The following is a 56,683-nucleotide window of genomic DNA, read 5'->3' as shown; positions in this document are numbered from 1 at the left end:
GATCACCTGGCCCATGTGCTGGTTCGCGCCCGGTGTGCCCGGCACCTTGTTGTAGCCGGCGCGCAGGACGTTGCTGTGGTCGCCGGGGGCGGTCAGCAGGGAGAAGGTCTGCACGGCGCCCGCGCCGGCCGCGGTGCCCTGGGACTCGCCCGGAACGCCGACCGCGAGCTGCATGTCGGCCCAGGACGGCGAGGCCTTTTCGGGGGCGAGGTTGATGGCGGCGACCGTCTCGCCGAAGCGGTCCCCGGTCTCGATGGAGCCGTCCACGTTCGGCTGGTCCTGGTGGATGACCTTCAGCTGCGACCAGTCGCTCCTGGCCGGGAAGTCGAAGGTGTAGACGGCGCCCGCGTTGGCCACGTTCGTCGTGCCGTTGGCCGCGACGATCGACTCACCCGGCACGCCCACGGCGATGACCGAGTCGTTGTTCGTGCCCTTCGGGATGATCGCGACGGACTGGCCGAATGCGTCTCCCTTCTCCGCGCCGCCGGTGATCTTGTCGCTGTCCTGGTCCAGGTGCGCGCGCACGACCGGCTTGAAGTTCGGGCCCAGGTTGTGGGTCAGGACGGCGACGGAGCCCGCGCCGGGCTTGCCGCCGATGTTCGCGCCCGGCATGCCGACGACGATGTTGGTCTTGTCCGCCGCCACCGCGGTGCCCACCTTGTCCCCGGCCTCGGGGGAGCCGGGCAGGCCTGCGCCCTGGGAGAGGAAGAGGTTGGTGTTGCCGTGCACGTACACCACCGAGCCCGCGTCGGTGACGGAGCCGACGTCCTCGCCCGGGTCGCCGATCACGAGGTACGGCTCGTTGTCGCGGGTGATCCCGGCGGCGAGGGCATAGCCGAGCAGGTCGCCCTTCTCCTTCCCGGCGTCCTTCAGGGCGCCGGTGCCCTCGCCCTGCGCGTAGTTGTCGGGTGCGCGCCCCTTGCCCAGGCCGGCCGGGGAGCCGTAGATGACGGAGACCATGCCGACGTCCGCGATGGAGCCGGCGTCGTCGTACGGGCTGGAGACGGCGAGGTCGGTGTAGCCGTCCTTGTTGTAGTCGACGGTGGCCAGGGCGTAGCCGAAGCGGTCGCCCGTCTCCGCGTCGCCGGGCACGGAGTCCAGGCTCTGGTCGAGCTGGGCGGTGCCCTTGCCGCCGCCGTAGACGACGTGGACGGCACCGGCCTCGGTGTACTGGCCGACGGTGGCCTTGGGGTCGCCCACGGCGATGTCCTCGACGCCGTCGCCGTTGAAGTCAGCGAACGGGGCCGACTCGACGGTGGACTTGACCCAGGCGGCGATGTCGTCGGTACGGGTGACGACACCGTTGGTGGAGGTCTGCGCCGGGTCGGTGCCGAGGCAGCCGCCCTGGTCGGAGCGGGAGGCGATGCCGAGCAGGCCGGCGGAGGTGAACACGGGCGCGCCCGAGTCGCCGGCGCAGATGGCCGCGCCGGAGGTGCCGTGGACGGCGAAGTCGGTGCTGTTGACCTGGTCGACCTGGAACGTCTCGCCGTGGAGCTTCAGCGGCGCCCACTCGTCCTTGGTGCGGCCGTAGCCGGTGACCGACACGGCCGCGTCCTTGGCGGGCGCCGCGGTGGCGATGCCGGGCAGGCCGATGTCGGCGACGGGCGCGGAGAGCCGGGCCAGGACCAGGTCGCGGTCGTCCCGGGGGACGAGCTGCACCACGTCGCGGACGACGCCGGCGGTGGTGGTCAGGTCGGTGCGGCCGATGGTGGCCGTCGTCTTCAGCTTCGGTGCCCCGGCCGGGATCTTGACCGAGGCGGCGGGGTTGTCCGCGAAGCAGGAGGCGGCGGTGGCCAGCCACTGGGGGGCGATCAGGGTCGCGGAACACGCCTTGGTGCCGGCGCCGATGTCGAGGCGGGCGGTGAAGGCGTGGGCGGTGTCGGTCTCGGGCTTGCCGGTCACGGCATGCGCGCCGAGGGCGGGAGCGCCGATGACGGCGGCGGTCACGAGGGCTGCGAGCGCGGTGCCGCGCCTGCGGGTTGTGGTCATGGTGGTGTGGTCGTCTTCCCCGTGTGTCGGCTACTTGCTGGTGCGGATCTCGACCAGGACGAAGGCACGTCCGTCCGGGTCGGCGGCCTCACCGGCCGCCTTCCATTCGCCCTTGCCGACGTCGATGCTCTGGGTCGCGCCGTCGGTGGTGAGCTTCACGTCCGCCTCGTGGTCCGCCTCGCCCTTGACGCCGTAGACGGAGGGGATTTCGAGGCTGAGGTAGCCGGAGGGGCCCGTGGCGCGGAAGCAGCTCTTCTCGCTCTTGCGGGAGTACACCTCCATCAGGCCGGTGCCGGAGGCGCAGTCGACGAGCGTGATGTGGCCGTCGCCGCGCTTGAGCACGATGCCCTTCTGCGCCTTGATGGCGTCCGCGCCGGGGTAGTTGTAGTCCTCGACCGCGTAACCGGGTGCGCCGTCGACGACCGTGGTCGCGCGGTCGGCGGAGGCGTGGCGGGCCGCGGCCTGGTGGTGGCCGGTGCCGGAGGAGGCCGAGGAGACGGACGCGAGGGCGAACGCGCCCGCGCAGGCCGCGGCGACCGCACCTGTGGCGATGATTCTCCGTGCGAGATTCATGGATGTTCCCCCTGAGAGAGTTCCCTGAATTCCCTGAATTCCCTTGAGAAACAGGGCGGGTTGAGTCCGTGAGACGCCTGAGGGATGCCGGGAGGGCATCCGGCGTGTGACCGTGGGTCAGACGGCCACTGAGGACGGTGCATTCAAACAGGCGCGCTTGTCGCGCGCCACTGATATGTCCACCCCTGCCCGGGTGAATCCGGGCAAAAGGGTCATGTGTCGTTTCTCACGGGCATCACCAGCAACTGATGGCTGGTCAATTTTCACGTGAGTAACTTAAGTTCGACACCGCGTCATCACCTGCCGCCGATCCGTGCGGCAGCGTCCGCCGTGTGCTTCAGGGCCTGACCAGCCCGCTTCGCACCGGCCTCGATCCGCGCATGTTCAGCTGACGCACCCGATGACACGTCCCTGACCAGGGCGTGCCGCCGTCGGGTGCAGATCCATGGGGGATTCTTGAACACCACGTACTGGAGCCGGCGCCGAGTTCTCACCGTCGCCGGCGCCGCCACCGCGGCGACCGCGGTCTCGCTCGCAGCTCCCTCCCGTGCCCTGGCCGCCGTCGGCTCCGCCTCCGCCTCCGCCGGGTCCTCGGACCTGCCGCGGCTTCCTCAACTCCCGGACACCGCCCGCGCGAAGGTCGTCACCGCGTGGAAGATCGGCGGACGGTCCGTCAAGAGCGCGGCGACCCAGGCACTGACCGGCTCCGCCGCCGACATCGACCGCTTCCTGGCCGAGGGTCTGGCGAGCGCCACCGCCGAGGACAACCGCTTCGCCCTCCTCAAGGCGCTGCCCGCCACCGGCAAGGGCACGGCCCGGGACGCCGCCGCGGCGCTCGACGCCGGTGACGACGCCGTCCAGGCCTTCCTGGACGGCGGCTACAAGAGCGCCCAGCTGGAGGACCTCCGCGTCACCACCCTGACCATCATGAACAGCGGCGGGACCGGGGTGAAGCGCGAGGCGCAGAAGGCCCTCGACTCCGGCACCGACGACGCCCTGACCGACTTCCTGCTGAACAGCCAGATCACCGCCCGGCGCGAGGACGAGCGGGCCGAGGTCTTCACCATCCTCGCCACCGCCTCCCCGGAGGTGAAGAAGTACGCCCAGCGCGCCCTGGACGACGGCAGCCCCTCCGCGATCCACTGGTTCCTGAACACCGGTCAGTACATCGCGCGCGCCCGGGACCGGGAGACCGCCACCATCGAGCAGCTGGTGGCGATCGTGGAACGCGAGGGCAAGCGGGCCCAGCTCACCTCCGACCGGGCCGTCGCCGCCTCCGGCAAGGCGAAGGAGGCCGCCGCCAAGGCGAAGGAAGCGGCCCTGAAGGCCGCCGCGGAGGCCGACGCGGCCCGCGACGACGTCGCCAAGTCCGGCAAGGCGGCCCGCAAGGCCGCGGCCGCCGCGCAGGGCGCCGCCGCCGCGTCCCGCACCGCCATCCAGGCGTCCGCGGCCGCGCACTCCGCCGCCCGCCGCGCTTCGTACGCCGCCAGCGCGGCGGCCCAGGCCGCGGCGACCGCCGGACGGGCCGCGTCCGCCGCCTACTCCGCCGCCCTCGACGCGGCGAAGGACGCCTCCAAGGCCAAGACTGCCCGCCTGGCCGCCGAAGGGGCGAACAAGGCGGCGGCCCAGGCCCGTACGGCCGCCAAGGCCGCCGACGCGGCGGCGACCGCCTCCAACCAGGCGGCCGCGGCCGGTTCGGCCGCCGCCGGCGCCGCCCGCGACTCCGCCGCCGCGGCCCAGGCCGCCGCCACCGCCGCCGCGGCCTCGGGTGCCGCCCAGTCCGAGGCGGCCGCGGCCAAGGCCGCCGCCGCCGAGGCCGACGCGCAGGCGGCCCGCGCCACCAGCGCCGCGAACACCGCCCAGTCACTGGCCAACACCGCCGCGACGGCGGCCCGTGCCGCCCGCGACGCGGCCAACTCCGCCGCCACCCACGCCGAGAACGCGGCGAAGGCGGCCAAGGCCGCGGCGGACGGCGCCGTCAAGGCGGCCGAGTTCGCCGCCACGGCCACCAAGTGGGCGAGCGAGTCGGTCACGGCCGCCGAGGCCGCGGTGAAGGCCGTCCAGGACGCCGAGGCCGTCGAGAAGGCCGCCCGCGACTCCGAGGCGCAGAAGCTGGCCGAGGACACCGAGCAGTCCCTCGTCGAGGCGCGTGAGATGGCCCGCGCGGAGGCGGAGGACCGGGAGAAGGCCCGCCGGGCCACCACCCAGTCCGACGCCCTGGACACCGCGACCAAGGACCTCATCGCCAAGGCCGAGAAGGCTTACGCCGCCGGGGACCTCGCGCAGGCCGTCTCGGTCGGCCGCCAGGCCGCGATGAACCTGATCTCCACCACGATCGGCACCTGGAGCCGGGACGCCGCCGACCACGCCCTGGCCGGAGCCGACGAGGACGTCCTGGCCTGGGTCGCCGCCGACCGGCAGATCGCACAGAACCAGGACGACCGGGAAACGGTCCTGGCCGTGGCGAAGGTGTCCACGGAGCTCGTCGCGAACGCCGCCCAGGAGGCACTGGCCGCCACCGACGCGGGCGCCGTGGGCACCTTCCTGACCACCGGGATCAAGGCGGCCGCCGCGGAGGACAACCGCGTCGCCCTCCTGAAGATCCTCAACGGCAACCCCGGCAAGGCGGTCTCGGCGTCGGCGCAGGCCGCGCTGAACGACGGCTCGCCCCAGGCCCTGCACGGCTTCTTCACCACGTACGCCGACAACATCAAGCAGGACGACGAAGTCGCCGTCTTCACCATCCTCAACACGGCCGGCCCCTACACCAAGGCCGCCGCCCAGGTGGCCCTGGAGGGCCCGACGTGGATGCGCCGCGACTTCGTCACCACCGTGTGCCACCGCACGGCGCAGCTCGACTACGACGCCGCCACGCACGTCGCGGCCATCCGGGCGTCCATCGCACGCGCCGCGAAGATCGCCCAGGACGCGCAGAAGGACGCCTACGAGGCGTCGAAGGCCGCGGCCGACGCGCGCAAGGCCTCGACGGAGGCGGCGAAGTGGGCCGACAAGGCGAAGGCGTCCTCCAAGCAGGCCGACGTCTACGCCAAGCAGGCCGACGCCAACGCGGCCGACGCCGAGCAGTCCGCGAAGGACGCGCAGGCGTCCGCGGACAAGGCGAAGACCGCCGCCGCGTCCGCGCGCACCGCGGCACGGCAGGCGAACTACTCGGCGAACCAGGCCGTGGCCTCCGCCGCTGCCGCCGTCGCGTCCGCCGGCCAGGCGCAGGCGTCGGCGAACGCGGCGCGCGCCTCCGCCGACGCGGCCGGCAAGGACGCCGCGGCCGCCGCCAAGGCCGCCACCGAGGCCCGCGCGACGGCGGTGGCGAAGCGTCAGCAGGAGCTCGCCGAGGCCGCGCGCAAGGCGGCGGAGGCAGCGAAGCAGAACAAGCAGAACGGCGTCGACCCCGCCGACAGCAGCGACAACGACAAGGTCGACAGCCCGGAGGGCTGGGGCAGCAAGAAGGACTGGCACAACGTCGCGCAGGCACTGAACGCCATCAGTGCCGTCTCCGGCACCGTCGCCGCGTTCAGCCTGCTCATCCCGCCGCCCGCCGGTGAGGCGATCGCCGGTGTCGCGGGCACCATCTCCTGGGTCACCGGCATCGGCGCGACCGTCATCACCGGTTTCACCGACGGGGCCGACGCCTTCTACAGCTCCGTCGCGGGTCTCGCGGTCGGCGCCCTCACCGGCGGCTTCGCCCTCGGCAAGATCAAGGTCCCGGGCATGTCCCACGCCATCGAGTGGGGTGCGCAGGGCCTGAAGAGCGGTGTGGTGACCGCCAGCCGGATCGGCCATGAGATGGTGGGCCCGGCCGTCACCTACGCAACCACGGCGTGGGGCGCGGCCGGTGACGCCGCGTCGGACCTCGGAGACGCCATCTCCGACGGCTGGGACTCACTCTTCTAGGACCGCTCATGTTCTTGTCGCTGTCCACCAGCGCCTGGATCCTCATCGCGGTGGGGGCGACGATCGTCAACCTCGCCGCGATGCAGTGGATCATCCAGATTCCGAAATACCGGAAGAAGCAGTTCTGGATGCCGGTCATCGGCATCGTCGGTCTGGGCGTGCGGGGCCTGGCCGAGCACAACACGCTGCCCGAGACCTTGTATCTCTACGCGGCGGTCTTGGTCATGTTCCCGCTGATGCTGGCTCCCGTGCGCGGCACGATCACCCGGGACTACTACCGGTGGGTCGAGGACCCGACGACGAAGGCCAGCAAGGGGGCGATGGCCTGGATCACCACGTCGATGACGATCATGCTGATCGTGATAGGCGCCGTCTACGCGGCCGGCGCGTAGACGGCGTCCGACCTGTCAGGACGCGCCGGGCGTCCGTTCGACCGCCCGGAAAAGGGCCCCTCGGAGATCAACTCCGAGGGGCCCCTTCTGATGCTCCGTGCCTGGTCAGGCGTGGTGCTGAGCAGGTGAGTACACCTGGTCGCCGCCCCTAGTCGATGTCCACCGGACCGTCGTTCGACTTCCGGCCCTTGCTGGTGGGCAGCTGGAGCAGGCCGTTGCCCTCGCTCTCCTCGGGGCGGTGGCCGTCGGTGTCCTGGCCGCCGTTCAGGTTCTGCCGGACCGAGTCGAGGATCGTCAGGCCCTGGGACACCAGACCGGCGGCGATCTCGCCGAGGCCGTCCGCACCGTTGAGGACGTTGACGTTGGCGCCCGCGAGGCCGCCCGCGGCCTCCTTGACGATCTGCGGGAGCTGGTCGATCAGCATCCGGTCGAGCGCGACCCGGTCGTACGAGGCGGCCGCCTCCGCCTGGATCTTCATCCGCTGCGCCTCGGCGGCCGCGAGGATCCTGACCCGCTCGGCCTCGGCCTCGGCGGGCTTCACGACCTCGGCCACCAGCTGCTGCTGGCGCAGCTTGGCCTGGCGCTGGGCCAGCTCCGTCTGGGCGGCGAGCACCTCCTGCTGGGCGTGCGCCAGCGCCAGCGGTCCGGCCTGCGCGGCCTGCGCCTGGGCGCGGTCCACCTCGGCCGAGTACTCGGCCTTGACGATGGCGGTCTGCCGGGCGTACTCGGCCTGGTTGCGGGCCGCCACCTGCTCCGCCTCGACCGAGGCCTGGGTGGCCTGCGCCTGGGCGATCTGCGCCTGCCGCTGGATGGCCGCCTTGTGCGGCGCGGACATCGCGTCGATGTAACCGGTGTCGCCGTCGTCGATCGACTGGATCTGCAGCGAGTCGACGATCAGACCGATCTTCGCCATCTCGGTCTTGGAGGTGTCCAGGACCTCCGCGGCGAGCTTCTGCCGCTCGGTGACGATCTCCTCGACCGTCATCGAGCCGATGATGGCCCGCAGGTGACCGGCGAAGATCCGGCCGGTGAGCACCGACATCTGCTCCTGGTCGGAGAGGAACCGCTGGCCCGCGTTGATGATGCTCTCGTGGTCGTTGCCGACCTTGAAGGCGATGACCGCACGGACATGCAACGCGATGCCCTGCCTGGTCACACAGGTCTCGGTGACCTCGGACTCACACATGGAGAGGGTGAGGAACCGGACCTTGCGGAACACCGGCAGCACGAACTTCCCGTGCCCCGTGACCACTCGGAATGGCGCGCCCCCCAGTCCCCGCCTGCCCCCCGAGATCAACATCGCCTCGTCGGGAGCGGGGACGCGGTATCCGAACATGCCTGTACTCCTCAGTCGGCGCCGGCGGGGTCTCCGCCCAGCGCGTCCAATGGATCCACCCACTCGATGACGCCGACCTCGCGGCATCCACGTGATTCGATCACGAGCACCGTCGTGCCGACGGGCAGGGGGGCGTCCGACCAGGCGAGGAAGGTCTCGGAACCGCCTCTGACGCGCACCAGGACTTCACCGGGGCCCGTGGAACCGCGCGTTCCGATGAGTACCTTCCCCGTGCAGCCGATCACGGCCTCGTCCTGCGGCATCACCGGCCGTCCTCCTCTTCCTGGCCCCATGATTCCGACGATAGACCCAGTCCGGCCGGGACCCAACGGGCGGGAGGGCGCTGCCCGCGCCACCGGGACGCACGGGGCCGGCGGCGCCCCCGGACCCTCCCTAGCCGGCCCTTCTCTAGGGGATGTCGGACACCTGTTGCGGGGCGGCGGACAGTGCGGAGCGGGCGGCGGAGAGGACCTGCTCGGACAGGGGGGAGTCCTTGGTGGCGCGGGCCAGGAGGAGGGCGCCGAGCATGGTGCACAGCCGGGCGATGCCGTCCTCGTCGTCGGTGGCGAGCCACCGGGTGAAGTCCCGTACCCCTTCGGCGTAGGTGCGGTGCGCCCCGTGGTCGCCACTGTCCCGGGCCATGTCGGTGGCGAGCGCGGCGACGGGGCAGCCCGAGGCGGGGTCGTCCCGGTGCCGGACGGACAAGTACCCGTCGATCAGGGACTGCTGGGCCTCGGCACTGTGCCCCTGGTGTTCTTCGAGTGTGGTGGCGTGGAACTCGGCCAGTTCGCCGAACGCGTGGGTGACCGCCTCGTCGATCAGCGCCTCCTTGGAGGCGAACTGCTTGTAGAAGCCGCCGTGCGTCAGGCCGGCCGCCTTCATCAGATCCGCGACGCTCACGCCCGTGCCCTGCTCGCGGAACAGCTGCGAGGCCCGCTCCACGACCCGCCGGCGGTTCGCCTGTGCCTGCGTCTGTGAGACGCGACCCATTGGGCACCTCCCTTTTGGATGTCGGACGACATCTATCGTACGGTGCTATTTAGATTACCTACATCATCTATTTAGGGCGCCCTTCTCCCCTTCTCCAAGGGCGCGCCCCCACGGGAGACACTTCATGGCCACTCGCCTCGGCCCGGCCGCCGAAGCCGACCTGACCACCGCTGCCACCACCGCTGCCATCCCCGCAAGCGCAGGTACAACCGCCACCTCCGCCGCCACCGCGCCACCGGTCCGGCTCTGGCTCCAGCCGGCCGTGATCGCCCTGGTCGTCGTGGCGGCCTTCGTCGGCTGCTACGTCGGTCTGCAGCGCAACCCCCAGCCGCACCGGGTGCCGGTGGCTGTCGCCGGGCAAAAGCTTTCGGGCGAGATACGCCAGGTCCTCGGCGACACCGTCGATGTCCACCGTGTCGCCGACGCCGCCACCGGGCGCGCCGAGGTGGAGCGCCGCGACGTCGTGGCTGCACTCAGCCGCGGGGCGGGCTCCGACCGGTTGCGCCTGCAGGTCGGCGGGGCCAACGGGCAGTCGACGACGACGGCCGTGAAGAGCCTGATCGGTGCCTATGCCCACGGGTCGGACCAGCGCCTGACCACGGTGGACGTCGTCCCGCTCGCGCGTTTCGACGCCCGTGGACTGGCCGGGTTCTACGTGGCGTTCGGCGTCACACTGGCCGGCTTCGTCCTCGCCCAGAACGCCCTGGGCCTCGCGAACCATCTGCACCTGCGCCACCGGTTCTGGCTGCTGTCCGGCGTCTCCGTGGCCATCGGCATCATCGCCACCGTCATCGCCGGACCCGTCCTCGGGGCGGTGCCCGCGCCGGTGATGCCGCTGGCCTTCGCCCTGTCCCTGCTCGCCGCGGCGGCCGCGTTCACGACCAAGCTGCTGGGCACCTACCTCGGCCCGGTCGGCGTACCCGTCGCCACCCTCTTGCTGCTCACGGTCGGCAACTCCACCAGCGGAGCAGCCATCGGCCCGGACCTCCTGCCCTCCGCCGCCCGCGCCGTCTCCGCCCTGCTGCCTCCGGGCGCGGCCGTCCGCGCCGTGACCGACCTGAGCTACTTCCACGGCGCGCAGGCGGTACAGCCATTGGCCACCCTCGCACTGTGGGCGGCGATCGCCGCCGTCCTGGTGAGCCTGCGGCCCCGCTTGGGGCGACGGCGCAGGCGGGCGGAGGCCTAGGGGAGCCTAGGGGGTGTCGGTGTTGTACTGGTCGTGCCTGACCCGGAAGGCTTTCAACTCCTCGCGGCTGCGCTGTGAGTACTCCGCCAGCTTCTCGAAGTACTCCTCCCTGGGAGCTCCCGGTGTGAAGAGCAGCAGCAGGGACACCGGGTCGTCACTGTCGTTCTGGAAGGCGTGGAGTCCGCCGGCCGGTACGTAGAGGAAGTCTCCCGCGCCGCCTGTGACCCAGCGTTCGCCGTTGTAGAGCCGTACCTCGCCGAACAGGACGTAGAAGGACTCGGAGATCGTACGGTGAAAGTGTTCCGTGGCGCCCATGGCCTTCGGCCCCATGTCGATCTTGTACAGGCCGAACTCGCCGTTGGTGTTGTCCTGCTTGGCCACGTAGCTGATCCCGAAGCTGCTGGAACCGGTGTCGGGCTGCGGGGATGCAGGTAGGAACAGTGCGCTGACCTGGCCCCTGTCGCCGAAATAGCGGGGTTCTGGGTAGGACATGGGGACCTCCTCTCGGGTCGGCGGCGCAGCACCGCACCGGACGCCTCACCCGGCGGGGCAAGGATCTGGCCGACGAAACGGTGGCGGCCCACCCGCGGGACTACGAGGACGTAGGGAATCGACCACGCACCGGACCGCGTAACGCGCCACGCACCGGACCACGCACCGGACCGCGGAGCGGGTCCGCCGGAGGCTGCGCGCCCTCCCTTCAGCTAACCCTCGTTTTCTGAAGATCGCTCTGTGGCCCAGCAAGATCAATCTCACGGGGATCTCCTGTCCCCCAACCACTCGCACCCGATCTTCACGCCCGACGAGGCCGAGACGCCTGCCAGAAGCCCACGGAGTTCCGGTTCCGCGACGTTCATGCCCTGGACATCGGCGACGACCTGCGCGGATGCCGCCCAGTGCGATCGTGAGCCCCGGACCGCCGAACGCGCCCGAAAGCGCACGGGCGCGTGATCCAGGTCGGTCCGGCACCGGCTCCGAAAAGGCTGAGCGATGGTGAGGAACCGATGAACCCGAGTGACGTCGACCGTACCGAACACACCACCGCCGAACATCAAGCCGATGCCGGGGCCAAGCCGCTGCTCGACGCCCCCCAGACGGCCGCGGCGGGAGTGGCGATGTGGATCTTCGTCGTCGCCCCGCCGATCTCCCTGATCGCCGTGGTGCCGTTCGCGTGGGGATGGGGCCTGTCCGCGCTGGACCTCGGCATGGCAGTGGTTTCCTACCTCGTTTCCCTGGCCGGCCTCACGGTCGGCTATCACCGTCTCTTCACGCACCGCTCGTTCAAGGCACGGCGGGGCCTGCGGATCGCCCTGGCCGTCGCGGGTTCGCTGGGGGTCGAGGGCTCGCCGGTGCAGTGGGTGGCGAACCACCGGCGCCACCACGCCTTCGCCGACCGCGAGGGCGACCCGCACTCGCCCTGGCGCTACGGCACCGACACGCGCGCGCTGCTCAAGGGACTTCTCCACGCGCACATCGGGTGGATGCTGAAGCGTGAACTGAGCAACCGGGCCAGGTTCGCTCCCGACATCGCCGCCGATCCCGATCTACGGCTCATCGGCCAACTCTTCGGACCGCTGACCGCCGTCTCGCTCCTGGCCCCGGCGCTGGTCGGCGGGTTCGTCACCGGCACCTGGACGGGTGCGCTGACCGGGTTCTTCTGGGCCGGCGTGATCCGGATGGCGCTGCTGCACCATGTCACCTGGTCGGTGAACTCGATCTGCCACGTCGCAGGCAGACGCCCCTTCGCCAGCCGGGACAAGGCCACCAACTTCTGGCCACTCGCCCTGCTGTCCTTTGGCGAGAGCTGGCACAACTCACATCACGCCGACCCCACGGCCGCGCGCCACGGCGTGCTGCCGGGCCAACTCGACCCGGCGGCCCGCCTCATCTGGGTGTTCGAGAAGCTCCGCTGGGCCCACGACGTGCGCTGGCCGAACTCGGACCGTCTCAGCGCTCGACTCCTGCCCAACCCGGGCGCCCCGCAGGGGTCTTCGGGCTGACGACACTCGGACAACGCGTCGCCATGGGGACGGCCGGAGCCGCCATAGCGCCCCGGACGGTCCCGGCCCGAGGCGTTTCCCCTGGTCACGCTTTCTTGTGGTGCGGCGTCCTGGGTGCCGCTGCCATAGGGGTGCGATCGTCAGAGAAGGCGCCACTCCCAGCACCACGGCTCCCAGCGGCCGGCCGGCACCTCCACGTTCCCGGCCGCGCGCTTGACGATCACTTGTTGACCTCGGCGGTGCACTTGATCCCCGGGCATGAGCAGCAGAGGGCGGTCCAGCTCGTAAATGGCGTCTGGATCGAAACGCAGCTCGTTCAACAGCAACGCCCGGTGCACCAGGCCCGGTTCCCCTCGCAGCCACATGCATCCATGATGCGATGGCTTCGGGGAGCGCCGCTTCAGGAGAGACCCTATTGTCTTCCTTGACCGTGATGACCTTTCCCTGGCTTTGCTGTTCAGGCTGGTCAGCGCGGCCCATGACGTTCCCGTGAGGGGCCCTCGGAGGCCCCTGGGAACGGGTGGCTGGGTTCATGGGAACGGACAGCAGATCTTCACGACTAGGGGAGGCGCCGCCGTCCGGCGCTGTTCGATTGCGGCGGTAGTAGTTCCGCTTCAACCCTCCGCGACCGCCACGCAGGCCATTGCCGCCCTCCGAGCCTCGAACACGATTGCGGGAGCTGGGTGCGATCATGCATGCATGAACCATCTCGGCGACGCGAACCTGCGCACCTGGACGCTGCGCGTTACGGCGCTCCTGGCGGCCGACACCCGAGATCAACTTGCCTGGCTGGGCGAGCGTGAGCTGGAGACGAAGGACGTCGTTGAAGAGGTGGAGCTCATGTGTCGCGTGTCCGAAGGGCTCGCGGAGCGCGGAGCAATCGAGCCTGAGGACCAGCGTCATCTTCGGGCCATCGGCCGTCGCATAGGCGAGATCGATGCCACCCGCCGCCTCGGCCTCTGGGACAACGCTCTGGCCACGGATTCGGCGTGGGACGACCTTCGTTCTCTCGCTCGCCAGTTTCTCCTCACGAGGCTGGGCGACTGGCATCAGCCACTGCCACGCCTCGTGCCCCCGCCCATGGGCGACCACTGAGCCGTCCAGGCTGCCTGCGCGACTCTGACACAGTCGGCGCCGCCCACTGGAAGGCGGTGCTACTGCGGCCAGTCGTGCGGGCCGCGGGCACGTTGTGGAAGGACCACCCCCATCGTTCCTGCCCAGTCCCTGGCCGGGCGCCACTCCGCATCTTCCAGTTCGTGAGGTCCTCGACCAGGAGTGTCCACGGTCTGCCGCTTCTTCCCAGGGAGGGCCTGACGGGTCGGTACGGGAGAGCCGTCGCAGGGCAAGACCGATGTTTCCCTCGCGGACGCCCCTGGCGAGCCACCTCACCAGGACCTCTGTCTCGGATACGCCCGTCGGCGACACCGCCTGCTGTATGGCTGTTGGCCGTGTCACCTCTGTTGACTCAAAGGCGGGGGAATCTGGTCCGTACGACCGAGCCCGTCGCGGCCGAACTCGGCACCATGATCGAAGATCCGTGGCGGAGCCGGGGATTGTGCGCCGTTTTGGTGCAGCATGTCCGCATGCAGGCCCGCGACTTCGGCTGCTCATCGATGGTCGTCATGACCTGCTCGGACAACGTGCGGATGCTCAAGATCACGGGCACTCGGCGCCGACCGGCCGGTCATCCGCAGTTCGACCGTCGATCTCACGGTCCCCGTCGAATAGCCCGATGGATCGCTCTGCGTTCGCCTGGCCCGGACAGATGGACCACGGCCTGCGCGGCGACTCGCTGGACCAGCAGACGGAGACGGCGTGGCCCTGGCCGACGACTTCAAGGGCGTGGAGTGGTCCACGCTTTCCCTCCCCGTGGACGGGGTGGCGGCCTCGTTCTGCTGCCGGGAGTCCGAGTGGCTGGGTCCTTGCCCGGCACGACGGAGGCGGGCGTGCACCTGGGGGCGTACGGGCGCGGGATGAGCGCGTACGGCCCGGGATTCGCCGTGGTCGAGGACATCGCTGCCTACGCCTGACCTGCCGGGCCCGGGTGCGCTGCCTCCCGGGCCCTGTCGGTGGTTGGTCCCCTCAGTGCGGCGTCAGACTCTTCCAGATCGTCACGATGGCCACCGTCTGGACGAGGACCCAGGCGATCTGAACGGACAGGCCGCGCAGCCGGTAGACGAACAGCAGCAGGGCGAAACGGCTGGGCAGGTACTGCCGGTCCTTGCGGAAGGTCGCCAGGTCCACCCAGATGCTGGTGAGCGTCAGGACGCACAGGAGGAGCGCGGCGTACAGGAGCAGCTGGCGGGGATCCGTGTCGATGACATGGAGGAACGCGGCGGCCAGTACTACGGGGGCGCCGTAGGCGGCGGTGAGGAGCCACGCCCGTGCCTGGCTCCGGCGTCCCGGCAGCAGACGCCACAGAGCCCCGAGCGTGAAGCCGGCCGCCGCCCATGCCATCTGATAGAGGATCAGGTCGGCGACGAGTTCCGGAATGCCGACAGGGGTGAACAGAATCTGCGCTCGCCCGTAGGGCTCCTGCGCCTGGTAGTAGAGCAGCAGCCCGGTGGCCGGCAGTCCGAACCAAAATGCCAGACGCGCCGCACGGACCGCATTGGACCACCAGCGCCCGTCCGGTCCCCAGGCCAGGGCGATGTCCAGCACCGAGATCTGCTCCGGCGGATCGGCTCCATCGCACGCGGTGACCAGCCAATTGTGCAGGTCTTCCAGCTCTTTCTCGAGCCCCTCGTAGGTCACCCCGCCTGCATGCCCCTGGTCCACCAGGCGCATCTGGTGGTTGACGTTGAGGTAGTGGCGGGCCTTCTCCAGCAATTCGTGCCGGTGCGGCTCGGTGCCCAGCCTCTTCGCATAGAAACTCTCGCCCATCCGGCTCAACACGGACCAGCGGCGCCCGACGCCGAGGACGACGTACACGGCGGCGATGTTCAGCACCAGCCAGACGCCGTACAGTGCGCTGGTACCCGCGAACTTCGCCGCCCGCTGTCCGACGAAGAAGGCGAAAAGGGCGACGGTCAGCAGGAGATCCAGCTTGCTCGGCCCGGGGGAGAACCGCTCGAATAGGCGGCGGCCCTGTGTCCGGGCCGGCCTGTTGCGGTAACCCAGCAGCGCCAGCAGGGCGATGCCTGTCAGTACCCAGCTGTAGGCGAAGATCCATTTCAGGTCGCTGAAGAAGAAGTTCCCCAGCAGCTTGCTCTGGTACGCGTTGTACGCGGCAGGGTCGTACTGCTCGGCGAGCCAGTTGACGCGTCGCCACTGTTTCTCGTTCGCCTGCCAGGCGAACGCGAGCAGAATCCCGGCGACGGCCGTCAGCAGACATCCGACGGCGGCCACGCACTGCGCCGGGACCCTGTCCCACTGCCGGGTCCAGCGCTCGCGCAGCAATCCTCCTTCGTGCGCGAATCGCCAGGCCCAGGCGAGCATCGCGGCCAGCCACAGCCACACGGTCGCGAGGCCGACCAGGACAAGTCCGGTGCGGCCCAGGGCCGTTGTCGTCCCCGGCTCCAGGTTCTCCGGAAGACCGAAGACACCGTGGGCCACGATCACCAGCAGGCCGATCCCCGCGACCGCACACGTGGTTGCCGTGACGGCGCGAGCCTGACGACGCCGGCTGCCGCGGAGGCCGCCGGACCGGGCCGGCTCGTCAGGGCCGGAGCCAGGTGCGGTCGGTGGCGCGCCGAGGACCCAGGGGCGGGCGACGAGCACCAGGGCCAGGCCCGCGTAGATGCAGAGGACGGCGTACGACCGGGGCGTGACTCCCCGCTGTGTGAGCAGCAGCAGCGCCAGGGCGACCGCCCCGCTGAGTACGGCCCACTCCAGCAGCGTTCGCGTGAAGCTCGTGCTGTGTCCGGTGTCGGTGTCGGGGACATCCGCCGCCGGTTGCTGGGCCACGTCCCCCGCCGGTGGTTGGGGCGGCGTCCCGTGCGCGGCGGCTGTTCCGGGGCGCCGCGCACGGAGTGCGGCCACAGCGATCAGGATCGAGGCGCACACCCACCACGAGGCGATGCCCGCGGTGGGCCAGAGCGACTGGGTGAGCGTCGCCGACAGTCGGCGCTGCCAGGGCGGATCGACCTCCACCTGGACCTCTTGGGGCAGCCTGTTCTTCCACACCAGCTCGTTCCCCGTGGAGGACGACGCCCGTTCCACGAGGTCGTTGAAGCCGAGGCCGCCCAGATCGGCCTCGATCCGCTTCCACCGGACGGTCTGAAGTGTCGGCGGCCACAGGTAGACCATCCACGTTCTCCCCGTGGGGACGATTTCCCAGGGGCCCACGGGGAAGGGCTTGTCCGTGGTGATCCAGTTGTACGCGACGTAGCGCACCTCGACCGAGGAGTCGGTGGCCCTCACCACGGGATCGCGGGGATGCCACTCGTTGCGCGCCCCGGGAGTCTCGTCGCCGAGCAGCAGACACCGCATGGCCATGCGGTACTGCCGGGAATGCACGCTGAACGTCAGCTGCTTGGCGAGCGGCCAACCTCTCGGCACCCGCACCGTCATGTCGGAGACGAGCCAGGGGTGCGACTGCTCGTGGTGCCGCAATCGCAAGGTGGCCTCGACGCTGCTGTCCTTGAGGCGTTCTGACTGGCAGCCGGCACCGGGGTCCCGCCGCTGTTGCGCCGACGCCGGATCGCACGTCCACACGCATGACACCAGCATCACGAGTAACAGCAGCCGCCGCCACCATCGAGTCATCGCCATAGGGCCGACACCTCTCCCTGTCCCCGGCGAATCTAGACAAAGCGTCGTATCTGTCATGCACAGACACACGTCGAACCCCTGACACATACCCCCTTGGGTGTGCCAGTGGCATTTGCGGGGCCCGGTTCGGCGCCCGACAATGGAAGCCGGTGACCGTCAGCCGATTGACGGAGGACTCATGACCGACACCCAGGTGGGCGTCCCGCGCAAGCCGCTTCCCCGCTTCGAGGAGGCCGAAGGGCTGGGACCCCAGGACGCCGAGTTCGTCGAGGACCTGGTCGCGGTTCTGGCCAAGCACGGGAATCTGAACCGTTTCGGCCTGTGCCTGCTGCACGACCACTTCCCGCTCCGCGCGGACGAGGTGCTGGTGGAGACGAACGACCCCGAGACCCGCACGCTGCACGCCCACGTCGAGAGGGCGGACGGGACACGGCACGCCAAGGCGTCGCAGTGGCGGTTCGTGCCCCACGCCGACGGCGAGGCGGACGCGGAGCCGGCAGCAGGCCCCTGCCAGGAGATCATGCTGTGCACCACGCTCGACCTGTGCCCGGGGCGCGAGCACGAACGGCACGAACGCCGCTCCGACCACTAGGAGCAGGACGCCGGAGCGAGACCTGCGACGACGGGGCGCCGTCCGTGGCGGAGGGCGCCCCTTCGCCAATGGCGGACCCGGAGCGGGCGACCTAGTTGGCCGGAACGTCGCGACTATGTTCGGACGGATATCGGCAGGGCCGCCGCACACCGCTCGCCAAGCCCCGGTGGCCGCCTCTCGGGTACCGGACGAACTCGGCTCCTGTGGCGAGCTGGACTGGTCCTGGTGTGCGATCGACTCCGTCAGCGTCCGGGCCCTCGAAGGGGGCAGCTGACAGGAGCGAATCCGACCGACCGCGGCAAGAACGGGTCGAAAATCCACCTGATCGTCGACCGCCGCGGTCTGCCCCTGTCGATCGGCATGTCCGCCGCGAACCTCCACGACAGCCAGGCCCTCATCCCGCTGGTCCGCGGCATCCAGCCCATAGGAACGCTGCCTGGCTATCGGTCTTCTCGGGGATGATGCGTGGCAATGCAGACACCAACCTGTGGCAACACCGAGACGTCGCGCGGCTACGCTCCGTATATGGCGCTCATTGATCCTGCGGTCACTCCGATTCTGACGCTCGCAGGCTTAGCTGTGTCCACAACCTCGCTCATCGTCGCTACCTACGTAGCCCGCGCCGGTGGCCCCAAAGTCACCACGCAGTGCTATTTCGTGGCAGAGGGCGACCAGTACCTGCTGCGTCTGGTCATCCACAACGGTGGACGATCGGCCGCGGACGTCACCGTGCAGCATCTACACGTCCGCATGGGTTGGGACTCAAAGCCCACACGTGACGTAAACGAGAAGCTGCAACCACAGTTCGAAGTGACATATCCCTTCCGGCTGGAAGGGCACTCAACCGTTGAGTGGTCTGCACCTGCCTCGGAGTTGGTGAAGATGGCTAAGGGGCACATCCTCGACCAACGCTGGTATCTGTACCTCACCGTCGGGCGGAGGCGCCGCAAGGTCCACGTCCCGCGTCGCTCGATCACGCGCCCCAACGAGGCGACGCACCCTCTGAACTGACACAGACAACCGCTCCTGGCCTCCGCTCGATGTGCAGCGGCCACGTGCCATGCTCTTCGGGCCTGGATAGGAGTGGCATGCCTGTGGCACGCACCCGAACAAGACAAAGGGCCAGACCGGGAGAAAACCTCTCCTGAGCCGGCCCTTCTCTCTGTGCCCCCGGCAGGATTCGAACCTGCGACACCCGCTTTAGGAGAGGGGCTATTGCTTGCCCTGTCTGTGATGGCCTTTCCTTAGATTCACCGTTCCTGCTGGTCAGTGCGATGCGGTCTTCCGCCCTCGTCTGATCTTTCCCTGTCCTCACTCGGCCTTCCGTTCCCATGAGGGGGCCTCGGAGGCCCCTGGGAACGGCGGCGGGGGAGTCGGCTGAGGCCAGCCGCGGTCACCGAAGCGGTGAGCACCGCAGACCCCTTGCGGGCGCCAAAGCCCCGCACCGAGCAGGGTGTCGGGGCCCTCGGCCATCTCCGCGGCCACGTTGCCTGGGCCGCGGAGCGCAGGAGCGGCCCGAGCCACCCGCGCTGTTCAGCTTGGGAAGCGACGGCGCTTTCAACCATTGCGGTCAACTGACCAGGCACGGCAGGCTCGCTGACCCATCGGACACGCCCTGGCCCGGTGCTTTCACGAAGTGCGGCTCCGGTGGTATCCACGAATCACAATGACCACCTCTGGCCTGGGACGATAGGGATCGTCGAAGGTTCACGCCGCCGCAGGCACAGACGTATTCTCCGGGTGAACAAGCGCAGAGGCTCGTACCCGTGAGGCGGTGTTGAGGGCAATGGCCTGGGCACGGGGCGGGGGTGCCGCCCGGGCCTGTGATTCGGTGGCCGAGCGCTGATCGTGCGGCGCGCGGTGTCAAAGCAGTGAGGTCCTTTGCAGTCTTGGCAAACGGGCGCTTCTCAACCGGGCTGGCGGGCCGCTTCCTGTCGGAGAGCGCGGATGATCTCGGTGGCGGCTGGTGGGCATGGTCCGGGAAGGCGGGCGAGGACCACCCGTCTGCGTTCAGCGGGGCCGCCCTGGACCTCGACCAGTCGCACGCCGGGTGGGACGGCGTCGGCCAGACCGGGCGGCACGGTGGTGATACCGCATCCGGCCGCGACCAGATGCAGCTTGGTCAGCCAATCGCGGGCGGTGTGGACGATCCGGGGCCGCCCTGGTGCGCCGGGCCAGACGCCCATCGCCGGCTCGGCGGCGCTTGAGGGACCGGCGATCCAGTCCTGGTCGGCCAACGCCTCCAACTCCACGGCGTCCTCTGCCGCCAGGGCGCTGCCGGCCGGTACCGCGAGTAGCAGCGTCGTCTCGCTGAGGGTCAGGTATTCCAGGGGCGGAGCCTGGTCGTCCAGCGGCCGATGCGGTGGCCGGGAAGCGAGGATCGCCAGGTCGATGGTGCGCGCCCGTAGCGCCCGGACCAGCGCCGGGGTCGTGGCCTCTCGCGTGGTGACTCCGATACGGGGATGCGTGCGGCGTAGCGCGGCCAGGGCCCGTGGCAGGATCAGCACCCCGGCGCTGGGGAAGGTGCCCAGGCGCACGGTGCCGCGCTCAGGCGGAAGGCCCTTGAGTTCGCGGTCTGCTGCGGCGACTGCGTCGAGCGCCACCACGGCGTGCCGCAGCAGGGTGAGCCCGGCGGCGGTCAGCGTGACGCCGCCCGCCTGGCGGTCGAACAGGCGCTGTCCCGTGGCGCGTTCCAGCGCGGCGGCCTGCCGTGAGACGGCGGACTGCGTATACCCGAGCTCCGTGGCCGCGGCGGTGAAGCTGCCGCGTTCAGCGATCTCGCGCAGTACCCGTAGGCCGGTGAGTGAGGGCTCCATGACAGTCAGGCATACCAGCCATGCCGGACTTTCGCTGGCCGCATGGAGTGCCCGGACCTAGCGTTGCCGGTGTCAGCCGCGCCGATGAGTGCGACGGCGGATCCCGATTCCCGAGGAGCCTTACCATGCCATTTGTCGAAATCTACCTCCGCAAGGGCAAGACGCCGGAGTTCCGCAAGGCCGTGTCCAGGGCGGTGCACGAGTCGATGCGGCAGGTGTTCCAGATCCCCGAGGACGACTTCTTCCACGTCGTGCACGACATGGAGCCGGGCGACATTCTGCAGGCGCCGACGTTCTTCGGTGTCGAGCGCAGCGCCGACTCAGTGATCATCCGGATGACGTTCAACCACCGGCCGCCCGCGCAGAAAGCCGAGCTGTTCGAAGCCGTTGCCGACTGCCTCGTTGAGGCTGTGGGGATGCGCCGCGAGGACGTCCTGCTGACCGTCCTGGAGACCGCCGCGGAGAACTGGTGGGCACAGGGACGGACCATCGATGCCGAGACCGGGTTCGACACCCGGATGAGCCCCGAGGCCATGGCCGCCGGCCGGGTTGACTGACGCCGGCACCGCTGCCGGGCCCTGGCACGGACAGGGCGAGGCAAACGGCGCCGCCGTTGGGCCATGTATTGCGACCTGCCCTGCCGAACCGGCAGCGCCACCGGCTGCCCGGATGGAGCAGCAGCGCAGCGCGGTTACGCCATCGCACGGGTCAACTCGGTGCCGGGGCCCACTGACTTCGTTGACGACACTGCCTGACCTTCGTCCATGAGAAGGCCCACGCCGGTCACCCTCTCAACGAGGCCGCCGGCACTCTCGCGAAGCTTTATCGGCATGGCCAGCGGAGCCCTCAGTGCCGACCGCCCCGTCCCGCGGGGACCCCGGAGCCTCGGTGCGTGTCGCCTGCCGCCCGGTCGGAACACCGGCCTGGGCGAGGAGGCACAGGGCTGCCGCTGACGTGGTGCCGGCGTCGGCGGTCGCCACGACTATGCGCTGGCCCTCCTCCTGCGGGACGTTGAGGGTTTGGAGGTTGAGCTGCATGCTGCCTACGAGCGGATGGTGCATGCGGTATGTCGCGAGGTCCCATTTCCTGACCCGGTGCTCGAACCACATCACGGCGAACTCGGCGCTGTTCATGGTCAGTTCACCGATCAGCGCGGCCAGCCGAGGGTCGTCCGGATGCTGCCCGGCGGCGAGCCGCAGCTTCCCCACCACGTCCCTGGCCTTCTTCGGCCAGTCCACGTACAGGTCCCGGGTGTGCGCGTCCCGGAAGACCAGCCGAGCCGTGTTCGGGCGCTGGTCGGGCTGATCGGGGATGTGCGGGTCCAGATGCCCGGCGAACAGTGCGTGTCCCGTGCGGTTCCAGGCCAGTACGTCGCTGCTGCGCCCGAGCACGATCGCGGGTGCGTCGCCGAACGCACTGAGCAGCTGTCGGGTCGTGTCGCCCGCTCGTTCTGGCGCGGGCCTGCGCCGGGTGCCGGTGCGGCGCGAAGCGCGGGCCAGGTCGTGCAGGTGGGCACGCTCCACCTCGTCCAGCCCGAGGGCACGGGCCAGCGCGTCCAGCACCTCCGGTGACGCGTTGAGCGAGAGCCCCTGCTCCAGCCGCGTGTAGTAGGACAGGCCCACTCCGGCGAGCTGGGCCAGTTCGTCACGGCGCAGCCCCGGCACACGCCGGCGCTCTCCGAAATCCGGGAGTCCCACGTCCGCCGGCCGCAACTGCGCCCGACGTGTCCTGAGGAACTCCCCCAGCCGGGGCTGCTCGTCCATGCACCGAGTATCGGGCACCGGGAGGCCGCGCAGCCTGCCCCTGCCATGGGCAGGCTGCGCGCGGCCGCCGCCAGCACACTCGGAGCACTTGCCCACCACCATTCACCATTCACCATCCGTGGCACCAACGAAGGGAAACAACATGTCCGCGCTGTACACCACCGAGGCCCTGTCGACCGGTGACGGTCGCAACGGTGAAGTCCGGTCCCTCGACGGCGTCCTGGACGAAGTCCTGGCGATCCCGAAGGAGATGGGCGGCCCCGGTGGCGACAAGACCAACCCGGAGCAGCTCTTCGCCGCCGGATACGCCGCCTGCTTCCATAACGGGCTGCGCCTGATCGCGCGCGAGCGGGGCGTCCAACTGCTGTCCTCCACCGTGCAGTCGAAGGTGAGCCTGCTCGCGCGGGAGACCGGCGGTTTCACCCTGGCCGTGTCTCTGACCGCGCATCTGCCGGGCCTGGACCAGCCCACCGCCGACCAGTTGGTGCAGGCCACCCATGAAGTGTGCCCGTACTCCAACGCCACCCGGGGGAACATCGAGGTGACCCTCAAGGCCACGGTCCAGTAGGGGAGTTCAGGGGCTCAGGGGGCTTCAGGAGGGGGCAGCCGGGGTCCGTTCGGTCTGCGGGACTCCCTCCGTCGAGGCACCGTCACGGTCCTGGCGGGCGTGATCCTTGTCCTGCGAGGCGTCTCGGCCACTGGTGGTTTGCGCGGCCTTGGCGCAGGCCGGTGGAGCGGGGCCTGCACTGCGCGACCTGGTGGATCGTGGTGCCGCCGCTCCGTTCGCGTTCGTGACGCCCGGGCCGGACGTCGCTCACAGATCGCGCCGCCCGGCAACGCCGGCGCTCCACTCCCGCGCTCTCCTTGCCGCGCTCCTGCTGTCGAAGCCCTGAGCTGACCCAACATCCCACAGCACAGAAACCGCATACCAAGTGATCGACATACTCGCCTGTGTTCCGCCGCCGCGTTCCACGCGCGACCGCATCGCACCCCTGACATCCACTGCCGCCCGGCCGGCCGCGGACGGCGGTACGGACGCGTGAAGTCCAAGCCCGATCCGCTGTCCATGGCGGCGATGGCGGTCACCGTGCTCTCCGTCTCGGCCACTGCCCCGCTCACCGCCGCGGCCTCCGCCTCACCGCTCGCCATGGCCTTCTGGCGCAACTGCCTGGGCTTCGCCGTACTCGGGCCTCTCCTGTTGTTGCTGCGCCGTCGCGAGGTGGTGCGCGTCGCGCGCGGCGAGCGCAGCGTCCTGCGCCGCGAGCAGTGGCGGCCCCTGGTCTGCGGCTTCCTTGCGGCCACGTCGCTCGCCCTCCACTTCGCCTCCTTCATGACGAGCACCCGGCTGACCTCGGTCGCCATGTCCACGGCGCTCGTGGCCACCCAGCCCGTCTGGCAGGCCCTCATCGCCGCGGGCCAGGGCGTCCGGACGTCCCGCCGGACATGGGCGGGTCTCGCGCTCTCCGTGGTGGGAGCGGCCGCGGCGGGCGGTCTCGACATCAGGTCCGGCGGTACGGCGCTGCTGGGGGACCTGCTCGCCCTCGTCGGGGCCATCGCCCAGGCCGGGTACACCGCGTTGAGCGAACGGTCGCGGGCGGATGTGAGCACACCGCTGTATTCGACGTTCACCTCGCTGGTCTGCGGTCTGGAACTCCTCGCCGTCTGCCGGCTGGCCCGCATCCCGCTGACGGGCTTCGACAGATCCACGCAACTGTCACTGCTCGGGCTGCTGGTCCTTCCCCAGATCCTGGGGCTCGGCTCACTGAACTTCGCCCTCGGCAGGACATCGGCGACGACCATGAGCGTCTGCTCCTGCTGGAGACCCCCGTGGCGGCGCTCGCCGCGTGGTGGTTCATGGGGCAGGGCATCAAGCCCGCGACCGCGCCCGGGCTCCTGTTGATCATCGTCGGCGTCACGGTCGTGGTGACGAGCGGCGGCGTGGAACAAGCCACGGCACAGCAGGGAAGACACCGCAGTACAGGAATACCGCCGTACCCGGCCTACGCCCCGTACACACCCCAGCCCCCGCCCACACCGCAGCACCCGACGTTCCCGGACTCCGCCGAACAGGACCCCAGAGTTGACTGGGCGAGGTACACCGAGGACGAGAGCCCAACGGTCACCCTCACCTATCGGGAGTAGCGTCGAGGTACGCCCAAAAGCCGCGAGTACTTGGTCTTACGGTTCGGCTCGATGACGGCCGTCACCCATTCGGCCGAACGTCGTTGGTGGTGAAACTGACTGCTGTCTGGGCCCGGGGCGGGACTGCGACCTCGATCGAGTGGGCCGCGAGTCCGCGCTTCAAGCGGCTGGTCACCGCGCATGAGCTGCACTTGTTCTTCGCACCGACGCGGGAGGAGGCAGCGTGGGCCGCTGAGCGGATGGACTCCGATGGCCATCAGCGCGCTGTTGCCGGCGCTGACGTTGTATGGGTGGTGGAGGGCTTCGGCGGGTTCGCGGGGCAGTACGAGCAGATCGATAAGGTCTCCGCGCATCACGACGACTTCTGGGAGGTGCTGCTGTACGGGCAGCTCGGCCGAGGCCGGTCGGTGGTGTCCGACCTGGCGGAGAAGCTGGAGTTCACCGCGACGTCTGAGGACGGGCGGGTGCTGCGCGCTCTCGCGCACGTGAGGCGGTACGAGAGTGCCCGCGGCGAGTACAGCAGCGCGCTCGGCGAGAACGTCAAGCCGGTCGACATCTCCTTCGCCACGCAGAACTGGCGCAAGGCCGTGCTCGACAAGACGCGGCCGGGGCAGTTCGTCCCCAAGCACTTCGAGGCGGTGGACGTCGCGGTGGCCGTCACCTCGGGATAGCGGTCGCGGACCGTGACGGTGATGATGGCTCGGCCGAGCCAGGCGGGGTCGTCGACTTGGACGATGCGGACTCCGGTGGGGACCGCGGCCGCGGCTACTTCGGGGAGTACGGGGAATGCCGAGACCGGTGGCGACAAGGCCGAGCCGAGTGGGCCATTCGCGGGCGGCGCAGGCGATCCGCGGGTGGACCGACGTCGCTGGTCCCTTCAAGGAGCGGCTGAGTACCTGGCGTCAGTGGCAGCCGGTCTCCCTGGCAGCGTTCGGTCAACAACCGGGATCAGAATGAGGTGCTCCCCGCAAGGGAATGAGGGGATGTCAGTTCCCATTGGCGGGCCGAGGGGTGGCTGCGGCCGAACCGCATGGTGGGGGCTACGGCGCAGGCGGTTTGCTGGGCGGTTCCCAGCCGTGTGTGAGGATGTCGAAGATTGCCTCGACGGCGGCTCGGCGGTCCTGCCGACCGCGAGCGAGGGCCGGGATGTCGAGTACGAATCGAGCAAGGGCCACACATGCGAGGTCGTCGTGGTCCACGCCGATCTCGTCGGCGATGGCTGCACTGAGGCTGTCGGTATATCGGGTCCACATGCGTTCGGCGTACGCGCGTAGCACCGGCGTGGAATCCACCAGGTTGGTGAACTCAGCCGCCTGGGGATGTGCCTCGATCGAGGGCCAGGTGTCCAGGACGTGCTGTCGGAGGGCGTCGAGGATGCTCTGACCGGAGGGTCGCTGCCGCACCGCGGCGATCAGTTCTGACTCCCTGTCCTGGTCCTGGTCGAATACCAGGGCTTCCTTACCGCTGAAGTGCTTGAACACCGTAGCGGTCGATACGTCGGCGGCGTCGGCGATGTCACGGATGCCTACTTGATCGTAGCCACGCTCCAGAAAGAGCTGTAGTGCGGCGTCGGCGATTGCCTGCCGGGTGGCCGCCTTCTTGCGGTCGCGGCGGCTGACGGGGGGCACGGTCATGCCTAGAGCGTATCCGATAGTCGAACCCATCGCTAAGTAGAGTCGTTGTACTTTTTTGCTTGTTCTGATTTTATGAGGCTGTGGGCCTGAGCGGAACGTCCTCGCCGGCGTCGTCATCGTCTGCACCGCACCCGCCTGTCGCCGTCCTGTCCATCAAGGGGACGTGCGAGGCGCGTCCATGACCGAGACCGACGCCGGAGTGCCCCGCCCCGCTCTGTTCGCCCGATGACTCCTCTTCACCGACTGGAAGGAACAACCGTGAACTCCCCAGCGCCCGCCACCGCCAGCATCAGCATCATCGGCGCCGGACCCGGCGGGCTGACCTGCGCCCGCATCCTCCAGCAGCGCGGCATCGCGGTCACCGTCTACGACCGCGCCCCGGGCCGCGATGACCGCAATCAGGGCGGAACCCTCGACCTGCACGCCGACAACGGCCAGATCGCCCTGCGTGAAGCCGGCCTGCTCGAGGAGTTCTTCAAGCTGGCCCGCCCCGAAGGGCAGGAGATGCGCCAGCTGGACCCGAGCGGCACGATCAAGTTCCACAAGGTCCCGGAGGCCGACGAGCTCTTCAAGCCGGAAATCGATCGCGGGCAGCTGCGCGACCTGCTGCTGGACTCCCTGCAACCGGGAACCGTGCGCTGGGGCCGAGCTCTCGGCAGGATCACCGGTCCCGCCGACGGGCCGCGGCAGCTGCACTTCACCGACGGCACGACCATCGAGACCGATCTGGTCATCGGCGCCGACGGCGCCTTCTCCCGGGTGCGCCCGGCCGTGTCCCCCGCCGTCCCCGAGTACACGGGGGTGAGCTTCCTGGAGGCCTGGTTCTCCGACGTCGAAAACCGGCACCCCGGCATTGCCGGGCTGGTCGGCCTGGGCGGTGCCGCCGCAGCCGACGGCGATCGCGGTCTGTTCGCCCAGCGCAACAGCGGAGACCACATCCGCGTCTACCTCATCCAGCGGGTCCCGGTCGACTGGATCGGCACGAGCGGCCTGGCCGTCGACAAAACCGACGCCATCCGCGCCCTGCTCCTCGACAGGTACGCCCACTGGTCGCCCCGCCTGCGCCAGATGATCACCGACAACGACGGCCCCTACGTCGACCGCCCGATCTTCGCCCTCCCCGTCCCGCACATCTGGGAGCACAGCCCGACCGTGACCTTGCTCGGCGACGCCGCCCACCTCATGCCCCCGCTCGGCGTCGGCGTCAACCTCGCCATGCTCGACGCCTGCGAACTCGCCCTCGCCCTCGCCGACTCCGCCACCGTCGACGACGCCATCCGCACCTACGAGAAGACCATGCTCCCCCGCTCGACTCAGATGGCCAAGATGCTCGAAGGCGGCGCCGAGCACCTGCTGTCGCCTGACGTCCCCGACTTCAGCGACGACGGCGACACCCAGCCCTGAGCCCCGCCCGCGAGAACAAAGAAGCCGAGAGAAACCCTGCGGGCGGTCAGGCTGCAGAGCCGAGTGGCTGGTCCGGGCCGGCTGGCGCTCTGCGGGCAGGCGGTCTGATGACCGGACCTCGCGCAGGCGCCCCGGGCAGCGGCGGACACCCCGGCGATGCGCGTCGTGGGCGTTCACAAGTCCTACGGTGACGCGCAGGCGGTCCAGGACATCGACCTGACCGTCGAGCAAGGGGATGCGTTCGGTTTTCCTCGACCCCAACGGGGTGGGTAGGACCAGCACGATCGCGACGCTGTGCACCCTGGCGCGCCCCACGTCCGCAACGATCATCTCGTCGTCCGGCACGCCATCAGGCACCGCAACTTTCATACGTGCCGAGAAGATCTGAATCGACATCACCTCGGGTCGCCCCCGGTGGTCGTCCGTGGGAACCCTGTTCGCGCTGACGGAGCCGACCGCAGCACTCACTGTCCGCTGGGCACGATGCCATCAACACAGCCGCGGACGCGGCTTGAATCCACGAAAAAGGTGCCAGCCTCCCGATCGACCTGAAGTCGCTTAAATCGCCCATCATCCCGTTCCCAGGATGTTCCCATTGGGCACACAAAAGACCCTCCGTGGCGTCCACGGAGGGTCCATGCGGCCTCTGACCAGGTGTTTCTCTGTGCCCCCGGCAGGATTCGAACCTGCGACACCCGCTTTAGGAGAGGGTCGATAGCTTGCCCTGTCTGTGATGGCCTTTCCCTGGCCTCACCGTTCCTGCTGGTCAGCGGGGCGTGGTCTTCCGTCCTCGTCTGATCTTTCCCTGTCCTTACTCGACCTTCCGTTCCCATGACGTTCCCATGAAGGGCCTTCGGAGGCCCCTGGGAACGGGGGTGGGGGAGTCGGCTGAGGCCAGCCCGGGTCACCGAAGTGGTGAGCACCGCAGACCCCTTGGGGGCGACAAAGGCCCCGCCCCCGTCACTTCCGTTCTAGTGGTCGTCGCAACACCCCAGTTCAGGGGGTGCGATGGACTTCAAGATTCGGGAGAACCGGCAGGAGGCTGTAGGCCGTAAAGCCCTGGTCCGTGAGCGAGCTGGACGCTTTTCCGGTAGCGCACCGTCAGACCCTGGCAGCGCCAGTCTGCGCGGACGGGGGCCGTTGGGAACGGCAGATGTCGGCCTGGGCTGCGCCGCGTCGAGTGCCGCAGCCCCAGGGGCTTCGGCTGTTACTCCTTTCGGGGCCGGCTGACGTCTGTTCGGCCGTGTCTTCGGTCGTCCAAAGCGGCTTCCCCACGTTTGTTGCGGCGAGGATGGTGGCGGGGGACGACGCGATCCACGAAACCGGAGAAACCCAGCCTGTGAGCACCCTGAACCAGCCACACGGCGCTGCGGCAGCCGAGGACTCGTACGAGAACGAGGTCCCACTCCGGCCCAGGCAGCCCGGCAACGTCGTGGTGAAGTGGCTGACGACCACCGACCACAAGACGATCGGCACGCTGTACCTGGTCACGTCGTTCGCGTTCTTCCTGATTGGTGGCGTGATGGCGCTGCTGATGCGTGCCGAGCTGGCCCGTCCGGGCCTGCAGATCATGTCGAACGAGCAGTACAACCAGGCGTTCACGATGCACGGCACCGTGATGCTGCTGATGTTCGCGACTCCGCTGTTCGCCGGTTTCACGAACTGGATCATGCCGCTGCAGATCGGTGCGCCCGATGTGGCTTTTCCGCGGCTGAACATGTTCGCGTACTGGCTCTACCTGTTCGGCTCGACCATCGCGGTCGGTGGCTTCCTGACCCCGGACGGCGCGGCCGATTTCGGCTGGTTCGCCTACGCCCCGCTGTCGGACGCGGTCCGCTCGCCGGGCATCGGCTCCGACATGTGGATCATGGGTCTGGCCTTCTCCGGCTTCGGCACCATCCTCGGCGCGGTCAACTTCATCACCACGATCATCTGCCTGCGCGCGCCGGGCATGACCATGTTCCGCATGCCGATCTTCGTGTGGAACGCGCTGCTGACCGCCGTCCTGGCGCTCATCGTCTTCCCGGTCCTCGCGGCCGCGCTGTTCGCCCTGGAGGCGGACCGCAAGTTCGGCGCCCACGTATACGATGCGGCCAACGGCGGCCCGATTCTGTGGCAGCACCTCTTCTGGTTCTTCGGCCATCCGGAGGTGTACATCATCGCCCTGCCGTTCTTCGGCATCGTCACCGAGGTCATCCCGGTGTTCTCCCGCAAGCCGATGTTCGGCTACCTGGGTCTGGTGGCCGCGACCATCTCGATCGCCGGTCTGTCCCTGACGGTGTGGGCGCACCACATGTTCGTCACCGGCGCCGTGCTGCTGCCGTTCTTCTCCTTCATGACCTTCCTGATCGCGGTCCCGACCGGGGTGAAGTTCTTCAACTGGATCGGCACCATGTGGAAGGGGTCGGTGTCCTTCGAGACGCCGATGCTGTGGGCCACCGGCTTTCTCGTCACCTTCCTCTTCGGTGGTCTGACCGGTGTCATCCTGGCCTCGCCGCCGATGGACTTCCACGTGTCCGACTCGTACTTCGTGGTGGCCCACTTCCACTACGTGGTCTTCGGTACGGTCGTCTTCGCGATGTTCGCCGGATTCCACTTCTGGTGGCCGAAGTTCACCGGCAAGATGCTCGACGAGCGCCTCGGCAAGATGTGCTTTTGGACCCTGTTCGTCGGTTTCCACGGCACCTTTCTGGTGCAGCACTGGCTGGGCGTCGAGGGCATGCCGCGTCGTTACGCGGACTACCTCGCGGCCGACGGCTTCACCGCGCTGAACACGATCTCGAGCATCAGTTCGTTCCTGCTCGGCCTGTCGATGCTGCCGTTCCTCTACAACGTGTGGAAGACGGCCAAGTACGGCAAGCCGGTCGGCGCCGACGATCCGTGGGGCTACGGCCGCTCGCTGGAGTGGGCGACCTCCTGCCCGCCGCCGCGCCACAACTTCCTCACCCTGCCGCGGATCCGCAGCGAATCCCCGGCGTTCGACCTGCACCACCCCGAGGTGGCCCAGCTCGAACACGCGGCCAACATCGGCAGACGTGACGTGGTCGAGCCGGAAGGCGGCCAGCGGTGACATCGCCGAACCGCCCTGGTGCCCCACCGAGCGATCAGCGCGGCTCGATCGCCACCGACGTCGAGGGCTACCTCATCGCACACGCCGAACGAGAGCAGGCCCAGCGCGAGGCCGAAGGTCTGTGCGCCCGCCTGCCCTGGCTCACCACAGGACAGGCCGAAGACCTCACCCGCCATTACACGGAACAACGCCTCGGCCTGACCCGACAGGCCCTCCAGGCCACCGCCGACCAGGCGAAGCGTTTGCGCGGCGAATACGAAGCCCACTACCGCGCCCTGCGACGGACCCTGCTGCAACGGCACGTCGTGATCGCATGCGTCCTGCTCGGCTCTATCACTGCGGTGAACACACTGATGTGGCTGACGGCCCGCTGACGCTCCCTGTCGACGCCTGTGCGCCGTCTCCGGCGGGGCGCATGGGGCCGGTGATTCAGCATCGGCGTCGAGGAGGTCGGGGCAGACGCAGCCAGATCGGGCCGGCATGGGAGGAAGGAGATCGGCCGCAGGTGTCGGCGGTCTCTCCCGGTCGTCGCCGACTCTGAGGCTCGTCTGGCCGACGGGGACTTTCCGTCAGATCGTTAATAAGTGTCCGAAGTACGACTAATGCGCAGTTCAATGTTCCCAGGACGTTCCCATTCCGCACCCAAAGGCCTTCCAGGGTGGTTCCCTGGAAGGCCTTTAGCGCGCTGACCTGCAATTTTGTGGTGCCCCCGGCAGGATTCGAACCTGCGACACCCGCTTTAGGAGTTCGATCCCCGTGCAGGGAGCTCTTGGCGGCCCATGCGGGGCGCCACGAACGGTCTCCCCGGCGTACCTGCGTCTGCTGCCGCTGATGTCAGACGTGGATGTTAGATGGCTCCGTCACCAACCCCCACCGAACAGTGGCTGCAACGTAGCCGCTATGCCTGACGTGATCGCCAGGATGCCGCCCACGCTGGCGAGGGTGGTGGTCGCGTTCTGGAAAAGCTCCTGCCGGAGCCGTGCCAACGCGCGCTCCAGAAAAGCATCTTGAGCTTCTGCCACTTGTGCTGGCGAAGGTGGCAACCCATGAGAGCCCCATAGCTGTTGTTGCGGCATGAGCTGGTGCGGCCCTCCGCACCGCACCAGACGGGCACGTTGAAGAAGAAGTAGAAGGCGCTGACCCCGGACAGGACGATGAGCGCGACTGGACCGAAGTCGAAGGTCAACCAGCCGGCAATGAGTATCGCGAAGACGATCCAACCCCAGTACTTCCCGAATCCCTTCATGCGAGGTCATCGTTCTGTGGTGTCCGGGATGCTGGGGTGGCGCGACCGGGGGCGCACGGAAGCACACAGGCGGCGCTGGCGGCTCAGCTCTCAGCTTGGGAAGCTGCGGTCATTTGCAGCGGGTTCGCGCGCTGACCTGGACGAACGGTCTGGATCGAGTCCTGTCGGGCTCGGCTGTCTTTACCGTGATTCCCCGTAGTTCCCCGCTCGATCTGGTGCGGTTGTGGTGCGGGGCCAACTGGCCACAGCTGACGGTCGATCACTGTCGGGTTCGTTGTCAGCGCCGACGGCTATGGTCTCTGGCGCGCGGTCGGCTTCCGGGGGTTCCAGCTCTGAAGGGAATGGTTGCATCCCTGGCCTGTCTGGGGGCGGCCCGGAGACTCGTCCGGGACCTAACCGACGGCTGGGCTTCGTCGATGGCCAAGCAGTGACCTGCCAGCGCCGACCGCGTACCACCTCTGTCCCGGGTCGATGACAGGTGCACGCTTTCCAACTGTGGTGGGGTGTCGGCGTACGTGCTGGGCGTTCACCTGGGTTCATGGGCAGCTGGCCCGTGGCCGGGAGCGGCCATTTGATCTCGGCTGAACGTCGGCGAACAGTGTTGAATGAGACGGAAACTGAGACTGGGCGGCCGAGCCTCGAACCCCGAGGCGGTGTCTGCCCCTCGTGCCATCATCCTCACGTGTTGAAGATCCCCGGTTACGAAGGTGGCCCTCTGGTGTAGGGCACTGCTTACCTGGACGATCCGTTGTTCTGGCCCGTGCACCTCGGCTCCTGCTTGCGCGATGAAGATGCACAGCGAGCTGCGTTCGGTGCCGACTGGGACGCGGCAATGGAGCTGTATCACGTGCTGTCCGCCGAGCGGGAGTGGCCGGTGTTCAGCGTGCCTCTGTCCTCAGGTCACACGATCCTGGTCGTCTACCGCAACATCGAGGGCGACCGCGGGGTGGATTACCTGATCCATCACCCGGCGTGGTCCGCAGCGGAAACCCTTGCCGTGGATGACGGTCACTTCATGGGGCCTGGCATGGCCTGGCCGGAGTTGCTGTCCACTGCCCGACAGCCGGCCACGGAGGGCGTTGCCGACCTTGATGCCCGTCTCTTGCTGCTCTTCCCGACACTCGGCGACGCGCGACTTCCCGACGACGCAACCGTTGCCCTCACCACCGCGCTCACAGCTCTCACCGTGATCGAAGAGACTGCCGAAGTGGCGAGCATGCTTCTGGATAACCAGGGCCAGTGGTCTCCTGCTCACTGGCGGCTGGCAGACGGCGTCTGCATCAACGACGGTGGGCACTCGTATCGAAACCCCGGCAACGCCTTCGCTCTGCCCGAGGGCCGCCTCTCGGAGATCAGCCATGCTTTGAACGGCCGGGAAGCAGCGACTCAGCGGACATCCGGCTGAAGCTCTGAGCTTGGGAAGCTGAGGTGATTTCGGGCCCGCTGCTGGTCTGACCTGGAGCGGAGGCGTTTCGACGTCTGTTAGCGGGTCCGTTGACTCCCCGGTGTCCCCCGCAGTTCCCCCTATGATCTGGCACACGTCTGGCACGACCCCGCAGTCCCGAACTATCCGCCTCGTGCGAGGCCCGGGCTCCCGAACCCTCGCCTTGCAGGCCCCCGCTGGGCGGGGCGATCCTGGATTTGAGGCATGCCCACCAATCGTGTGAACCGAGCGCAAGGACCGCGCAGCCGACAGCGACCGCGGCCCGCCAGAGAGCGTGTTCCAGATGAGGCTTGTCGTCGATCTCAACCGGTGCCAGGGATTCGCTCAGTGCGTCTTCCTCGCCCCGGACGTCTTCTCCCTCCACGGAGAGGAGGCACTGTTGTTCTCCCCTCGCTTCGACGAGGCACAACAGGACCGGGTGGAGAAGGCCGCTGCCGCCTGCCCGGTCCAGGCCATCCTGGTCGACTACTCCGACGAGCCGACGAAGCGGGTAGAGCCCCATGTCGGCTGACACGGACGTCCAGCTTCTGCGGCGCCAGGGCCGCATTGTCGTCGTCGGTGCCTCACTGGCCGGCCTGCGCGCGGCGGAGACCCTGCGCGAGCAGGGCTTCACCGGATCGCTGACCATGATCGGCGACGAGCCGTACGAACCCTACGACCGGCCCCCGCTGTCCAAGCAGGCACTGCTCGGGCGGGCACAGCCCGAGGACACCGCGCTGCCGCGACGGCGCGACATCGACGCCGAATGGCGTCTGGGCGTCGCCGCCGAGAGCCTCGACAGGGACGCCAAACAGGTACGGCTGACGAACGGTGACACCGTCCCCTACGACCGCCTGCTGATCACCACCGGGACCAGGGCCCGGCCCTGGTTCCACCCGGAAGAGGCCGCGCTGGACGGCGTGTTCGTGCTGCGTACCCGGGACGACTCCGCCCGCCTGCGCCGGAAGCTGACAGGCGGCGTGTCTCGGGTGCTGGTGATCGGCGCCGGTTTCACGGGCTCCGAGGTCGCCTCCGCCTGCCGGGAGCTGGGCCTCGAGGTCACGGTCGCCGAGCGCGGCCCGGCACCGCTGGTGGGCGCGCTCGGCGGAGTGATCGGCGCGGTCGCGGACCGGCTGCAGCGCAAGCACGGGGTCGACCTGCGCTGCGGCGTCAGCGTCACCGCTCTAGAGGGTGACGATGTGGGTCGGCTCAGGCGCGCCCATCTGTCCGACGGTTCGGCGCTCGACGTGGAGGTGGCGGTCGTCTCGCTGGGTGCCATGCGGAACACGGAATGGCTCGCCGGCTCGGGGGTTGCGGCGGGGCCCCGAGGGGTGGCATGCGACGCGGGGTGCCGGGTGTTCGACGTCAACGGCATCGTCACCGACGACATCTACGCCGCAGGTGACGTCGCCCGCAGCCCCCACCCGCTGTTCGACTACCAGTTCCTGGCGCTGGAGCACTGGGGCAACGCGGTCGAACAGGCCGAGATCGCCGCGCACAACATGATCTGTGCGGGGCCGGACCGCCGTCCGCACCTGTGGCTGCCGATGTTCTGGTCCTCCCAGTTCGGTGTCAACATCAAGTCGGTGGGTGTTCCCTCGCTCGGCGACCAGCTGGTCGTCGCCCAGGGGGCGCTCGCCGCGGAACGGTTCGTGGCGGTGTACGGCTACCGGGGTCGCGTCATCGCCGCGGCGTCCTTCGACGGAGCCAAGTGGCTCGGGTTCTACGAACAGCAGATCGCGTCCGGGGCGCCGTTCCCGCCGGAGTACCGCACGGTCGACCGCCGGACCGAGACGCTGCATCCGATCGACCCGGCCTTCCCTGACCCCCATCTGCCCACCCACGGGGCCACGGTCACGCTGACAGGCCACTCACCGAGCGGGCGGCGCGTCTCGTTCATTCCGTCGCACGCCTGACCACCGACCCTGAACCGCCCGGAGCTCTCAGGAGTCCCCATGACGTCCGGTACCCTCTCCGCGCAGATCACCGACTACGCCAATCGAGCCGATCCCTACCCGCTCTACGCGGAGCTGCGCAAGCAACCCGTCAGGCGGGAGGACGACGGCACCTTCCTGGTCAGCACCTACTACGAGGTGCGGAACCTGGCCAACGACCCACGGCTGAGCAACGACACGAGCAACCGCCCGCCCGGCTATGGCCGCCCCGGGCAACCGCCCCCGGAGAGCGGCCTCCCGCCCAGCTTCATCTTCACCGACCCGCCGGTGCACGACCGGCTGCGCGAGACCATCACCCGGCCGTTCGGTCCTCCGCACAGCCCCAGATTCCTCGACGGCCTGCGCGGCGAGCTGGCCAAGGTCGTCACCGAGCTGCTCGACGCCTTCGAGGGCAGGGACGAGGTCGACATCGTCGAGGACTTCGCCTACCCCCTCCCCGTCACCGCCATCTGCAAGGTCCTGGGCGTGCCGCGCGAGGACGAACCCCGCTTCCACGGCTGGGCCGACGCACTCGCGTCCGGAGTCGATCCCCAAGCCGGCGGCGGCAGCGGCCAGGAAAAGGCACAGCGGGCGCGCCAGGACCTGGGCGCCTACCTGACCGACCTCATCGAGACCAAACGCCGACACCCCGGCCCCGGCATCCTCAGCGCGCTCGCCCCCGAGATGACACCGGCAGACCTGGAAGCCACCGCGGTGCTGCTCCTGGTCGCCGGCCACGAGACCACCGTCAACGCGATCACCAACACCACCCTCACCCTGCTGCGCCACCCCGACATCCTCGACCGCTTCCTGAAGGATCCGGACCTCGCCGTCCCGCTCATCGAGGAAGTGTTGCGCTACGAGTCCCCGGTCCAGTTCGTCCCGTGGACCACCGCCCTGGACGACATCGACGTCGCCGGCACCACCATCCCTAAGGGCTCCCCGGTCTGGCTCATGCTGGCCGCCGCCAACCGTGACCCCAAACGCTTCAAGAACCCCGACCGGTTCGACCCCGACCGTAAAGACAACGAGCACCTGGGCATGTACACCGGCATCCACTACTGCTTCGGCGCCCCTCTCGCCCGTATCGAACTCCATCTGGCCGTGCCCGAACTGTTCCGCCGGGTCAAGTTCTCCCGGCTGCTTCAGGACCCGCCGCCGTATCGCGCCAACGCGGTGCTGCGCGGCCCACGCCACCTCCCCGTCGCCATCGAAGGGCTCACAGCCTGAGCCACGTGCGCCACTGTGGTCGTCTCTTGATGTCGTACAGGGCGCCATTCGCTACTTCGTCCGCCTTACTCAAGCCACCAACTAGCCCAGCAGCCATCGCCTCCGCCGTCGCCCCGTCTTGTAGCGGCTGCTGGAACGCGGTGGGAAGAGCACCCGGATGGGCTGGCTCTACCGCCTCACCGAACCTGCTACAAGTCGCCTCATGGCGGGTTACTTGCGCCGTGAGGCGGCCAGATTGGATAGGTCCGCCGAGGCTGTCGTTGGCATCGACGATGACCTTGCGCGCGACCTGCGGTTGGCTGCAGCTGAGTATCGAAATGAAGCGCACACTCTGGACTAGACGGCCCGCAGGATGGGCGACGCTCGCCCCCGATTCACTACCTCAGCCCACCGCTCTCCCCAGCTCCCATCCCGTCCGCCGTCGACCCACACACCGTGGAGCGGGCGTGGTTCATGGCGTCCAGGTGGAGCGCGCCACTGTACGAACGACCTGGACGCCATGGACCGCGTCTGCTCGGCTTTGCCTGGGTCGGCGGCGGACGGGATGGGAGCTCCCCGCGCGCACCTCCTACGTACCCGCGGTCGGCGACGTCCATCGACGGACGCGCGCACACCTTCGCCTTCGGCCGCCAACTCGACGTCCGCACGATCCGATCCGCCGACTTCAACGACGGCCAGGAGCTGACCGAACGGGCGGTCGCCGCGTACATCGCCAAGTACGCGACCAAGGGTGCGGAGACCGCGACGGGAGCTCTCGACCGGCCGCTGAAGTTCGCTGCAGAGCTGGCCCAGCTCGACATCAGCGACCACGCCCGCCGTCTCATCCGGACCGCCTGGACCCTCGGCGCACGCAAGGACCTGGAACACCTCCGCCTGCGCGCCTGGGCCCACATGCTCGGCTTCCGCGGCCACTTCTCCACCAAGTCCCGCCGCTACTCCACCACCCTCGGCGCCCTCCGCGACGCCCGGGCCGAATGGCGGCGAGCTCAAGTAGCCGCAGCCCAGCCCAAGCGCGAGACCGACACGACGTACGTCCTTGCCCACTGGGTCTTCGCCGGAACCGGCCTCTCCGACGCCGAAGCCTGGCTAGCCGAATCCCTCGAACCTGCTCCCGGAACCGAAGGAGAGCCGACCCATGCATGACGACGAGCTGCTGACCGTGCCCGACGTGATGCGGCGGCTCAAGCTCGGCCGTTCCACGGTCTATGACCTCATCCGCTCCCGCCGCTTGCCCTCGATCACCATCGGCCGGTGCCGCCGCATCCCGGTGCGGGCTGTCCACGACTACATCGCCAACGAACTGGAGGCGGCTGCCTGATGGCTCAGCAGCGCAAGCGCAACCCCAACGGCGCCGGCACCATCACCAAGCGCAAGGACGGCCGCTTTCAGTGCGCGGTCTACGTGCTTCAGCCGGACGGCACCCGCGCCCGCAAGTTCGCCTACGGCAAGACCTGGGCCGAGTGCGACGCCAAGCGCCGTGAGCTGCTCGACAAGGTGGACCAGGGCGTGCCCGTGCCCACGAAGTCGGCCAAGCTCTCGGAGTGGCTGCCGTACTGGTTGGACAACGTCATCAAGCCCCGGCGGAAGCTCAGCACCTTCGACAAGTACGAGGCGCACGTCCGGCTCTACCTGGTGCCCCTCATCGGTGCCAAGCGGCTCGAATCCCTCGGCGTCGCCGACGTTCGCCGGTTCCTCGTCCGCCTGGAGAAGGACACCACCTCGGCAACGGCCAAGGAATCGCACCGAGTTCTTCGCTCCGCGCTGTCCTCCGCATGCCGCGAGAACTGATCACGCGCAACGTGGCCAAGCTCGTTGAGCCGCCCCGCACGGATACACCCGAGCTGCACCCCTGGACCCTGGACGAGACGCTCGACTTCCTCGCTGCTTCCCGGAAGGACCCGCTCTACGCGGCTTTCGTCCTCGCCATCGCTATGGGCCTGCGCCGTGGAGAGATCGTCGGCCTTCGCTGGTCGGACGTCGATCTCGACAACCGCGTCGTGTACGTCCGCCACCAGGTTCAGCGTCGTCGTGGCGTCCTGTACGACGACGACCCCAAGAGCCGTCGTCGCCGCGCCGTCCCGCTGCCTGCCCTCTGCATCGCGCCGCTGCGCTGGCACCGCATGCGGCAGGCGGCCACTCGCGCCAAGGCAGGGGAGAGGTGGCAGGACTCGGACTACGTCTTCGCCACCCGCACCGGCCGCCCCGTCGGGCCGCGCAACCTCTATCGCTCCTTCACCCGCGTCGCCGAGTTCGCCGGCCTCCGCGTGATCCGGCTGCACGACGCCCGCCACGGCACGGCCACCCTTCTCACGGCGGCCGGAGTCCCGCCCCGCGTCGTGATGGAGATCCTGGGCCACTCCCAGATCAGCATCACCATGGATGTCTACACGCACGTCGTGCAGGACACCCAGCGTGAGGCCATGAGCCACATGGACCGGCTGCTCAGGAAACGTCCCCGTCGCCAGTGACCACCGGCGTTAGCCGCGTCCAGGGCCTCGGACCGTGATCGGTCCGGGGCCCTTGCGCTGGGGCTTACGCACCGTAGCCTCGGGTCATGTCCGAGACCTCGGTGGCACATTTCTATGACGAGCTGGCTGATGACTACCACCTGATCTACGCAGACTGGGACGCAGGCATTCGTCGGCAGGGAGATGCCCTGGACGGCCTGATAGGCCAGCGCAACGCGTCAGTGCTCGACTGCTCCTGTGGCATCGGCACGCAGGCCATCGGTCTGGCGCTGCGCGGGCACCGCGTCACCGGTACGGACCTCAGCGTTCGTGCCGCCGCCCGCGCTGCCCGTGAGGCCGCCCACCGCAACGTGACGCTGCGCACGGCTGCCGCAGACATGCGACGCCTGCCGTTTCCCGACGGCCGGTTCGACACCGTCGTCTGCGCCGACAACGCCCTGCCCCACCTGCTGACGGAGCAGGACGTCCACGCCGCTCTGGCGGAGATGCGCCGCGTGCTGCGTCCCGCCGGCCTGCTGCTGCTCAGCACGCGCCCCTACGACGACCTGCTGCGCGACCGACCCGCTTCAGCGCCTCCACAGGTCCACCAGCCGATTGACGGGGGAGAACGGACCGTCACGTTCCAGCTCTGGCACTGGCACGAGGACGGCGAACACTACGACGTGGAGCACTTCCAACTGCTGCCGACCGGCGGAGATTGGCGCGTCAAGGTCCGTCGGACCGTCTACTGGGCGCTCGGCCGGGACCGGCTCGTCGGCCTCGTGACCGACGCGGGGTTTGTGGACCCCGAGTGGCTGATGCCGCATGAGTCGGGCTTCTTCCAGCCGCTGCTCGTGGCGCGCGCCGGCAAGTAGGTGATTCCACCGCCCTGCCGACCGTTTGCCACGACGTTCAGGAGGCGTCCCAGTCGCCGGTGACCGCCCCCGTTGATGTCAAACCTGGATGTCAAAGGCCCCGGACCAAGATCGGTCCGGGGCCTTTTGCCTGGTGCCCCCGGCAGGATTCGAACCTGCGACACCCGCTTTAGGAGAGCGGTGCTCTATCCCCTGAGCTACGAAGGCAAGGCTGGGATGGGTCGGGAACGTGTCTGACCTTGGTGCCTGGATGGCGGGCCTTGGCAGGCAGGATTCCGGCCGTGTTGCTGTGGCAGGGCTGGGGTGCAGCTATGCCACCGACCACAGTGTAGCGGCTGGTGGTGCGGCGGCCGCAGCGTTGGGCGGGTTGGTCGTCGGGTGGGGTTTGTCCGGTGAGGTGGCGCGGGGTCGGTTGGCGTGACGTTTCCGTGGGTGGGGTGGCGGGTACTGCTGGCCGGGGAGCGCGATCGCCACTCGGCTGTTCACTTCCTGACTTCCGTACGACGAGGCCGACTCCTTTCTCGAAGTGGGCTGTGGGGCGGGGGTCACCGCCGTCACCGCCGCGTTGAACGGGTGCTCTCGGGTCTGTGCTTTGGACATCAGTCCGGCAGCGGTGGAGAACGCCAGGCTGAACGCTGTCCGGCATGGGGTGAGCGACCGTGTCACCGTCCTGCGTAGTGATCTCTTCTCCGGGATCTCCGGGATCTCCGGGGGCTCCGGGACCTTTGACCTTGTTTATTGGAATTCTCCCTTTGCCGAAGCTCCGGCCGACCATCCTTACGAGGCTCAGCTCGACTACGCCGTTTTCGATGCCGGTTACGACGCGCACCGCAGGTACATGGCCGATGGCGCTCGGGTGTTCCTCGGGTTCAGTGAGGCCCTGGGGAACAGTTCGCGGTTGATGGCGCTGGCCGCAGCGGCGGGATTCGTGGGGCCGTGTATCGGCGGGAGGTGTTGCGGCTTTCCATCGACGCGCCCGGTACCGGGATCTCGGGTGGGGAGATGGACATCGACTACGTCCTCTACGAGTTCCGGTCCGATGTGTTCGATGTGTCCGAGGGGAGGGAGGCGTGAGGGGCGGTCTGTACACGCTCTTTGCACGCTGACCTACCGTCAGCTGCGGGATCTCTCCAGCGCGGTCGCCGAGATGATCCGGGACGCGCATCCTCCAGTCGCCCGGGTCGGGTTGTTCGCCGCCCGGGGCACTGTGTTGGCCTTCGCCGGGTATCTGGCCGCTCTTCGGCTCGGCGCGCTACTTCCGTACCGGAGACCGGGTGAGCGTCGAGGACGGGCAGCTGGTCCACCTGGGGCGGCTTGACGACCAGCGGGGGCGGCGCGGCGCGACGCCGTCGTGGTCGTCGCCCAGTGGGACGGCGTCGCCGAACTGGTCGCCTGCCACACCGGGCAGCCCGTTGGCCGGCGCGACCTCGTCCGCGCGCTGCGCACGAAGCTGCCGCTCCACCTCGTACCGCGCCGCTTCCTCCACCTGGACTCGCTCCCCCTCAACGCCAACGGGAAGACCGACAGGAGTGCCCTGCGGACCCTGGTCATGGAGGGCGCTGAAGGCTCCTGACTCGTCACACCAGCGGCACCGCAGTGAAGCGCGACGCCGTCCCGAGGTCGGACTGGATGTGCGCGGCCGTCTCCGCCAGCTCCGGCAGGACCGTCGTCACGCAGTCCTCAAGGGAGCGGCGGGCCGCATGCGTGGCCACGTTCACCGCCGCGACCGCCCTGCCCGTGCGGTCACGGACCGGTACCGCGATCGCACGGAGGCCGGACTCCAACTCCTCGTCCACCAGGGCGTAGCCCCGCGCGCGGACCTCCGTGAGCGGGTCGGGGAGCGAGCCCGGGGCGTCCGCCAGGAGCACGCGGCCGAGGGAGGTCGCGTCGGCGGGCAGGCGCGTGCCCACCGTGATGTCGACCGTGAGGACCCGGGCCGTGGTGGCCCTGGCCGTGTACTGGATCTCCTGGCCGGCACCCGAGCCCGTCAGGACCGCCAGGGACACCGGCTCGTTCAGGCGGTCCGCCAGGGCGCGCAGGTGCGGGGCCGCCAGCCGGGGGAGTGTCGTACGGGCCAGGGGAGCGAAGCCCAGGGAGAGGACCCGGGGGGTGAGGGTGAACGTGCGGTCGGGCGCCGCGGTCACCAGGCCCAGGTACTCGTAGGTGATCAGCGCGCGGCGGGCCGTCGCCCGCGCCAGCCCCGTCGCCTTCGCCACCTCCGTCAGGGTGAGCGCCGAACGGCCCTCGCCGAAGGCGGTCAGGACGGTGAGGCCGCGGGCCAGGGACTCGATGAAGTCCCGGCCCAGTTCGTGCTTGGACGCCGTCGTCCAGGTCGCCAGGCCGGACGGGGGAGGGCCGGGCCGCGGGGGCGGCGCGTCGCGCAGGTCCGCCTCCATCTCGGCCACCGCCGCGCGCAGCCGGGGGAGCAGGGTGTCGCGCAGGTCCGCCGCGGTGTGCCGGCTGGTGTGGCTGACCACGCTCGCCGCGCAGGCCACCCGGTCCGTGTGCGGGTCCCGTACGGGGACGGCCAGCGCCACCAGGCCCGGCTCGATCAGCTGGTCGTCCAACGCCCAGCCGTCGGCGGCCGCCCGCGCCGCCTGCCGTACGAACACCTCGTCCGCCGAGTCGGCCGAGTCGGCCGAGTCGGCCGACTCGGCCGAGTTCGCATGGTCCGTCCCGTCCACCGCGCCCGCCGCATCCGCCGCGTTCGTCGCATGCGTCGCGCGCGTCCGTGGATGCTCGCGTGGCGGTACGGCCGTGAAGGTGCGGTCCTGTGGGTCCGCCGCCCGGCGTGTGTGCCAGCGGGCCCAGTCCGCCTCGGTCCACTCGGCCGCGAACAGCGGGCCGGGCGCGGTGCGTTCGGCGGGGAGCAGGTCGCCGATGCGGAAGCTCAGGGACATCGCGCGGCGGCGGGTCGCCTGGTGGATGAAGCGGATGCCGTCGCGGTCGGCGACCGCGAGGGACACGGACTCGTCGAGTTCGTCGGCCAGCGCGTCCGCGCGCGCGTCCAGCAGCGCCGGCAGACGCAGGGCCGCCAGGTAGGCGTTGCCCAGTTCCATCACCCGGGGGGCGAGGACCGCGTCCCGGCCGTCGAGGCGGACGTACCCCATGCGGGCGAGGGTGGCCGTGATGCGGTCCACGGTGGAGCGCGCGAGGCCGGTGGCCCGCTCCAGGGCGCTCGGGCTCAGGGTGCCGCCCGCCTCGGTGAGCTGTCGCAGCACGGCGATCCCGCGGATCAGCGGCGTGACCGCCTCGGACGGCGGCACCTCGGCTCCCGGCGGGGCCTGTGCGTCCAGTGCGGTGTTCGCGGGCATCGGGTCTCCGGTACGGCGTCTGCGGCATGCCTACGGTAATCCCAGGCCCGGCCGCCCACCTGAGGTAATCCCGGCGGCCGCCCCTACCGCCGCGTCACCCGCACCTTGTAGTCCCCACCCAGCTCCGCCGCCGTCACCTCGATCGTGATCCCCGTGTGCGGGTCCTGGAAGCTCTCGCCGGGTGTGAAAGGGGCGTCGGAGAGTTCGGCGTGGACGTTGGGGCTGCGGGTGCAGCCGCCGGAGTGGCGGTGGGCGTCGTACACGGTGATGGGGCCCTGGCCGGTGTCCACGTCCGCGTCGACGCGGTAGATCAGGACGCCGGGCTGGCAGACGGTCTCGTCGTTGCCGCCGGGAGCGCGCAGTTCGACGGCGTACCCGGTGCGGTCGCTGATCGGCACGAAGACGAGCTTGGGGCCGCCGGTCCGGTACAGCGGCGTCAGCGTGTACTCCTTGGTGCCCCGGGCCGAGGCGCAGCTCACCTGGTTGGCGTCCAGCCAGCCCAGCTTCCACTTGTGCCAGCCGAGCAGGTCGTTGTTGGCGCCCCAGTCCTCGCTCATGATGTCCCAGTGGCCGACCGCGCCCCCGCCCTCCTGGGTGTACAGGTCGGGCAGGCCGAAGACGTGGCCGTTCTCGTGGGGGAGGACGCGGTAGCCGGTCCGGTCGTAGGTGCCGGAGCCGTCGTCCTGACGGGAGTAGACGAAGGAGGCGTTCGCGACGGGGACGCCGTCGGCGACCGGCGCCTCGGCGTTGCCGGCGAAGGTCACGGACAGGACGGTGTCCAGGGCGGACGGGCCGGCGTTCGGGGTGACCAGCACGTTCACGAGGTCGTACGCGTGGAAGTCCACCTCGGGGTCGGCGGAGGCCACGATGTCCTGGACGAGCTGGCGGTAGCCGGGGTCGAAGGGGGCGCCGCGCTGTATGTCGTACTCCTTGAACGGCTTCGGCATCCGCAGCCAGTGCGGGATCGGTGTCTCGGGGCGGTAGTCGAGGCGGCCGTAGGAGGCGGCGTGGAACCAGTCCTGGGTCTGCGGGAAGAACTCCCGGTAGCGGTCGAGCGCGTCGCCCTCGCCGGGCGCGTCGGAGAAGTCGACCATCAGGGTCAGGGCGCGGACGGTGCCGGTGGAGCGGGAGTAGCCGCCCGGGGTGGGGACGCCCTCCGTCATCTGGACGTCGGGGGTGCCGCTGATCATGCAGGGGCCGAAGACGGAGCGGCGGGCCAGGGCGATCGGGCCCGCTCCGGTGGGGCTGGGGCCCGCCGTGAGGTGCCCGGGTCCGGCCGAGGTGCTGACCGCGAGGGTCAGGAGGGTCACGGACGCGAGGGCGGCCACACGGCGCGGGCGTATCCGACGGGCGAGCGGCTGCGGCGGCATGCAGAGGCCTTTCGCTCCACGGCAGCCACCGGTCTCCGGCTGCACCCTTGCGATCACCCTGTGTCGAGGGGAGCGCGGGCGCGCGCTGGAGGAGACCGATCGTGGGTTTCCCACGGGTAGGAAGGCGCGGGGTGCCGCCGACGGGAAGTGGACGTCCCGCCGCGGGACGCGGACGCCGCCCCGGTGCCGGTGCTCCGTCCGTGGGGCGCGGTCGCCTCGACGTCGGTGTTCTGTCGGTGGGGCGCGGTCGCCTCGACGTCGGTGTTCTGTCGGTGGGGCGCGGTCGCCTCGACGTCGGTGTTCTGTCGGTGGGGCGCGGCTGCCTCGACGTCGGTGTTCTGTCGGTGGGGCGCGGCTGCCTCGACGTCGGTGTTCTGTCGGTGGGGCGCGGTCGCCTCGATGCCGGTGTCCTGTCGGTGGGGCGCGGTCGCCCCGATGCCGGTGCCCTGCCCGCCGGACGCGGTCTCCCCGACGCAGGCGTCCTGCCCGCCGGATGCGGTCGCCCCGACGCCAGTTCCCCACCCGCCGGAAGCGGACTTCACACCCGCGAGCGGACACCCGCAGATATGTGACTCAGGTCACAAGAAATCTTCTCGGATGCGGGAAATAACCGGGGACCGTTTCCCCGTTTAGACCTGTGTCCGAGCGAAACGGGGACTCCTTCCCCGGATCGAGACCGCAGTCGACCTAGGAGTGCGCCGTGCAGACCGCCACCCCCGTAACGCGCAAGGCACCCCGGCCCCGTGCCGATGCCCTGCGCAACCGGGAGCGGATCGTCACCGCTGCCCGGGAGATGTTCGTGGAGCACGGCCCCGACGTGCCGCTCGACGAGATCGCCCGCCGGGCCGGCGTCGGCAATGCCACGGTGTACCGCAACTTCCCGGACCGCGACGCCCTCGTCCGCGAGGTCGTCTGCTCGGTCCTGGACCGTACGGTGCGCGCGGCGCAGCAGGCCCTCGCGGAGGGCGGTGACGCCTTCGACGCGCTGGAGCGCTTCGTGCACGCCGCCGCCGACGAGCGGATCAGCGCCCTGTGCCCGATGGTCACCAGCACCTTCGACCAGTATCACCCCGACCTCGAAGCCGCCCGGGAGCGTGTCGAGCGGATCGTCGAGGACCTCATGGAGCGGGCCAAGGTGGCCGGACTGCTCCGCGCCGACGTCGGTGTCGGCGATCTGATGGTCGCCGTCGCGCAGCTCAGCCGGCCCCCGGCCGGTACGGGCTGTCTCAGCGCCGACCGCTTCGTGCACCGGCATCTGCAGCTGTTCCTCGACGGGCTGCGGGCGCCGGGTCGCTCGGTCCTGCCCGGTACGGCCGTGACGATGGAGGACCTGCGCCAAGCCTGATCACGCCGAGCTCGATCCCGCCCAGACCAAGCCCGATCCCGCCCAGCTAGATCCGACCAGCCGATCCCGCACCCGATCCCGCACCGGATCGATGAGTTCCGGGCCGTACCGCGGTCCTCACTGACGACCAAGACTCACGACCAAGCTTCCGGCCGTCCTCAAGGGCGGGCGGTCCCGAATCCTCATCCCTCTCGTCTCGTTCCGCGTCTCTTTCACCGTCACCTTTTTTCCGTCCCGAAGTCCCGAAGTGGGTATCTCCATGTCTGAAACAGCCGCCAAGGCTCGCGGCGCCGCCGCGGCAACCGGCGACGCCAACCGCTGGAAAGCGCTCATCTTCATCGCGCTCGCCCAGCTGATGGTCGTCCTCGACGCGACCATCGTGAACATCGCCCTGCCCTCCGCCCAGCAGGACCTGGGCATATCCGACGGCAACCGGCAGTGGGTCGTCACGGCCTACGCCCTCGCCTTCGGCGGTCTGCTCCTGTTCGGCGGCCGTATCGCCGACCTGTGGGGCCGCAAGCGGGCCTTCGTCATCGGTCTGACCGGCTTCGCAGCGGCCTCCGCGCTCGGCGGTGCCGCGACCACCGGCGCGATGATGTTCGGCGCCCGCGCGCTCCAGGGCGTCTTCGGCGCCCTGCTCGCCCCGGCCGCGCTCTCCCTGCTCGCCGTGATGTTCACGGACGCCAAGGAGCGCGCCAAGGCGTTCGGCATCTACGGCGCGATCGCCGGTGGTGGCGGCGCCGTGGGCTTCATCCTCGGCGGCGTGCTGACCGAGTACCTGGACTGGCGCTGGACGTTCTTCGTGAACATCCCGTTCGCCGTGGTCGCCGCGCTCGGCGCGTACTTCGTCATCCGTGAGCCGGAGGGCGGCCGCAACCGCTCCCCGCTCGACATCCCGGGCGTCGTCCTGTCCACCCTTGGTCTGGTCTCGCTCGTGTACGGCTTCACCCGTGCCGAGTCCGACGGCTGGGGCGACACCCTGACCGTCTCGCTGTTCGTCGCGTCGGCCGTCCTGCTGTTCACCTTCGTCCTCGTCGAGGCCAAGGTGAAGGCCCCGCTGCTGCCCCTGCGCGTGGTCACCGACCGCAACCGCGGCGGCATCTACCTCTCCCTCGGCATCGCGATCATCGCGATGTTCGGCACGTTCCTCTTCCTGACCTACTACCTTCAGGTCATCAAGGGCTACTCGCCGATCAAGACGGGCTTCGCCTTCCTGCCGATGATCGCGGGCATGATGGTCGGCTCGACCCAGATCGGCACCCGTCTGATGACCCGGGTTCCGGCCCGGATGCTGATGGGCCCGGGCTTCCTGGTCGCCTCCGTCGGCATGCTGCTGATGACCCAGCTGGAGATCGGCTCGTCGTACGCCGCGACGATCCTGCCGGCGATGCTGCTGCTCGGTCTCGGCATGGGTACGGCGTTCATGCCGGCCATGTCCCTGGCCACCCTGGGCGTCGAGCCCCGGGACGCCGGTGTCGCCTCCGCGATGGTCAACACCTCGCAGCAGGTGGGCGGCGCGATCGGTACGGCCCTGCTGAACACGATCGCCGCCTCCGCGACGACCGCGTACATCAAGGACCACATCGCCGGCGCGACCTCCAAGTCGCAGGCGCAGCTGGTCCAGATGCAGGGCGCGGTGCACGGCTACACCAACGCGATCTGGTTCGCCGTCGGCATGCTGGTGCTGGCCGCCGTCATCGTCGTGACCTTCGTCAACGCCGGCACCCCGGGCAGCGGCGCGGTGGCCTCCGGCGAGGGCGTCGAGGACGAGGTGCCGGTGCCGGTGGTCGCCCACTGAGGCACCCGGGACACCCCGGACACCCCTTCGGGACCATCCGTGCGCACGGGGAGGGGACGCCCCGTACGTGCGACTCCCAGGACCTGCCCCGGCTCCGCGAGTGAGCGGCTCAGCGGAGCCAGGGCAGGTCCGCACCCGCTTCGTTGGGCTGAAGACCCTCGGCGACGATCTCCATGATCTCGCCGAGGGTCTTCTGCTGTTCGGGGGTCAACCGCTCGAACAGCGCCTGGCGTACGGCGGCCACATGGCCCGGCGCGTTGCGCCGCAGCACCTCGGCGCCCTGGTCGGTCAGCACCGCGAACTGGCCGCGCTTGTCGGAGGAGCAGTCCTCGCGGTGCACCCAGCCGTTCTTCTCCAGGCGGGCGATCGCGTGCGAGAGACGGGAACGGGTGATCTTGGCCATCATCGCCAGCTCGGTCATCCGCAGCCGGCGGCGCGGCGCCTCGGCGAGCTGGACGAGAAGGCCGTAGTAGATGTGCGGCATGCCCGCGTCGCGCTGCAGCTGACGATCGAGGTGGTCCTCCAGCAGGGTGGTGGCCTGGAGGTACGAGCGCCAGACGCGCTGCTCCTCGGCGGTGAGCCAGCGCTGCTGTGCGGCGGAGTCGGATGCCGTGTTCATGCGTCCCACTCTACGAGGAATCTCCTTGAAACTTGAACAAGTGCGGCGTACTCTGTTCGGGAGAGCTTGAGAGTTAAAGCAATAGCTGAGAAAGCAACCGGTGAGGAGCCGCCGTCATGTCCGCCGTCGCCCAGGAGCGCATGCCCGCCCTCTACCTCGGCCACGGCGCGCCGCCGTTGGCCGACGACCCGGTCTGGCCCGGCCAGCTCGCCGCCTGGTCCGCAGGCCTGCCCCGTCCCAAGGCGATCCTCATGGTCTCCGCCCACTGGGAGGAGGCCCCCCTCGCCCTCGGCGCCACCAGGACCGTCCCTCTCGTGTACGACTTCTGGGGCTTCCCGGAGCACTACTACCAGGTGACGTACGAGGCGCCCGGCGCCCCCGAACTCGCCGAGTCCGTGCGCAAGCTGCTGCGCGCCCCGGGCATGCCCGTGCAGGACATCCCGGACCGCGGCCTCGACCACGGCGCCTACGTCCCCCTCGTGGAGATGTTCCCCGCGGCCGACATCCCGGTCCTACAGGTCTCCATGCCGACCCTCGACCCGGTGCGGCTCATGGACATCGGCCGCCGGCTCGCCCCGCTGCGCGACGAGGGCGTGCTGATCGTCGGCTCCGGCTTCTTCACCCACAACCTGGCCGCCCTGCGGTACACCGGCGACGGCGTCCCCAGCTGGTCCTCCGAGTTCGACGACTGGGGCCGGCGCGCCCTGGAGGCCCGCGACTGGGACGCCCTGCTCGACTTCCTCGACAAGGCCCCCGCCGGCCGCTACGCCCACCCGCGCACCGAGCACTTCGCCCCGCTCTTCGTCACCATGGGCGCGGCGGAGGCGGGCGGTGAGCTGGACGCGCAGAAGTCGGTGATCGACGGGTTCTGGTTGGGAATGGCGAAGCGGTCGGTGCAGTTCGGCTGACTGGGAGATTCCGGCGATCCCGGAAATCCCGGAGATCTTCTCGGTCGGCCCGGAGATCCTCCCGGCCGGCCTAGAGATCCTTCTCGTACCAGGCCACGTCCCAGTACCGGCCGAACTTGCGGCCCACCTCGCGGTACGTGCCGACGTGCCGGAACCCGAGACGTTCGTGCAGCCGCGTGGACGCTTCGTTGGGCTGGGCGATGCCCGCGTAGGCGCGGTGCAGGTCCTCGTCCGCCAGGGCCTCGAAGAGGGACTTGTACAGGAGCGTGCCCACGCCGCGCCGCCCGGCGTCCGGTGCGACGTAGACCGTGACCTCCACGGAGGTGGAGTACGCGGGCTTGGGGCGGTAAGGGCTGGATGTGGCGTAACCCAGAATCCGCTGTGAGTCCACGTCCACGGCAACCATCAGGCGGTACGGGCCGTCTTCCGGGTGGGAGAGCAGCCAGGGGCGGCGCTCCTCGGGCGTGAAGTTCGCGGTGTCGAAGGTGATGGGCGTCTCGCGCACGTAGTGGTTGTAGAGGTCCGTGAGGACTTCGAGGTCACTCTCGACTCCCGGCCTGACCTGCACCTCTCCCAGCTCGGACGTCATCTCGCCTCCCTGTGGCCGGACAGGGTACTGCATGATCAGAAAAATTGAAGGACGGGTTGGGAATTCTGTCCGGATTCCAGTCGTTGTTTCCTTCGAACGCAGGGCACTCATGGAGAGTCCCGGTAGTTCCCCAAGTGCCGAGCGTTCGTTGGACCACCCGCTGACCTACCATCGCAAGGGAGCACGCATGGCAACCCGTGCCGTCGCCCGTCGTAAGTCCGCCTCCGGCGAGACGGCCGACGCGGCAAGCAGTGTTCGCGCCCATGGCGGCGAGATCGCCGACCGCGACCTGGTCGGCATGTACCTCGACGAAATCGCGCGAACACCGCTGCTCGACGCCGCCAAGGAAGTCGAGCTGTCCCAGACCATAGAGGCGGGTGTGTTCGCGCGGCAGGTCCTCGACGGATACGAGGAGTCCACCACGGACGCCTCCCGTGCGGAACTGGAAGCCCTCGTCGCCGAGGGCGAGCGCGCCAAGGACGTGTTCATCAAGTCGAACCTCCGTCTGGTCGTGGCAGTGGCCCGGCGCTACCCGCGCAGTGGTCTGCCCCTGCTCGACCTGGTCCAGGAGGGCAACGCGGGCCTCGTCCGCGCGGTCGAGAAGTTCGACTACCGCAAGGGCTTCAAGTTCTCGACGTACGCCACCTGGTGGATCCGTCAGGCGATCACGCGCTCGATCGCGGACCAGTCCCGCACGATCCGTCTGCCCGTCCACCTCGTGGAGGAGCTCGGCCGGATCCGGCGCGTACAGCGCGAGTTCAACCGTGAGCACGGGCGCGAGCCGGAGCCCGCGGAGATCGCCGCCGAGCTCGGCTCCACCCCGGAGCGCGTCACCGACGTGCTCGACTGGGCCCGTGACCCGGTCTCGCTGAACATGTCGGTGGACGACGAGGGCGAGACCCAGTTCGGCGACCTGCTGGAGGACACCTCGGCCGTCTCCCCGGAGCAGTCGGTGCTCACGCTGCTGCGCAGCGAGGAGCTCGACGGCCTGATCGGCCGGCTCGACCAGCGCACGGCCTCCATCATCAAGATGCGGTACGGCATCGAGGACGGCCGGGAGCGCACGCTCACAGAGGTCGGCAAGGAGCACGGCCTGACGCGCGAACGCATCCGCCAGATCGAGAAGCACGCGCTGCTCGAACTGAAGAAGCTGGCCCGCTCGACCGGCTTCGACGCGGCGGCGTAGGCGGCATGGAGCAAGGCATGGCATAACCGGCAGACACGGCGGCGCGGCGAGAGAGCCGCATGCGTGGCAGCGTGTGCGGCTCTTTCACGCCGGGTGGCGTACAACCGCCCCTCCCGCGTACGCCGGGTGGCGGAAGACAGCGCAAACATGGCTCTGTACCGCCGCTTCAACCCTCTGGGCCCCGGGAACAACCCTTCAGGGCCCAGGAGTTCGGGGTTCGGACCGCACTCCTCCGACCCCACCACACCCTGAGCCACGTCCCGACGCACTCCCCCCCGGCGCCGGGACCTTCCCAGAGCCGGGCTTCGGCGCCCTCCCCCCGGGTGCCGGAGCTCGGCTCCTTTTCATGTGACCACGGGGCCCACCGCGGGCGCTCGCAGGAGCGGCTTCCGGGGGCAGACCCGCACAGGGGCAACGTGGAAGGGCGGGCCACCCCGTACCTGAACCCCGGGGTGGCCCACCGGATGGCAGATTCTGCCACATGGGCATAGCCTGCCGCCGTGAGCACCCCCAGCCCCACCGGCGGAACCCCGGAGCAGCCGTTTTCCTCGGCCCCTCCGGTCTCCCCGGGCTCTCCGGTCTCCCCGGGCTCCCCGGCCTCGCTGACCGAGCGCCGCAAGGCCGAGACCCGGATGGAGATCGCCCGGGCGGCCGCCGCACTGTTCGTGAGCCGAGGCCTGCGGGCCACCCGCGCCGAGGACATCGCGCAGGCCGCCGGGGTCGCGCCGCGCACCTTCTACCGCTACTTCGCCACCAAGGAAGAGGCGGTGGCCCCCCTGTACGCGGCGGGTGCGCAGTGCTGGGTGGAGGCGGTGCGCGAGGCACCCGCGGAACTCTCGCTGCCCGAGGCCCTGGAACACGCGGCCCACCGGACCCTCACCCCCGGCCTCGGCGTCTCCGCCGCCTCCTGGGAATGGGTCCGCACCCTCGTCCGCCTGGCCCACACCAGCCCCGCGCTGGGCAAGGTGTGGGCGGAGGTCTGCCAGACCTCGGAGCACACGCTGACCCAGGTGCTGACGGCTCGGCTGGTTCCGACGGGGCCCTCCGACAACGTTGCCGATCACTCGACCGACCTGCACTTCACGGCCGCTGTCGCGTGTGCGGCGGTACGGGTGGCGGTCGAGTCCTGGTCCATGACCTCGGCCCCGGCGACGGGTCCGGAGGGCCCGGCGACCCTGGCCCTGAGAAATCTCGCGGCGCTGCGGGACTTTCCGTGGGGGGACGTCGGGGTGCGGCCCGCTTAGGCGGGTGGTGGGGGAAGCCGTGGCCCGGAAGGTCGCCGCTCACCCACCCGCCGCCCGGCTGAATCGCCCGCCCAAATCCCGTACGCACGCGACGAGTTCATCGGGCCCCCGCACGACGAACTCGCACCCCGCCATCACCAGCCGGACCGCAAGCCACTCCACGGCCTCACCGGTGGACCCGCGCAGCACGCAGCCGATCCCGTCCCCGTCCGGCTCCGGCGCCCCGAGCCACTCGGGCAGCCGGGAAGCGACGACGTCGGCCGCCGCGGCGAACGCGACCGTGAACTCGTACGTCTCCTGCTGCCCTTGGATGGAACGCCGCAGATACTCGACCGCCCCGCCCGTCGGCAACGGGCGCGGAGCGAACCGCGTGCCGGTCGCGAACGGCTTGGTCACTCGGTCGACGCGGAACGTACGCCAGTCGCCGCGGTCGAGGTCGTACGCCACGAGGTACCAGCGCCGCCCGGTCGACACCAGCCGGTACGGCTCGATCAGCCGGCGCGACTCGGTCCCGTCCCCGGCTCGGTAGGCGAAGCGCAGCCGCTCGTGCCCCGCCACCGTGGACGCCATCACGGTCAGTGTCTCGGGCGCGATGCTCGCCCCGTCCCCGCTGGTCAGCGGCGTCGTCGCGGCCTGAAGCGTGGACACCCGGTGGCGCAGCCGCGAGGGCAGCACCTGCTCCAGCTTCGCCAGCGCGCGTACGGACGCCTCGTCCACCCCCGCCACCGCGTGCCCGGCGCCGGCCCGCAGCCCGACCGCGATGGCCACCGCTTCCTCGTCGTCGAGCACGAGCGGCGGCATCGCCTTGCCCGCGACCAGCCGGTACCCGCCGTCGGCGCCCATCGTCGCCTGCACGGGATAGCCCAGTTCACGCAGCCGGTCGACGTCCCGCCGCACCGTGCGGCGGGAGACGCCGAGGCGTTCGGAGAGCTCCGCGCCGGGCCATTCGCGGGGCGTCTGGAGGAGGGACAGGAGCTGCAGCAGCCGTGCCGGTGTGTCCGTCGTCATACCTTCGAGCATGCCGCAGAACTAGGACACGATCTGACCTAGTGCGGTCCTACCTTTGAGCCATGACCTCCACCGAGACCCCCTCTCTCGCACAGCCCGACGCCGGTGACCGCCGGCGCTGGATCGCGCTCGCGATCGTGATGACCGCGGCGTTCATGGACCTCGTAGACGTCACGATCGTCAACATCGCCATCCCGTCGATCAAGCACGACGAGGGCGCCTCCTTCAGCCAGATCCAGTGGATAACCGCCGGCTACGCCCTCGCCTTCGCCGCCGGCCTGATCACCGGCGGTCGCCTGGGCGACATCCACGGCCGCAAGCGGCTGTTCCTCATCGGCGTCGGCGGCTTCACCCTCGCCTCGGCCCTGTGCGGCTTCGCCGCGAACCCGGAGATGCTGGTGGCCTCCCGCATCCTGCAGGGCGGGATGGCGGCGATGATGGTCCCGCAGGTCCTGTCGATCGTGCACGCCACCTTTCCGGCCCACGAGCGCGGCAAGGTCTTCGGTCTGTTCGGCGCGATCGTCGGCCTGGGCGCGGTCTCCGGTCCGCTGCTCGGCGCGCTGCTGACGGAGTGGAACCTGTTCGGGCTCGAGTGGCGGCCCATCTTCCTCATCAACCTGCCGGTCGGCGTCGTCGCCCTCTCCCTGGGCCGCCGCTTCATCACGGAGTCCAAGGCGCCGAAGGCGCTCAAGCTGGACCTCGTCGGCGTCGCGCTGGTGACGCTGGGCCTGCTGATGCTGCTCTACCCGCTCACCCGCGGCCGTGAGCTGGGCTGGCCGCTGTGGGGCTACGCGTCGATGGTCGGAGCGCTCGGCGTCTTCGCGGGGCTGGTGGTGTACGAGCGGCGCAAGAGCGCGCGGGACGGCTCCCCGCTGGTCGAGCTGTCCCTGTTCAAGGTGAAGAGCTTCGCGGCGGGCATCGCCGTGCAGACGGTCTTCGGCATCGCGCTCGGCATCTTCTTCCTGGTGTGGACCCTGTACATGCAGGTGGGCCTGGGCTGGAGGCCGCTGCGGGCCGGTCTGACCGGCGTGCCCTTCTCGATCGCCGTGTCGATGGCGGCCGGGATGTCGGTCCAGAAGCTGGTCCCGCGCTTCGGCCGCAAGGTGCTGCAGGCCGGCGCGCTGGTGATGGCCGCCGGTGTCCTGATCTACATCGCGGAGTCCGAGCGGTACGGCCTCGGCATCGCCTCCTGGCAGATGGCGCTCCCGCTGGTCGTCATGGGCGCTGGCATGGGTCTGATCGTCGCCCCGCTGACGGACGCGGTGCTCTCGGAGGTGCCGCGCGAGCACGCGGGCTCGGCCTCGGGCCTCATCAACACCGTGCAGCAGATGGGCAACGCGCTCGGGCTCGGGCTGGTGTCGGTGGTCTTCTTCGGTGTCATCGACGACCGGCTGACCCGGGCCCAGGTGGGTCCGGCCTTCGTGAACGCCTTCCAGCACGCGCTGTGGTGGGTGGCCGGGGTGATGGGCGTCATCTTCCTGCTGATGTTCGCGCTGCCGAAGCGGCCCGCCCAGCATGTCGAAGGGGCCGGGGAGCTCCCGGCCGAGGACACCGCGGACAAGCAGCCGGAGCTGGTGTCCTGATTCCTCAGGACCTCCTGAGCTTCGGATCCGCTGAGCTTCGCCGGAGCACGGGCCCGGCACCCTCCCTCGGGTGCCGGGCCCTTTCGCATGGGGTCCGAACGGGGTCCGAACGGGGCCAGAAGTCCGTTCATGCCCGGATTGGGCCCGAACCTGTTTACTTTCCGGATATCCGGGCGTAGCCTCGCAGTGAAACCACAGATTCGGGCATTGGTCGGAGGCAAACGGACATGTACGCACCGGAGCGGCAGCAAGAGATCCTCCGGCTCGCCCGTGACGGCGGCCGGGTGGACGTCCTGTCGCTCGCCGAGGAGTTCCAGGTCACGGCGGAAACGATCCGCCGCGATCTGAAGGCCCTCGACCGCGCGGGCCTCGTCCGCCGGGTGCACGGAGGTGCCATTCCGGCCGGACGCCTCGACTTCGAGCCGGACCTCGCCGAACGCGAGTCCACGTCGGCCGACGAGAAGGACCGCATCGCCAAGGCGGCCCTCACCGAACTGCCGACCGAGGGCACGCTGATCCTCGACGCCGGTACGACGGTCGCCCGCCTCGCCGGTGCCATCCCCCTGGAGGCCTCGCTCACGGTCGTCACGCACAGCCTGCCGATCGCGGCCCGCCTCGCCGACCACCCGGGCATCCAGCTCCACCTGGTCGGCGGTCGGGTGCGGCACCGTACGCGCGCCGCCGTGGACGCCTGGGCGCTGCGCGCGTACGGCGAGATCCGCGCCGACGTCCTCTTCGTCGCCGCCAACGGCTTCTCCGCCGAGCACGGTCTGACCACCCCCGACCTGGCCGAGGCCGCGGTCAAGCGCGCCGCGGTGGCCGCCGCCCGGCGCGTGGTCCTGCTGGCCGACTCCGCCAAGCACGGCCAGGAACACTTCGCCCGCTTCGGCGACCTGAGCGACGTGGACCTGCTGATCACCGACAGCGGGCTGAGCCCCGACGACGCGGCCGCCATCGAGCGCGGCGGCACGGAAGTAGTACGCGCATGATCCTCACCGTCACCCCCAACCCCTCCCTGGACCGCACGTACGAGGTCCCCGCGCTGGAGCGCGGTGAGGTCATCCGTGCCTCCGGCGAGCGCATGGACCCCGGCGGCAAGGGCGTGAACGTCTCGCGAGCCGTCGCGGCCGCCGGACGGCGCACGGTCGCCGTGCTGCCCCTCGGTGGTGCGCCGGGAGCGCTCGTCGCCGACCTGCTCGACGCGCAGGGCATCGAGGTCGTGCCGGTCCCGGTCGCCGGGGCCACCCGCTCCAACATCGCGCTCGCGGAGGCGGACGGGGTACTGACGAAGATCAACGCACCGGGGCCCCAACTGTCGGCGGCCGAACAGGAACTGCTGCTGGAGACGGTGCGCGCGCAGTCGGGCGACGCGAACTGGATCGCGTGCTGCGGGAGCCTGCCGAGAGGGCTCGCACCGGCGTGGTACGCCGATGTGGTCGCGCGGGCGCACGCCGACGGCGCACGCATCGCGCTGGACACATCGGGGCCCGCGTTGCTGGAGGCGTTGCGCGAGCACCCGGACGTGGTGAAGCCGAACGCCGAGGAACTCGCCGAAGCCGTCGGGCGCCCCCTGGCCACGGTGGGCGACGCGGTGAAGGCGGCCGAGGAGTTGCGCGAGCTGGGCGCGCGCGCCGTGCTCGCGAGCCTGGGCGCCGACGGGCAGTTGCTCGTGGACGGCACGGGCACCTGGTTCGGCAGCGCGCGCGTGGATGTCGTACGCAGCAATGTGGGCGCCGGCGACTCCTCGCTCGCCGGCTTCCTGATCGCGGGCGGCAGCGGGCCGGATGCGCTCGCCTCCGCCGTCGCGCACGGCGCGGCCGCCGTCCGGCTGCCCGGTAGTGAGATGCCCGCGCCGGGCGACCTGGACCCGGCGGCGGTGACGGTCACGTCGGCGATCCCGACGGACCGTGAACTGACGGAGCCGGTGTCATGAACGCCCGTACGACCACGGCGTCCACCGCGCTCCTCGCACCGGCCGTGAGGCGGTGGGGCCACCCGTCGCCCGCCGCGGTCGTGGACCGGCAGGGCACCCCGAGCCGCCCTGCCGCCCGCCGG

The 56,683-nt window shown here is 69.8% G+C and carries 48 protein-coding genes, 1 tRNA gene and 5 pseudogenes (1 of these 54 cut by a window edge); 36 read left to right on the top strand and 18 right to left on the bottom strand.

From position 1 onward, the window contains the following. Nucleotides 1-1,989: the 5' portion of a trypsin-like serine protease gene (locus IPZ69_RS11690; protein ID WP_235453996.1), read on the bottom strand. The gene continues 195 nt to the left of window position 1, outside the view; only the first 1,989 of its 2,184 coding nucleotides appear in the window; the start codon lies at nt 1,987-1,989; its stop codon lies beyond the left edge, outside the window. A 30-nt stretch (nt 1,990-2,019) separates the two neighbouring features. Beyond that, nucleotides 2,020-2,562: a hypothetical protein gene (locus tag IPZ69_RS11685; RefSeq protein ID WP_235453995.1), complete on the bottom strand. Its 543-nt coding sequence runs from the start codon at nt 2,560-2,562 to the stop codon at nt 2,020-2,022. A 456-nt stretch (nt 2,563-3,018) separates the two neighbouring features. On the opposite strand from IPZ69_RS11685, the gene IPZ69_RS11680 reads away from it, so the two are divergent. Next, nucleotides 3,019-6,471, top strand: coding sequence for an ALF repeat-containing protein (locus IPZ69_RS11680; protein ID WP_235453994.1), 3,453 nt, complete (start codon nt 3,019-3,021; stop codon nt 6,469-6,471). A gap of 8 nt (nt 6,472-6,479) precedes the next feature. Next, nucleotides 6,480-6,863 carry a hypothetical protein gene (locus IPZ69_RS11675; RefSeq protein ID WP_235453993.1) on the top strand — a complete coding sequence of 128 codons (384 nt, stop codon included), beginning with the start codon at nt 6,480-6,482 and terminating at the stop codon, nt 6,861-6,863. A gap of 148 nt (nt 6,864-7,011) precedes the next feature. Here the strand turns inward: IPZ69_RS11675 and IPZ69_RS11670 are convergent, their stop codons facing one another. The 3 genes from IPZ69_RS11670 to IPZ69_RS11660 form a co-directional block, all read right to left on the bottom strand. Continuing rightward, nucleotides 7,012-8,199: an SPFH domain-containing protein gene (locus IPZ69_RS11670; protein WP_235453992.1), complete on the bottom strand. Its 1,188-nt coding sequence runs from the start codon at nt 8,197-8,199 to the stop codon at nt 7,012-7,014. 11 nt (nt 8,200-8,210) lie between these two features. Further along, nucleotides 8,211-8,462: a hypothetical protein gene (locus tag IPZ69_RS11665; protein WP_235453991.1), complete on the bottom strand. Its 252-nt coding sequence runs from the start codon at nt 8,460-8,462 to the stop codon at nt 8,211-8,213. A 145-nt stretch (nt 8,463-8,607) separates the two neighbouring features. Then, entirely contained in the window at nt 8,608-9,189 is a 582-nt protein-coding gene (locus IPZ69_RS11660) for a TetR/AcrR family transcriptional regulator (protein WP_235453990.1), read from the bottom strand. 124 nt (nt 9,190-9,313) lie between these two features. Here IPZ69_RS11660 and IPZ69_RS11655 point away from each other — a divergent pair, with 124 nt between their 5' ends. Continuing rightward, nucleotides 9,314-10,375 carry a hypothetical protein gene (locus tag IPZ69_RS11655; protein WP_235453989.1) on the top strand — a complete coding sequence of 354 codons (1,062 nt, stop codon included), beginning with the start codon at nt 9,314-9,316 and terminating at the stop codon, nt 10,373-10,375. A gap of 6 nt (nt 10,376-10,381) precedes the next feature. Here IPZ69_RS11655 and IPZ69_RS11650 read toward each other — a convergent pair whose 3' ends face one another. Continuing rightward, nucleotides 10,382-10,867 (bottom strand): cupin domain-containing protein, encoded by a 486-nt coding sequence (locus IPZ69_RS11650; RefSeq protein ID WP_235453988.1) that lies wholly within the window; start codon nt 10,865-10,867, stop codon nt 10,382-10,384. Between the two features lie 512 nt (nt 10,868-11,379). Here IPZ69_RS11650 and IPZ69_RS11645 point away from each other — a divergent pair. Beyond that, entirely contained in the window at nt 11,380-12,375 is a 996-nt protein-coding gene (locus tag IPZ69_RS11645) for an acyl-CoA desaturase (protein ID WP_235453987.1), read from the top strand. A gap of 140 nt (nt 12,376-12,515) precedes the next feature. On the opposite strand, the gene IPZ69_RS11640 is transcribed toward IPZ69_RS11645, so the two are convergent. Further along, nucleotides 12,516-12,740 carry a hypothetical protein gene (locus IPZ69_RS11640; RefSeq protein ID WP_235453986.1) on the bottom strand — a complete coding sequence of 75 codons (225 nt, stop codon included), beginning with the start codon at nt 12,738-12,740 and terminating at the stop codon, nt 12,516-12,518. Between the two features lie 334 nt (nt 12,741-13,074). Here IPZ69_RS11640 and IPZ69_RS11635 point away from each other — a divergent pair, with 334 nt between their 5' ends. Both IPZ69_RS11635 and IPZ69_RS11630 read left to right on the top strand, forming a co-directional pair. Beyond that, entirely contained in the window at nt 13,075-13,470 is a 396-nt protein-coding gene (locus tag IPZ69_RS11635) for a hypothetical protein (protein ID WP_235453985.1), read from the top strand. Between the two features lie 649 nt (nt 13,471-14,119). Continuing rightward, nucleotides 14,120-14,405: pseudogene (locus tag IPZ69_RS11630) on the top strand (hypothetical protein); the annotation flags it as partial. 52 nt (nt 14,406-14,457) lie between these two features. On the opposite strand, the gene IPZ69_RS11625 reads toward IPZ69_RS11630, so the two are convergent. Beyond that, the gene (locus tag IPZ69_RS11625; RefSeq protein WP_235453984.1) at nt 14,458-17,088 is read right to left on the bottom strand and encodes a DUF6185 family protein; all 2,631 of its coding nucleotides are present in this window, start codon (nt 17,086-17,088) and stop codon (nt 14,458-14,460) included. 178 nt (nt 17,089-17,266) lie between these two features. Here IPZ69_RS11625 and IPZ69_RS11620 point away from each other — a divergent pair, with 178 nt between their 5' ends. The 3 genes and pseudogenes from IPZ69_RS11620 to IPZ69_RS11610 all read left to right on the top strand — a co-directional run bounded on the left by IPZ69_RS11620 (nt 17,267) and on the right by IPZ69_RS11610 (nt 18,691). Further along, the gene (locus tag IPZ69_RS11620) at nt 17,267-17,680 is read left to right on the top strand and encodes a hypothetical protein (RefSeq protein WP_235453983.1); all 414 of its coding nucleotides are present in this window, start codon (nt 17,267-17,269) and stop codon (nt 17,678-17,680) included. A gap of 273 nt (nt 17,681-17,953) precedes the next feature. Continuing rightward, nucleotides 17,954-18,088: pseudogene (locus IPZ69_RS47735) on the top strand (transposase); the annotation flags it as partial. Nucleotides 18,089-18,145: 57 nt separating this feature from the next. Continuing rightward, nucleotides 18,146-18,691, top strand: a complete 546-nt coding sequence (locus IPZ69_RS11610; RefSeq protein WP_235453982.1) for a hypothetical protein — start codon at nt 18,146-18,148, stop codon at nt 18,689-18,691. A gap of 896 nt (nt 18,692-19,587) precedes the next feature. Here IPZ69_RS11610 and IPZ69_RS11605 read toward each other — a convergent pair. Further along, nucleotides 19,588-20,496, bottom strand: a complete 909-nt coding sequence (locus tag IPZ69_RS11605; RefSeq protein ID WP_235453981.1) for a LysR family transcriptional regulator — start codon at nt 20,494-20,496, stop codon at nt 19,588-19,590. Between the two features lie 125 nt (nt 20,497-20,621). Between IPZ69_RS11605 and IPZ69_RS11600 the strand changes: the two genes are divergently transcribed. Continuing rightward, nucleotides 20,622-21,053 (top strand): tautomerase family protein, encoded by a 432-nt coding sequence (locus IPZ69_RS11600; protein ID WP_235453980.1) that lies wholly within the window; start codon nt 20,622-20,624, stop codon nt 21,051-21,053. A 234-nt stretch (nt 21,054-21,287) separates the two neighbouring features. Here IPZ69_RS11600 and IPZ69_RS11595 read toward each other — a convergent pair whose 3' ends face one another. Further along, complete coding sequence (locus tag IPZ69_RS11595) at nt 21,288-22,259, bottom strand: helix-turn-helix transcriptional regulator (RefSeq protein ID WP_235453979.1); 972 nt, start codon at nt 22,257-22,259, stop codon at nt 21,288-21,290. A 142-nt stretch (nt 22,260-22,401) separates the two neighbouring features. Between IPZ69_RS11595 and IPZ69_RS11590 the strand changes: the two genes are divergently transcribed. The 4 genes from IPZ69_RS11590 to IPZ69_RS11575 all read left to right on the top strand — a co-directional run bounded on the left by IPZ69_RS11590 (nt 22,402) and on the right by IPZ69_RS11575 (nt 25,072). Beyond that, entirely contained in the window at nt 22,402-22,827 is a 426-nt protein-coding gene (locus tag IPZ69_RS11590) for an organic hydroperoxide resistance protein (RefSeq protein ID WP_235453978.1), read from the top strand. Between the two features lie 471 nt (nt 22,828-23,298). Next, nucleotides 23,299-24,159, top strand: a complete 861-nt coding sequence (locus tag IPZ69_RS11585; protein ID WP_235453977.1) for a DMT family transporter — start codon at nt 23,299-23,301, stop codon at nt 24,157-24,159. Continuing rightward, nucleotides 24,114-24,401, top strand: a complete 288-nt coding sequence (locus tag IPZ69_RS11580) for a hypothetical protein (protein WP_235453976.1) — start codon at nt 24,114-24,116, stop codon at nt 24,399-24,401. Before IPZ69_RS11585 ends, IPZ69_RS11580 begins: the two co-directional genes overlap by 46 nt. Before the next feature lie 89 nt (nt 24,402-24,490). After that, nucleotides 24,491-25,072 (top strand): hypothetical protein, encoded by a 582-nt coding sequence (locus tag IPZ69_RS11575; protein WP_235453975.1) that lies wholly within the window; start codon nt 24,491-24,493, stop codon nt 25,070-25,072. Nucleotides 25,073-25,441: 369 nt separating this feature from the next. Here the strand turns inward: IPZ69_RS11575 and IPZ69_RS11570 are convergent, their stop codons facing one another. Then, nucleotides 25,442-26,035: a TetR/AcrR family transcriptional regulator gene (locus IPZ69_RS11570; RefSeq protein WP_235453974.1), complete on the bottom strand. Its 594-nt coding sequence runs from the start codon at nt 26,033-26,035 to the stop codon at nt 25,442-25,444. A 258-nt stretch (nt 26,036-26,293) separates the two neighbouring features. Here IPZ69_RS11570 and IPZ69_RS11565 point away from each other — a divergent pair, with 258 nt between their 5' ends. From IPZ69_RS11565 to IPZ69_RS11555, 3 genes are all read left to right on the top strand, one after another. After that, on the top strand, nt 26,294-27,439 hold the full coding sequence (locus tag IPZ69_RS11565; RefSeq protein WP_235453973.1) for an FAD-dependent oxidoreductase: 1,146 nt from the start codon (nt 26,294-26,296) through the stop codon (nt 27,437-27,439). A gap of 1,339 nt (nt 27,440-28,778) precedes the next feature. Then, nucleotides 28,779-30,509 (top strand): aa3-type cytochrome oxidase subunit I, encoded by a 1,731-nt coding sequence (ctaD, locus tag IPZ69_RS11560; RefSeq protein ID WP_235453972.1) that lies wholly within the window; start codon nt 28,779-28,781, stop codon nt 30,507-30,509. After that, nucleotides 30,506-30,883 carry a hypothetical protein gene (locus IPZ69_RS11555; protein ID WP_235453971.1) on the top strand — a complete coding sequence of 126 codons (378 nt, stop codon included), beginning with the start codon at nt 30,506-30,508 and terminating at the stop codon, nt 30,881-30,883. The genes ctaD and IPZ69_RS11555 overlap by 4 nt, the downstream gene beginning before the upstream one ends. A gap of 524 nt (nt 30,884-31,407) precedes the next feature. On the opposite strand, the gene IPZ69_RS11550 is transcribed toward IPZ69_RS11555, so the two are convergent. Next, a complete protein-coding gene (locus tag IPZ69_RS11550) occupies nt 31,408-31,755 on the bottom strand; it encodes a hypothetical protein (RefSeq protein WP_235453970.1) in 348 nt (115 codons plus the stop codon). Nucleotides 31,756-32,503: 748 nt separating this feature from the next. Between IPZ69_RS11550 and IPZ69_RS11545 the strand changes: the two genes are divergently transcribed. From IPZ69_RS11545 to IPZ69_RS11510, 8 genes and pseudogenes are all read left to right on the top strand, one after another. Next, nucleotides 32,504-33,160 (top strand): hypothetical protein, encoded by a 657-nt coding sequence (locus IPZ69_RS11545; protein WP_235453969.1) that lies wholly within the window; start codon nt 32,504-32,506, stop codon nt 33,158-33,160. A gap of 322 nt (nt 33,161-33,482) precedes the next feature. Beyond that, nucleotides 33,483-33,710, top strand: a complete 228-nt coding sequence (locus tag IPZ69_RS11540) for a ferredoxin (RefSeq protein ID WP_235453968.1) — start codon at nt 33,483-33,485, stop codon at nt 33,708-33,710. Further along, nucleotides 33,700-35,094, top strand: a complete 1,395-nt coding sequence (locus IPZ69_RS11535) for an NAD(P)/FAD-dependent oxidoreductase (protein ID WP_235453967.1) — start codon at nt 33,700-33,702, stop codon at nt 35,092-35,094. Before IPZ69_RS11540 ends, IPZ69_RS11535 begins: the two co-directional genes overlap by 11 nt. 39 nt (nt 35,095-35,133) lie before the next feature. Next, complete coding sequence (locus IPZ69_RS11530) at nt 35,134-36,342, top strand: cytochrome P450 (protein WP_235453966.1); 1,209 nt, start codon at nt 35,134-35,136, stop codon at nt 36,340-36,342. 594 nt (nt 36,343-36,936) lie between these two features. After that, a pseudogene (locus IPZ69_RS11525) lies at nt 36,937-37,485 on the top strand (replication initiator); the annotation flags it as partial. After that, complete coding sequence (locus IPZ69_RS11520) at nt 37,478-37,660, top strand: helix-turn-helix domain-containing protein (RefSeq protein ID WP_235453965.1); 183 nt, start codon at nt 37,478-37,480, stop codon at nt 37,658-37,660. The pseudogene IPZ69_RS11525 and the gene IPZ69_RS11520, both read left to right, overlap by 8 nt. Next, nucleotides 37,660-38,810: pseudogene (locus IPZ69_RS11515) on the top strand (tyrosine-type recombinase/integrase). The gene IPZ69_RS11520 and the pseudogene IPZ69_RS11515 overlap by 1 nt, the downstream one beginning before the upstream one ends. An 86-nt stretch (nt 38,811-38,896) precedes the next feature. Next, the gene (locus tag IPZ69_RS11510) at nt 38,897-39,664 is read left to right on the top strand and encodes a class I SAM-dependent methyltransferase (RefSeq protein ID WP_235453964.1); all 768 of its coding nucleotides are present in this window, start codon (nt 38,897-38,899) and stop codon (nt 39,662-39,664) included. Between the two features lie 131 nt (nt 39,665-39,795). On the opposite strand, the gene IPZ69_RS11505 is transcribed toward IPZ69_RS11510, so the two are convergent. Continuing rightward, nucleotides 39,796-39,871: transfer RNA gene (locus IPZ69_RS11505), tRNA-Arg, on the bottom strand. Nucleotides 39,872-40,181: 310 nt separating this feature from the next. Between IPZ69_RS11505 and IPZ69_RS47730 the strand changes: the two are divergent. From IPZ69_RS47730 to IPZ69_RS11500, 3 genes and pseudogenes are all read left to right on the top strand, one after another. Continuing rightward, nucleotides 40,182-40,418: pseudogene (locus tag IPZ69_RS47730) on the top strand (methyltransferase domain-containing protein); the annotation flags it as partial. A gap of 197 nt (nt 40,419-40,615) precedes the next feature. Continuing rightward, a complete protein-coding gene (locus tag IPZ69_RS46920) occupies nt 40,616-40,738 on the top strand; it encodes a hypothetical protein (protein ID WP_268834478.1) in 123 nt (40 codons plus the stop codon). 277 nt (nt 40,739-41,015) lie between these two features. Beyond that, a complete protein-coding gene (locus tag IPZ69_RS11500; protein ID WP_235453963.1) occupies nt 41,016-41,237 on the top strand; it encodes a hypothetical protein in 222 nt (73 codons plus the stop codon). Between the two features lie 4 nt (nt 41,238-41,241). Here the strand turns inward: IPZ69_RS11500 and IPZ69_RS11495 are convergent, their stop codons facing one another. Together IPZ69_RS11495 and IPZ69_RS11490 are read right to left on the bottom strand one after the other, a co-directional pair. Continuing rightward, nucleotides 41,242-42,978: an IclR family transcriptional regulator domain-containing protein gene (locus IPZ69_RS11495; protein ID WP_235453962.1), complete on the bottom strand. Its 1,737-nt coding sequence runs from the start codon at nt 42,976-42,978 to the stop codon at nt 41,242-41,244. An 83-nt stretch (nt 42,979-43,061) separates the two neighbouring features. After that, the gene (locus IPZ69_RS11490; protein WP_235453961.1) at nt 43,062-44,348 is read right to left on the bottom strand and encodes a M6 family metalloprotease domain-containing protein; all 1,287 of its coding nucleotides are present in this window, start codon (nt 44,346-44,348) and stop codon (nt 43,062-43,064) included. Nucleotides 44,349-45,048: 700 nt separating this feature from the next. Here IPZ69_RS11490 and IPZ69_RS11485 point away from each other — a divergent pair. Then, nucleotides 45,049-45,693: a TetR/AcrR family transcriptional regulator gene (locus IPZ69_RS11485; RefSeq protein WP_235453960.1), complete on the top strand. Its 645-nt coding sequence runs from the start codon at nt 45,049-45,051 to the stop codon at nt 45,691-45,693. Nucleotides 45,694-45,952: 259 nt separating this feature from the next. Beyond that, complete coding sequence (locus IPZ69_RS11480; RefSeq protein WP_235453959.1) at nt 45,953-47,491, top strand: MFS transporter; 1,539 nt, start codon at nt 45,953-45,955, stop codon at nt 47,489-47,491. A 109-nt stretch (nt 47,492-47,600) separates the two neighbouring features. Here the strand turns inward: IPZ69_RS11480 and IPZ69_RS11475 are convergent, their stop codons facing one another. Next, entirely contained in the window at nt 47,601-48,110 is a 510-nt protein-coding gene (locus tag IPZ69_RS11475) for a MarR family winged helix-turn-helix transcriptional regulator (RefSeq protein WP_235453958.1), read from the bottom strand. A 116-nt stretch (nt 48,111-48,226) separates the two neighbouring features. Here IPZ69_RS11475 and IPZ69_RS11470 point away from each other — a divergent pair, with 116 nt between their 5' ends. Then, nucleotides 48,227-49,018 (top strand): dioxygenase family protein, encoded by a 792-nt coding sequence (locus tag IPZ69_RS11470; RefSeq protein ID WP_235453957.1) that lies wholly within the window; start codon nt 48,227-48,229, stop codon nt 49,016-49,018. A 70-nt stretch (nt 49,019-49,088) separates the two neighbouring features. Here IPZ69_RS11470 and IPZ69_RS11465 read toward each other — a convergent pair whose 3' ends face one another. After that, entirely contained in the window at nt 49,089-49,607 is a 519-nt protein-coding gene (locus IPZ69_RS11465; protein ID WP_235453956.1) for a GNAT family N-acetyltransferase, read from the bottom strand. Nucleotides 49,608-49,794: 187 nt separating this feature from the next. On the opposite strand from IPZ69_RS11465, the gene IPZ69_RS11460 reads away from it, so the two are divergent. Further along, complete coding sequence (locus IPZ69_RS11460; RefSeq protein ID WP_235453955.1) at nt 49,795-50,793, top strand: sigma-70 family RNA polymerase sigma factor; 999 nt, start codon at nt 49,795-49,797, stop codon at nt 50,791-50,793. A 632-nt stretch (nt 50,794-51,425) separates the two neighbouring features. Further along, nucleotides 51,426-52,037 (top strand): TetR/AcrR family transcriptional regulator, encoded by a 612-nt coding sequence (locus tag IPZ69_RS11455; protein WP_235454047.1) that lies wholly within the window; start codon nt 51,426-51,428, stop codon nt 52,035-52,037. 39 nt (nt 52,038-52,076) lie between these two features. Here IPZ69_RS11455 and IPZ69_RS11450 read toward each other — a convergent pair whose 3' ends face one another. Next, nucleotides 52,077-53,045, bottom strand: coding sequence for a helix-turn-helix transcriptional regulator (locus tag IPZ69_RS11450; RefSeq protein ID WP_235453954.1), 969 nt, complete (start codon nt 53,043-53,045; stop codon nt 52,077-52,079). A 62-nt stretch (nt 53,046-53,107) separates the two neighbouring features. Between IPZ69_RS11450 and IPZ69_RS11445 the strand changes: the two genes are divergently transcribed. From IPZ69_RS11445 to pfkB, 3 genes are all read left to right on the top strand, one after another. Further along, nucleotides 53,108-54,628 carry an MFS transporter gene (locus IPZ69_RS11445; RefSeq protein WP_235453953.1) on the top strand — a complete coding sequence of 507 codons (1,521 nt, stop codon included), beginning with the start codon at nt 53,108-53,110 and terminating at the stop codon, nt 54,626-54,628. A 227-nt stretch (nt 54,629-54,855) separates the two neighbouring features. Beyond that, a complete protein-coding gene (locus IPZ69_RS11440; protein WP_235453952.1) occupies nt 54,856-55,617 on the top strand; it encodes a DeoR/GlpR family DNA-binding transcription regulator in 762 nt (253 codons plus the stop codon). Continuing rightward, the gene (gene pfkB / locus IPZ69_RS11435; RefSeq protein WP_235453951.1) at nt 55,614-56,561 is read left to right on the top strand and encodes a 1-phosphofructokinase; all 948 of its coding nucleotides are present in this window, start codon (nt 55,614-55,616) and stop codon (nt 56,559-56,561) included. The genes IPZ69_RS11440 and pfkB overlap by 4 nt, the downstream gene beginning before the upstream one ends. Nucleotides 56,562-56,683 lie beyond the last annotated feature (122 nt).

It is taken from the genome of Streptomyces olivochromogenes, assembly GCF_021538895.1.
Lineage (GTDB): Bacteria > Actinomycetota > Actinomycetes > Streptomycetales > Streptomycetaceae > Streptomyces > Streptomyces olivochromogenes_A.
Note: the sequence above shows the minus strand (reverse complement) of the source record. Positions and strands in the feature narration are given on the sequence as shown.

Coding starts and splice junctions, on each gene's coding strand:
- IPZ69_RS11520 (WP_235453965.1), top strand. CDS start 37,478: ATGCATGACGACGAGCTGCTGACCGTGCCCGACGTGATGCGGCGGCTC.
- IPZ69_RS11590 (WP_235453978.1), top strand. CDS start 22,402: ATGTCCGCGCTGTACACCACCGAGGCCCTGTCGACCGGTGACGGTCGC.
- IPZ69_RS11495 (WP_235453962.1), bottom strand. CDS start 42,978: ATGCCCGCGAACACCGCACTGGACGCACAGGCCCCGCCGGGAGCCGAG.
- IPZ69_RS11675 (WP_235453993.1), top strand. CDS start 6,480: ATGTTCTTGTCGCTGTCCACCAGCGCCTGGATCCTCATCGCGGTGGGG.
- IPZ69_RS11510 (WP_235453964.1), top strand. CDS start 38,897: ATGTCCGAGACCTCGGTGGCACATTTCTATGACGAGCTGGCTGATGAC.
- IPZ69_RS11600 (WP_235453980.1), top strand. CDS start 20,622: ATGCCATTTGTCGAAATCTACCTCCGCAAGGGCAAGACGCCGGAGTTC.
- IPZ69_RS11655 (WP_235453989.1), top strand. CDS start 9,314: ATGGCCACTCGCCTCGGCCCGGCCGCCGAAGCCGACCTGACCACCGCT.
- IPZ69_RS11595 (WP_235453979.1), bottom strand. CDS start 22,259: ATGGACGAGCAGCCCCGGCTGGGGGAGTTCCTCAGGACACGTCGGGCG.
- IPZ69_RS11665 (WP_235453991.1), bottom strand. CDS start 8,462: ATGCCGCAGGACGAGGCCGTGATCGGCTGCACGGGGAAGGTACTCATC.
- IPZ69_RS11465 (WP_235453956.1), bottom strand. CDS start 49,607: ATGACGTCCGAGCTGGGAGAGGTGCAGGTCAGGCCGGGAGTCGAGAGT.
- IPZ69_RS11440 (WP_235453952.1), top strand. CDS start 54,856: ATGTACGCACCGGAGCGGCAGCAAGAGATCCTCCGGCTCGCCCGTGAC.
- IPZ69_RS11570 (WP_235453974.1), bottom strand. CDS start 26,035: ATGACCGTGCCCCCCGTCAGCCGCCGCGACCGCAAGAAGGCGGCCACC.
- IPZ69_RS11460 (WP_235453955.1), top strand. CDS start 49,795: ATGGCAACCCGTGCCGTCGCCCGTCGTAAGTCCGCCTCCGGCGAGACG.
- IPZ69_RS11470 (WP_235453957.1), top strand. CDS start 48,227: ATGTCCGCCGTCGCCCAGGAGCGCATGCCCGCCCTCTACCTCGGCCAC.
- IPZ69_RS11490 (WP_235453961.1), bottom strand. CDS start 44,348: ATGCCGCCGCAGCCGCTCGCCCGTCGGATACGCCCGCGCCGTGTGGCC.
- IPZ69_RS11475 (WP_235453958.1), bottom strand. CDS start 48,110: ATGAACACGGCATCCGACTCCGCCGCACAGCAGCGCTGGCTCACCGCC.
- IPZ69_RS11530 (WP_235453966.1), top strand. CDS start 35,134: ATGACGTCCGGTACCCTCTCCGCGCAGATCACCGACTACGCCAATCGA.
- IPZ69_RS11670 (WP_235453992.1), bottom strand. CDS start 8,199: ATGTTCGGATACCGCGTCCCCGCTCCCGACGAGGCGATGTTGATCTCG.
- IPZ69_RS11620 (WP_235453983.1), top strand. CDS start 17,267: ATGACCGACACCCAGGTGGGCGTCCCGCGCAAGCCGCTTCCCCGCTTC.
- IPZ69_RS11580 (WP_235453976.1), top strand. CDS start 24,114: ATGGGGCAGGGCATCAAGCCCGCGACCGCGCCCGGGCTCCTGTTGATC.
- pfkB (WP_235453951.1), top strand. CDS start 55,614: ATGATCCTCACCGTCACCCCCAACCCCTCCCTGGACCGCACGTACGAG.
- IPZ69_RS11660 (WP_235453990.1), bottom strand. CDS start 9,189: ATGGGTCGCGTCTCACAGACGCAGGCACAGGCGAACCGCCGGCGGGTC.
- IPZ69_RS11480 (WP_235453959.1), top strand. CDS start 45,953: ATGTCTGAAACAGCCGCCAAGGCTCGCGGCGCCGCCGCGGCAACCGGC.
- IPZ69_RS11685 (WP_235453995.1), bottom strand. CDS start 2,562: ATGAATCTCGCACGGAGAATCATCGCCACAGGTGCGGTCGCCGCGGCC.
- IPZ69_RS11535 (WP_235453967.1), top strand. CDS start 33,700: ATGTCGGCTGACACGGACGTCCAGCTTCTGCGGCGCCAGGGCCGCATT.
- IPZ69_RS11640 (WP_235453986.1), bottom strand. CDS start 12,740: ATGTGGCTGCGAGGGGAACCGGGCCTGGTGCACCGGGCGTTGCTGTTG.
- IPZ69_RS11635 (WP_235453985.1), top strand. CDS start 13,075: ATGAACCATCTCGGCGACGCGAACCTGCGCACCTGGACGCTGCGCGTT.
- IPZ69_RS11625 (WP_235453984.1), bottom strand. CDS start 17,088: ATGGCGATGACTCGATGGTGGCGGCGGCTGCTGTTACTCGTGATGCTG.
- IPZ69_RS11605 (WP_235453981.1), bottom strand. CDS start 20,496: ATGGAGCCCTCACTCACCGGCCTACGGGTACTGCGCGAGATCGCTGAA.
- IPZ69_RS11445 (WP_235453953.1), top strand. CDS start 53,108: ATGACCTCCACCGAGACCCCCTCTCTCGCACAGCCCGACGCCGGTGAC.
- IPZ69_RS11650 (WP_235453988.1), bottom strand. CDS start 10,867: ATGTCCTACCCAGAACCCCGCTATTTCGGCGACAGGGGCCAGGTCAGC.
- IPZ69_RS11645 (WP_235453987.1), top strand. CDS start 11,380: ATGAACCCGAGTGACGTCGACCGTACCGAACACACCACCGCCGAACAT.
- IPZ69_RS11455 (WP_235454047.1), top strand. CDS start 51,426: ATGGAGATCGCCCGGGCGGCCGCCGCACTGTTCGTGAGCCGAGGCCTG.
- IPZ69_RS11450 (WP_235453954.1), bottom strand. CDS start 53,045: ATGACGACGGACACACCGGCACGGCTGCTGCAGCTCCTGTCCCTCCTC.
- IPZ69_RS11540 (WP_235453968.1), top strand. CDS start 33,483: ATGAGGCTTGTCGTCGATCTCAACCGGTGCCAGGGATTCGCTCAGTGC.
- IPZ69_RS11550 (WP_235453970.1), bottom strand. CDS start 31,755: ATGAAGGGATTCGGGAAGTACTGGGGTTGGATCGTCTTCGCGATACTC.